Here is a 54,897-nt window from a genome sequence, read left to right as displayed (position 1 = left end):
CCCGGCACCGGCGGCGCGGGCGTCGCGGCCGACCGCGCCGACGTCCTGGCCGACCTGCTCGACGCGGACCTCGACGAGCGCCGGCTCGCCGTCCACCTGCTCAGCCCGGGCATCCTGCACCCGCTGACGTCGCACACGGTCTGGCGGGGCGTGGACGTCGTGCCCGGCGACCACCGACTGACCCTGGACGCCCACGGCCGCGCCCGCGTCAGCCGGTGCTGGTCCCCACCGCCCGCCGACCTGCCCCTCGCCGAGGGCGCCCGGCTGGTCCGCGACAGGCTGGCCGACGCGGTCGCCGTACGCGTCACCGGCGGGGAATCCGTCAGCGCCGATCTGGGCGGCGTCGACTCCACCGCGGTGGTGTGCACGGCCGCCCGTACGGGCACCAAGATCACCGCGTACACGGCCGCGATCCACGACGTCATGGGCGACGACGTCACCTACGCCCGGCGCACGGCGGAGGCCCTGGACACGCTGGAACACCTGGTCGTGCCCGCGACCGCCGTGCCCCTGACCTTCGACCGCGTGGACGCACTCGACGACGCCCTCGACACACCGTCGCCGTACGCCGTCAACCGGCACCGGCGCATGTACATCATCGAGCGGGCCGCCGAACGCGGTACCACCGTCCACCTCAGCGGCATGGGCGGGGACGAACTGTTCAGCGGCGCCGCCGCCCACGTGCACGGCCTGCTGCGCCGGCACCCCGCCGCCGGATGGCGGCACGCCCGCGGCTTCGTCTCCCGGCACCGGTGGTCCCGCCGGGAGGCGGTGCGGCAACTGCTCGACGGCCGTTCCTACGGGGCGTGGCTCCAGCAGGTGGCCGACGACCTCACCCTGCCCCAACCGCCCCTGTCCGTACCCCTGTTCACCTGGGGCATCCCGCCACGGCTGCCCCCCTGGGCCACCGGCGACGCGGTCGGGGCGGTACGGGACCTGGTACGCGAGCAGGCAGCGGAGGCCCAGCCGCTCGGCACCGGGCACGGTGCCCACCGGGAGCTGGCCACGATCCGCACGCTCGCCCGCTTCGCCCGGCACGTACAGCAGATGTCCGAACCGCTGGGCATCACCTTCGCCGCCCCCTACTACGACGACCTCCTCATCGAGGCGGCCCTCGCCGTCCGCCCCGAGGAGCGGGTGACGCCCTGGCGGTACAAACCACTGCTCGAACACGCCATGCGCGGTGTCGTCCCCGACACCAGCCGCCATCGCACCACCAAGGCCCACGCGGCCTTCGAGGAGGAAACCGGGCTGCGCCGCCACCGGTCGTCCCTGCTCGCCCTGTGGGAGCACTCCCGCCTGAGCGACCTGGGGCTGATCGACGCGGAGGTCGTACGCGACTGGTGCCGCCGGCCGCTCGCCGCCGACCTGGAGAGCGCGCTGCTGCACGCCACCGTCGGCTGCGAGACCTGGCTGCGCTCCCGGGAACGATCCACCGGCCCGGCGGACCGGGCCCCCACCGACACAGGAGACGTTCCGGCATGACGATGACCCTGCGCCCCGACGTGGTGACGGCCGAGACCGAGTACGGGATGGCCCTGCTCGACCAGAGCAGCGGCGAGTACTACACCCTCAACCCCACCGCGGCCCTCATCGTGCGTGCCCTCCTGGACGGCACCACGACCGACCAGGCCGTGACGGTACTCACGGAGAAGTACGACGTGAGCGCCCAGGAGGTCGAGGAGGACATCACCCGCATCCTCCAGGAACTGCGTGCCGCCCGACTGCTGACCGACTGAACCCACGATCCGCTGGTGCGGTGCCTTGCCCCCAGCCGGACACCCACGGTCCGCGGCAACCCGGAGGGAAATCCGTGTCCACCTCGCAAGTCGTCCCGCACGATCCCAGGTCGGTCCCCCTCGGGCCGAGACTGGTCACCCGGCTGGTCGTCATCTGCGCCCACGTGCTCGCCCGCCGGCCACCGGCCCGCATCCGCGCGGTCCTGCGGCGGCTGCGCAAGGGCGCGCGCCCCGCCACCCTCGCCGAGGCGGCCAAGGCCCGCGAGACCGTCCTGGCCGTCAGCCTGGCCGCCGGGGGGCAACAGGGCTGCCTCGCCCGCTCCCTGGCCACCGTGCTGCTGTGCCGACTGCGGGGCCGGTGGCCGACCTGGTGCGTCGGAGTACGCACCCAACCCCCCTTCGCCGCACACGCGTGGGTGGAGGCCGAGGGGGTGCTCGTCGGCGAGGGTGCGCCGGCGGACTACTTCCAGCGGTTCTTCACCGTGGACTGACCGTGGCCGCACCCCCGTCCGCGCGGCAGCCCGCGCAGCCCCCGGTGCCCCGGCGAGCCCTCCGCCGGCTCCCGGCGGCCGCTCCACCCGCGCGAACACCGGCGAACGGCGCGCCCGCCCCGGCGGAACCCGCCCGGGGGCGGCGCCCACCCACGGGCGGCACGGCCGCGGCAGCCGCACGCGGCACGCTCGCACGCCTCCGGCTCGTCCTGGCCCACCTCGGGCCCCACCGCCGGGGCATCCTGGCCGGCACCGCCCTGTCCCTGGCCGGGAGCCTGTTGGCGCTCGCCCAGCCCCTGGTCGCCAAGCGGATCGTGGACGCCCTGGACCGGGGGCAGCCCGCCATGGGACCGCTCGCCGTGCTCAGCGCGTTGGTCGTGGTGGGCGCCGCGACCGCCGCGCTGGGCCAGTACGTGCTGGAGCGGACGGCCGAGTCGGTGGCCTGCACCGCCCGTACGCGCCTGTCGGACCGTCTCGTCCGCCTCCGGCTGCCCGAGCTCAACCGCACCGAGCCCGGCGAACTGATCTCCCGCGTCACGTCCGACACCACGGTCCTGCGGCAGGTCGCCACGCGCTCACTCGCCTCGGCGGCCGGCGGCCTCGTGATCGTGACGGCGACGCTCGTACTCATGGCCCTGCTGGATCCGGTCCTGCTGTCCATCACGCTCGCCACCATCGCGCTGACCGGTGTCGCTGTCGCCGCGGCCGCCCCCCACATCGCCCGGGCCGCCGACCAGGCCCAGGAAGCCGTCGGCCGCATGGGGGCCCTGCTCGAACGCACCCTGGGCGCCCTGCGCACCATCAAGGCCTCCGGCGCGGAGGCGCGGGAGACGGTCGGCCTGCACCGAGCGGCCGAGGACGCCCGCCGGGCCGGCACCCGGGCCGCGCGGTGGCAGGCCCTGTCGGCGACCACCTCCACGGTGGCGGTGCAGTTGTCCTTCCTCGTCGTCCTGGGAGTGGGCGGGGCACGGGTGGCGACGGGAGCCATCACCGTCTCCACCCTCATCGCCTTCCTCCTCTACGTCTTCGCCCTCGCCCCGCGCATAGGGCAGATGGTCGAGGCCGTCGGCCTGTTCCAGACCGGGTCGGCCGCCGCGGCACGCGTCGACGAGGTGCACGCCATGGCGACCGAACCGCTCGACCCGCCCGCCGCCCCGGCGCCCGTCACCCCCGTCGCCCCCGCGGACCCCGGGGCCGCCACGACCGCCCCGGCCGGCCATGGACCGGTCCGGGTGACCTTCGAAGGGGTGTCCTTCGCGTACGGGCCCGATGCCCCACCCGTCCACGAGGACCTGTCCTTCACCGTGCCGCCACGGACCACGACCGCTCTGGTCGGACCGTCCGGAACCGGGAAGACCACCGTCTTCTCCCTGCTCGAACGCTTCTGCCAACCGGACCGCGGCCGCATCCTCCTCGACGGGCGGGACATCGCCCACCGGCCACTGACCCGACTGCGCGCCCTCATCGGCTACGTCGAACAGGACTCGCCCATCCTGTCCGGCACGCTCCGCGACAACCTCCTCCTCGGCGCCCCCGAGGCCGACGCGGCGCAGCTCCGCGACGTCCTCCACCGCACCCGTCTGGACACCCTGGTGGCGCGCCTGCCCGACGGGCTCGACACGCCCATCGGCCACCGCGGCAGCACCCTGTCCGGCGGCGAGCGCCAGCGGGTGGCCATCGCCCGCGCCCTCCTGCGCCGCCCCGGCCTGCTCCTGCTGGACGAGGCGACCTCCCAGCTCGACGCCGCAAACGAGGCCGCCCTGCACGAGACCCTCGCGGACATCGGCCGCACCACCACGGTGATCCTCATCGCCCACCGGCTGTCGACCGTCACCACGGCCGACCAGGTCCTGCTCCTGGAGTCCGGACGGGTACGAGCCGCCGGTACCCACGCCCACCTGCTCAGGACCGATGCCCGCTACCGCCGGCTGGCGACGGGTGGTTCCCCCGAGGCCGCAGACGGTCGGTGAGGAAGGCCAGGATCTCGTCGCGGGCCCGGATCGTGGGGTGGCCGGCCTCGTCGACGAGGTGGGCGGTGACGACGCTGTGCGGGGTCCCGACCAGCTCGGCGAAGAAGGGCGGCGGGGCCGGGTGGGCGGCCCCGTCCGGGAGCACGCGCCCGTCGAAGGCGTCGCCGAGCAGCGCGCGGTAGGCGGCGAAACGGCGGGCCGTGCACCAGCGGTCCCCCTCGAACCGGTACGCGAGGACGGTGAGTCCGTCGCGGTGGAGCCGGTCGCGCACCGCGCGCGCGTCCGCGGCGTCGAGTTCGAGACCACCCGGGTCGTCGAGCGGCAGCGACGGGTGGTTGACCACCGGGGCGACCACCGCCGGTTCCAGCGCCATGGTGAGCGCGAAGTTGCCGGTGAAGCACAGGCCGATCGCGCCCACCCCGGGCCCACCGCACTCGGTGTGGGCCCGGCGCGCCAGGCCGCGCAACCAGACCGTCACCGGGCTGGTGCCACCCCCGGCGAAGGCGCGGAACTCCGCGCCGACACAGGCGCGGCGGACGACCTCCCGGCCCTCCTCGACCGTGGGGAAGGCGCCGTCGGTCCCGAACAGGGACGGCACATGGACGGTGAAGCCCGCGTCCCGTACCCAGCGCGCGAGCCGCAACACGTCGGGGCTGATGCCCGGCATCTCGGGCAGCAGCACGACCGCGGGCCCGGCCCCGCCCACGTACACCGTCTTCTCCACCCCCTCCACGGTCACGCTCCGGCGGCTGAAGTCGGTGATCGGATCGTCGTCGCTCATGGGCCCCACCCTGGCGCCGGGGGTCGCCACCGGGTGAGGGGCAGGATCGCCGGGTCCGGGGGTAATCTCGCCACCCGGGAGGCGGACGAGCGGGACGGGGCCAGGGGGGTACGGCGACGATGGCGGGCGCGGCGCGGCACGCGGGCAACAGGGCGGACACGGGCGCCGGTGGAGTCACGGGCGCCGGCGGGGACACGGGTCCCGCTGCGGGCACGGGCGCCGGGCCCGGCGCGCTGCGGGTCGGGGTGCTGGCGTACCCGGGCTGCTTCGCCTCCGAAGTGTTCGGCGTGCCCGACCTGTTGACGATGGCCGGGCACGTCGCCGGTCCGGACGCACCCGGCTACCAGGTGTCGGTCGTCTCGCCCCGCCGCCGGGTCACCGCCTCGGGCGGGGCGGGCCTGGACGTGCGTCCCCCGCGCGAGGTCGACGTCCTGGTGGTCCCCGGCTTCGAACTGCGTCCCGGCACGGACCTCGACGCACTGCTCGCCCGGCTCACGCCCGAGACCGGGGTGATCCGCGCGTACGCCGCCACCGGCACCGCGGTGGTCTCGCTCTGCGTCGGCGCGTTCCTGCTCGGCGAGGCCGGCCTCCTCGACCGGCGCCGGGCCACGACCTCCTGGCTGTACGCGGGCGAACTGGCCAGGCGCTGCCCCGACGCCGACGTCAGGCCCGAGCACCTGGTCGTCACCGACAGCGGGGTGACCACCACGGCCGCCTTCAGCGCCATGTACGACTTCGCGCTGGACCTGATCCGCCGGCACGACGGCCCCCGCGTGGCCCGGACCACCGCCCGGGTGGCGCTCGTCGACGACGCACGGACCTCCCAGACCCCTTACGCCGACCCCCGGCTCCTCCCGCAGCCCGGCCGCGAGTTCTCCCATCGGGTCATGCGGCGGCTCGACCAGAACCTCGCCGAGCGGTACGACCTCGCCGCACTCGCGGCCGGCTTCCGGGTCAGCACCCGCACGCTGCTGCGCCGCTTCGCCCAGGAGACCGGACGCAGTCCGCTGGCCCACCTCCAGGAGGCCCGGGTCCGCCGCGCCCGCCACCTTCTGGAGACCACCGACCGCACCGTCGCCGCCGTCGCCGCGGCCGTCGGCTACCGGGACCCCGGCACCTTCGCCGCCCTCTTCGCCCGCCACACCGGTCACCGCCCGAGCGCGTACCGGACCGCCTTCCACCGCCCGCCCCGCACCCCCGCCCCCCACGACGGCGTCCCGCCGGCCCACCACCCGTAGGACCGGATCACCCGGTGGGGCCTGCCGCGCCCCACCGGGGTCAGAACAGGGCCGTCACGCTCTCCTGGATCGACGCGACGTCCGCGGCGACGGCCGCCGTCGCGTGGACGCCGGGCGCGATGAACCCGAGCCATCGCAGGAGGATGTTCCGGCGGGGCTCGTCCCGGTCCAGTTCCGTCCGCACCTGCTCCGCGGCCTGGACCAGCTCGGCCCCGTCCTCGTAGTGCCCGGCGTGCCCGCGCAGTTCCTCGCGCAACCGGTCGACCGCCGCGCGCAGTTCCGCGACGGCTGCCTCGCGTTCGGCCGCGGGCGCCCCGCTGACGGACGCGGTGTGACCCACGGCGACCGTACTCCGGCTGATCCTCACGTCCCGGCCCGCCTGGATGCCGCTGACGTGCCCCGGCACCGCGCCGCCGTCGTGTTCCGCCATCACGTCACCTCCGCTGGGCCGACTGGGCCGGCCGGCCCGGCCGGGCCGTCTTCCCGGACGTGCCGCCTCCGGCTCGGACGCTGGATCGGTTGATGGAGATGTCCCGGCCCGCGAACAGACCGGAGTTGTAAATGGTCGTCTGCCGTTGGATCAGCTCACCGGTGTCGATGTTGTGGCCCTCCATGAACTGCACCAGGGCGTCGAGCACCCGGTGTTCCACCGTCTTGGAGTACAGCTCTCCGTCGAGTTCCTGGAAGTAGCGGTAGTAGAGTCCACTGCTCGCCGCCTCCCTGAGACTGAACTCGGCGCCGTAATTGAAGGAGCGCAGGCGTATCCGGCGTTCCTGACGGCGTTGCTCGCGTCCCTCGGAGATCGGGGCGAACAGGTCTCCCAGCACCGCGAACGGCGCCCGGAGCGTCAGGTAGGGAGTGCGCAGACCCGCCTCTCCCACGAGTCGGCACCATTGCCGGGTGGTGGGGGAGTGCAGCAGGGTGTCCACGGTCCGGTACTCCGCGCGCACGGGTGTCAGGAGGCAGTTGCTGCCCTCGATGAACGCGATGGAGCGGTCCGGCAGCACCGTGCACCGCAGGAACAGCGTGCTGACCAGCTCCCCTCCCCAGCCGGCGACCCGCACCGCAAGGTACGGCCGCGCGCGGCCCCTGCCGTCCTCGCGGAGCCCGCGCAGGAGGACCTCCGATACATGCGCCGCGGGCGGTCCGGCATCGTGGGGGAGCAGTTCGCCGCGTGTGCGGTCGTCCACTCCGAGCAGCAGGTCGGAGCCGTTGACCAGCAGTACCTCGGCCACGTCCAGGCCGGGCAGGCCGAGAGCCCTGACCCTGGCGGAAAGGTGCTGGTTCAGCTCGTGGACGGTGAACGGGAGGATCTCCTTGCCCTGCTCGGCGCGGGCGGTGTTCAGAGCGAAGGACCAGGTGCTGTACGTGTCGCCGTGCCCGACGAAGGGCGGGAAGAAGGAGGACGTCAGGACGTTGCCACGGTCACGGAGCTCGATGGTGTCCACGCGCGCGGCGTCCTTGGGGTTCGAGGGCCGGGGCGCCTGGTGGGGGTCGAAGTTCTCCCTCTTGAGCTGGTGGGAGACGACGCCGTAGTGCACCGAGACCAGTTCGGTGGCCACCACCGCCCAGGCCACGAGGAAGCCCGCGATGGCCACGGTGTAGCCCAGGCCCCGGCCCATGGCGAACGCGACCAACAGGGCGACCAGCCACGCGACCGCCAGGAACGAGAGCAGGACGTCCCGGCGCCGCTGGCGGCGGCGGGCCGCCACCGCGTGCCGGAGCACGCAACCCATGCTCACGCCGGGGGAGGACGCCACGGCGCGCCGCGGCTCCTTGATGATGCGGTCCACGGCGCTGCGGGCGAGCGTGACATCGGTGTACATGGCGGCACACAGGTACCGGGTGACGTCGTAACCGGCATACAGGGACGCCGATGCGGGCGGCGTCGGTGGAACGGGCGGGCCGAAGGACGGGCTGCCGCGCGGGTCGTTGGGAGGGGACATCGTGTCTCTGCCTCTGCATTCCACGGCTGCCGCGGTGGAGGGGCGCCGTAGAGGAAGTACGGAGTGGCGGTCGTGGCGGTCGTGCCATGCCGTCCCGCGGCGGCGACAGCCGCCCGGCCGCCGGGTGGTCCGAAGGGGACGCGTGCTCCGCGAGGGATCGCGTCCCTCCCGTCCGTGAGAAGAAGGGATGCAGCCCTTCCGGCAGGATCCGTCGGATCGTCGATACCGGTTTCCATTTTAGCTCGCATTCCGTTTGCTGATACGGCGCAATGCACCCCCGGTAGCCCCGAATTCCTCGTAGCGGCCCACGCCTTGTTGACCCTTCAGTTACCAGCAGGTCATGTCTCCCCAGCGGCCGTATTGGTATGGACATGACCAAGCTTCCGGGGCTAGCCTCACACTTGGTCTAGACCGCAGTGGACGACCGTCCTCCGGACACCCCCTGCCCTGCCGCCCCCCCACCCCCGCCGCTCCACCACCCGGCAGCGCACCCGAGGACGGACCACGTCCGTCCCCCTCCGAACCCAGGACAGGACCACGGGAGCGCACATGCAGCGCAAGCTCACCTCCTTACTCCTCGGCCTCGGGCTGCTCGGCGGCACCTTCCTCGCCACCGCCGGCACCGCCCAGGGCCACGGCTACACCGATTCGCCCGTCAGCCGGCAGCAACTCTGCGGCAACGGCACCGTCCGCGGCTGCGGGCAGATCCAGTGGGAGCCGCCCAGCGTAGAAGGGCCCAAGGGCTTCCCCACCCGGGGACCGGCCGACGGACGCATCTGCGCGGGCGGCAACGGCCGTTTCTCCGAACTGGACGACCCACGCGGCGGAGCATGGCCCGCCACCGCCCTGACCGGGGGCCGCGCCCACACCTTCGTCTGGCGGATCACCGCACGCCACGCCACCACCGACTTCCGGTACTACATCACCAGGGACGGCTGGGACCCCACCAAGCCGCTCACCCGGGCCGACCTCGACCCCCAGCCCTTCCTGATGGTTCCCTTCGGCGGCCGGCTCCCCGGGTCGACGGTCAGCCACACCGGTGTACTGCCGCACAAGACCGGCCGTCACCTCATCCTCGGTGTCTGGACCATCGCCGACACCGGCAACGCCTTCTACGCCTGCTCCGACGTGCGTTTCTGAGCCGGACCCTGCGCACCCACCCCGCAGACCGGACTTCGGAAGGAGAACCATGTCCGGACCCCGACGCACCAGGCGGACACCGTCCCCGACGCCACACACCGATGGCACGGGCGGGCACACGGGCACCGCACGGCGGGCGGCCGCCGTCCTGGTGACCGCCCTGCTCGCCCTCGGGCTGCTCGGCGCCGCCCCGGCCACCCCGCCCGCCCCCACCACCCCGGCCGCCCCCACCCTCCCGACCGCTCCCACCGCCGGGGCTCCGCCCGCCCCGTCCTCCACCGCCGCCACCTGCGCGACCAGGCCGCGCCCTCAGGGCAAGGTCCTCCAGGGCTACTGGGAGAACTGGGACGGCGCCGCCAACGGCGTCCACCCGCCCTTCGGATGGACCCCGATCACCGACGCCCGCATCCGCACCCACGGCTACAACGTCGTCACCGCGGCCTTCCCGGTCATCCGGTCCGACGGCACCGTGCTGTGGGAGGACGGCATGGACGCCACCGTACGGGTCCCCACTCCGGCCGAGGTGTGCGAGGCCAAGGCGGCCGGACTGACCGTGCTGCTGTCCATCGGCGGGGCCACCGCCGGCATCGACCTCGGCTCGACCGCCGTCGCGGACCGGTTCGTGCAGACCGTCGTCCCCATCCTCAAGGCGCACAACTTCGACGGCATCGACATCGACATCGAGACCGGCCTGGTCGGCAGCGGCGACATCAAGCGGCTCTCGGCGTCCCAGACCAACCTGATCCGGATCATCGACGGCGTACTCGCCGCCATGCCCCCCGGCTTCGGCCTGACCATGGCTCCCGAGACGGCGTACGTGACCGGCGGCAGTGTCGTCTACGGCTCCATCTGGGGCGCCTACCTGCCCGTCATCAAGAAGTACGCCGACAACGGCCGGCTGTGGTGGCTCAACATGCAGTACTACAACGGCAGCATGTACGGGTGCTCCGGCGACTCCTACGAGGCGGGCACCGTACGGGGATTCACCGCCCAGACCGACTGCCTGGACCGTGGCCTCACCGTGCAAGGCACCACCATCAAGGTGCCCCTCGACAAACAGGTCCCCGGCCTGCCCGCTCAACCGGGGGCCGGCGGCGGGCACATGGCACCGTCCCAGGTCGCACAGGCCTGGAACACCTACGGCGGCAGGCTGAAGGGCCTGATGGCCTGGTCGATCAACTGGGACGGCTCCCGCGCCTGGACCTTCGGCGACAACGTCAAGGCGCTCCAGCACCGCTGAGCCCCCGCCCCGCCCCGCCCCGGGCCGGCCGGCGCGGTCGGCCCGGCGCGGTCGGCCCGGGGACGCAGCGGGTCACCGGGCCGGTCAGCGCACCAGCAGGTCCACCACGCCCGTGAGGTCCTCCTCGCCGCTGCCCTCGGCCAGGCGCCGGCGCATCAACGCGAAGTACGGCCCGAGCAGTTCCGGGCTGACACCCTGCTGCTCGGCGGTGCTCAGGAAGGTCGGCGTGCCGGCCACCTGCATCGCCAGGTTCGACGCGACCCCCTTGGTGTAGTCGCCGGTCCGCAACTGCTCGGCGGTCCGGTGGACCGACGGTGCCATCGCGACGAGCCAGTCGGCGAGGAGGGGGGCCAGCGACGCCGGGTCGATGTCCTCCTTGCGGATCAGGGCGAAGGCGTGCGCCACCCCCGCGAACATCCCGTACATGGCGCTGAGCAGGGCCACGTCGTGCAGGGCCGCGAAGCCCGCGTCCTCGCCGACGTAGGTGGTGCCGGCCGGAACGCCCAGCGTCTCCCGGTGCCGCTCGAACAGCTCGCGCGAGCCGCTGTAGAAGACGTAGCCACCGGCCTCGGGGACACCGATCATCGGAGGGACGGCCATGACGCCGCCGTCGAGGTAGCGGGCGCCGCGTTCACGGGCCCACGCGGCGCGCGTACGCGCCTGGGCGGGGGTACTGGTGGTCAGGTTGACCAGGTCCTTCCCCTCGAGTTCGGTGCCGGCCAGCACCTCCTCGACCGAGGCGTCGTCCAGCAGGCAGACCACGACCAGGGGGTGCGCCGCCACGGCCGCGGCGGCACTGTCCGCGACCCGCGCCCCTTCGGCGGCGAGCGCCGCGGCGCGGGCCGGGGTGCGGTTCCATACGGTGAGCGGGTGGCCGGCGGCGAGCCAGGCACGGGCCAGCGCGGCGCCCATCGCGCCGAGGCCCAGCAAGGTAACGGAAGTCTTCTCAAGAGCGTCGTTCGTCATGCCGATTAGGCTGGCCGCAGGTGGAGGGGTGATCAAGTACGCACTTGCGAGTGGGTGGTTACCCCGGGGTGAGTGAGCAGGTGGGAGGGGTGGGGCATGACGACGCTGAACCGGCCGGGCACACCGGACGGGCACGTCTGCGGGATCGACACCGCGATGGAGGTGATCGGCGGCAAGTGGAAGGTGCTCATCCTCTGGGCGCTCCATGAGCACCCCTGCCGCCGCTTCGGCGAACTGCGGCGACTGCTTCCGGGCATCACCGAGAAGGTGCTGGCTTCCCACCTGCGCGAGATGGAGGCGGACGGCGTCGTGGACCGCGTGTCCTACGAGGAGGTGCCGCCCCGTGTCGAGTACACGCTGACCGAGGACGGCAGACGGCTCAACGACGCACTCCAGCCGCTGGCCGCCTGGGGCCGCGAACGGTCGAGCACCCGAGGAGTGCGGGAGGACGCGGGCTGAGGGCGCTCCTCGACGATCCCGGCGGACCGGCGGACCGGCGGGGCGGTCCGCCGGCGCCTTGCCATTCCGGAGGCGTACGGGACGGGGGCGGCCTACTCGCCGGTGTCCTGCGCGCTGACGGCGCCGTCCTTGATGTAGCGGGCGAGGTTCAGGTCGGGGGCGTCGAACTGCTCCCGTACACCTTCCGCCCACAGGACGGTCTGGGTGCCTTCGTGCTTGACCAGGCCGGGGTTGACGCCCAGCTTGAAACCGCCGGGCAGCGGCTTGCCCGCGCGGTAGGGCAGGAAGTCCAGCGGTGAGGGCCCGTCGGAGGCGTAGACCGCGCAGTCGGACAGAATCGCCACCGGGTACTGACCGGTGAACGCGGCGTGCTTGACGACCTTGCGGTGCATGTTGATCCGGGTACGGGAGATGACCGCGGCCCTGATGTCCGGCCGCCAGGTGGGGCGGGACAGCGCCCGCCACGGCCGGCCGGGCTTCCACCCCTCGCCCCGGGGGCGTTCCCGCAGCTTGCCGATCCCGCCCTTGACGGTCGCCTTGACCGCCGAGACCACGATCGCCATCTCGGGGTCGCGCTCCCGGTAGCCGTCCATCGCCGCCAGGAACTCCTCCGGCCCCAGATCGGCACTCACCCCCAGGTCGGCCATCGTCGCCAGGTAGGCGTCACGGAGCCGGTTGTACCAGGCGTCCAGATAACGGCCGTTGTCATGGCGGACGTACGCCTCCGACGGCGCGACCTCGTAGCCCAGTTCCACGGCGTAGGCGACGGTCCGCGTCTCGTACCAGGCGGGCCCCTCCGGCCGCTCGCCGGAGGGGGTGAAGGGGTTGGGCAACAGCTCGGCGTCCAGACCCACCCACTCCTTGCCCGACCGGACCCTCGACAGGTCGACGTGGGAGAGGTCGACCAGCCACGAGCCGGGCAGCTTCGCGTCGAACGCGGGCTCCTTCACGTGCGTCGGCGCTCCCAGGCCCACGACCAGGCCGTTGGCTCCGGCGGCGAAGGCCATGTTGACGTCGATGCCGACCAGGAACCGCTTGGCGCACTCGTCGTCCGTCAGCGGCCGGGCCCAGTCGAAGGCCTCCTCGAACAGCTTTTCGTCCGGGCCGCGCACATGGAAGCGCGGCAGGTCGGCGAGCAGCGGGTGCCCGTCGGGTGCCTCGCACGGCGCACAGTCCACCGGGTCCTTCCCCAGCGAACCGGGGTTGTGCTCGGAATGCCGTTTCCCCTCCGCGTCGGGCTCGGAGGCGCGGGTCGGCGGACGCAGCGCGGTCATCAGCTCCAGACCGGTGACGGCCGTCGACCCGCGGGGCGTCATCACCCGTTCCGCGTACACGCCGAGCACCCGGGCCAGTGCCGCCGGCGGGAACGCCCCGGCCTCGCCCCAGTGGCGGGCGTCGAGCGCGTGCCACGACGGGACGCACAACTGGACGCACGCGCGCTCCGCACCCTGCGCGGGCCGGTAGATCCGCGCCCACGGGCCCAGGCCCCGCTTGGTCAGCTTCCAGTCCGCGCGCGCCAGTTGCCTGACGACCTTGTGGTCCTCCGGCAGCCGTCCGGCGCGCCGCTCCTGGTCGGTGAGGCCGGCGGGGAGGCCGTAACGCTCCAGCGCGGACTCGGTGAGCACGAGGAGCGGGTCGCCGTCCTTGCCCGGTCCGGACAGCCTGGGCTGCCCCAGCCGGGCCTCCGTGAGCGTCCACTCCACCAGAGCCGGCAGGGACTTGGCCAGTACGTCCAGGACCAGGCCGCCCGTACAGTACGCCAGCACCTGGCCGTCGGCGTCGGCGTCGACGACCGCGAGCGGCCCGTTCACGAAGCGCGGGTCGGCGCCCCCCGCCGGGGCCCCGGCCTGCCCTGCCCGCTCCGCGCCCGGCCGCCGCGCCGGGGAAGCGGCGGCGCGGCCGGCCGTGGGGCGGGACGCGGGGCTGGCCGCGGGGCGCGACCGCGGGGTGTCCTCGACCGGTCCGGGCGCGGCCTCCGCCGCTCCCGCCGCCTCGGCCGCCCCGGCCGTCGCCTCCGGGGCGGCGCCGGACCCGCCGGGGAGCCCGCCCGGCTCGACGTGGGCCGGTCCGGAGACGTCCGGTCCGGAGACGTCCGGGCCGGGAGCCGGGGCGGGTGCGGGGGAGTGGGGTGCGGGGTAGAGCTCCGCGAGCCGCTTGAGCAGCCGTGCGTACGCGTCGCGCTCCGGAGGCCGGGGCTCGGTCTTGCCGGCCTCCCACCCGCTGACCGTGGCCCGGCGCACCTGGAGGGCCGACGCCACCTCGTCCACGGTCAGCCCGTGTGCCTTGCGCAGCCGCCTGCGCTCCTCGGGCGGCGGCAGCACGGAACGGGACGCGACCAGGGCATCCACCGCGTCAAACAACTCGGACATGGCACACCTCCGGGCCCCATCCTATGCACGCCACCGTACGGATCCCGTACATCCACCGTACGTCGGCGCGGGGCGAACGTAGGAAGGTCCGCCGCGGAAGTGAAGCCCGAAGCCGGTCCGGCCCGGCGAGTAGTCGAAGCGGGCCCCGTGGGCCTGCGGTCAGGGGCGACTGTCCTCGGCCCGCGTGTGTGCGACGAGGGCGTTGGCATCCCCGTGGCCCAGACCGTGTGCGGTCTTGAGGTGGGCACATGGGTGTGGGCAGGCTCATGCCGTGTGCGCCCCGGTGAAGAACTCGGCGAGGGCCGGGGCCAGCACCTGCGCGTCGATGGTGTGCTCTTCACCCGGGAAGATCCGCAGGGTGAAGTTGTCGCCCGCGGCGGCGAGTTCCCGTGCGCCGGCCTCCATGTGCGGCGCGCCCGCGTCACCGCTGGCGACGAGGACGGGAACGGTCACGGAAGCCCACCGTTCGACCGGGAGGGGGCGGCCGGACATGGTGTCACCCATGATGCGGCCGTCATAGGGCAGTGTGCGGGCGACGGCCTCCATGTCCGCCCAGAACGGGGCCTGTCGCATGCCCGCCACGGCCTCGTCCGGCAGGGCGATCGCTGCCGTCAGGAAGTAGGCGGCCGCGTCGCCGTACGCCTCGCGGGCCACGAGCTCCGTCAGGTGGTCCACGTAGTCGGCGGGCAGCGGCGGCCGGCTGTCGTCGGTGATGAACGGGGGCTCGTACAGCGCGAGACGCGAGACGGCGCTGCCGTGGGCGGTGGCCTCCAGGGCGAGGACCGCGCCCGACGACATGCCGAAGACCATGGCAGATCCGCCCCCGGGTCCGCCGATCAGTGCGTCGAGGTCCTCGATCTCGCGTCGCACCTCGTAGGCCGGTGCGTCCCCGCTGTCACCGCGGCCCCGACGGTCGTACGTGAGCACCGTGAACCGATCGGCCAGCAGCTCGGCGAGCTCGGCCGAGGCGCCGCGGGTCATGAACGCCCCGCCCACCAGGACGACCACCGGACCCGAGCCCCGACGCTCGAAGGCGATGGCCGTGCCGTCGGCGGAGAACACCTTCTCCATGCGTAACCCCCCAGTTGTCGCACGGCACAGGGCGGGTGCCCTGCCCGTGGATGTACGAACTCTGGAACTGGACGGTACAGTACTCATCTGAGTACTGGTCAGTCCAGTACGCGCCGGAAGGTGGAGAGGGAGGAAGCGGATGACGGACAGCCGGTCGGCACGCAAGCACCAGGCAATTCTTGACGCGGCGACCACCGTGTTCCTGAACAAGGGTTACGCCGGCACGAGCATGGACGACATCGCGAAGCTGGCCGCGGTGTCGAAGCAGACCGTCTACAAGCACTTCGCGGACAAGGAGAAGCTGTTCGCCGAGATCGTGCTGGCCACCACCGACGGCATCGACGCGATGGTGGACCTGGTGGCCGACGTCCCCGCCGACGCCGAAGCCCTGCACGAGAACCTGACCCGCCTCGCCCGCCGGCTGCTGGGCGCCCTCACCCGGCCCCAGGTGATCCAGCTCCGCCGTCTGGTCATCGCCAACGCCGATGCCTTCCCCGAACTGGGCGCGGCCTGGTACGAGCAGGGCTTCGAACGGGTCCTGGACACCCTGGCGGCCACCTTCCGGCGCCTTACCGGCCACGGACTGCTCAAGGCCGACGACCCGCTGCTGGCCGCCCACCACTTCGCCGGCCTGCTGCTGTGGATCCCGGTGAACCGGTCCATGTTCCACGGCACGTCCCGGCACGACGAGGCGGAACTCGACCGCTACGCCGAAGCCGGCACCCGTACGTTCCTCGCCGCCTATGGCTGACCCAGGGTGCCGGGCGCCAGCTCCACGCGGACGCCGTCGCGGACGTCGATCACGTACGTGGTACCGGTCTCGGGCGTCCAGCCCAGCGGCAGCAGGTAGTAACGGCCGCCCCGCTCGATGAGCCGCCGAAGGCCGGTGTAGCGGTAGCGGAAGTGCGTGTCCTTGCCGAGGTCTTCGACGCGTACGCCCGGCCCCGCCAGGCTGAGGCGGTCGGTGGTCAGGACGACGACGGCCGTACGGCTGACGACGTGGCGGCCCGTCAGACGTGCCTCCGCCACCCCCAGGCCGTCGGCGGCCAGCGTCACCGCCCACAGGACGAGGAGGCCGGTCACGGACGCGGCCGCCGCCCTGCCGGCGGCGGTGGCGGCAGGGCCGTCCCGGCGGGCGGCGGCGCGCCGGTGGGCGAGGGCGACACCCAGCGCCAGTGCCAGGGCCGCCGCCCAGCCGTACGGGTGGGTCCACCGCCAGAGGACCAGGGCGAGGAGGCCCGAGGGCACCAGGAGCAGATCGGCGCTGCGGGCCCATACGCCCGCGCGGCGCACGAACCGGGCGACGGGCCCGGGCCAGGCGCGTCCGCTCAGGAGGTCCGGGCGGAGGGCGGCGTACCCCATGACCGTGAGGGCGATGACGACGGGCCTGCGGACCAGGTTCAGTGCCTGGATGGCCAGTTCGGGGAAGCCGATGCCGAGCGTGAAGACGTCGAGACGGAAGTAGTGGTAGAAGGCGGTCAGGTAGACCGCGCCGAGGTAGAACATGACGGCCGCGACCAGGGATGCCTGCGCGGCCACCGCTCCGGCCAGCCCCGGTGCGGAGCGGTCGTCCGCTGCCGGTGTGGCCGCGGCGGGGGACCCCACCGGGTGCCGGAGGAGGGCGGCTCGCCGGGCGGTGGTGACGCGGGCGCGCCGGAGCCGTTCGAGGCGGGCGGCGCTGCGGGCGGTGCTGCGGGCGGCGCGGGGGTCGCGGCGCCGGGCGGGGACGGGACGGACCGCCGGGCGACCGGTCACGGTCCGCCCGTGCCCGCGCCGTCCGTTCCGCCCATGCCCGCGCCGTCCGCGCCCGTGGTGTCGCCGGGGTCGGGGCAGGGCGTGCCCGACGGGCTGGGCGAGGGTGAGGCCGACGAGCCGGGGGAGGGGGAGGGGGAGGAGGGGGCGGTGCCGTCCGGCGCGGAGGGCCCGGGGGACGCGCCGGTGGCGGGAGGGCAGCCGGGCGCCGGCCCGTCGCCACCGCCCTCGCTCGTGCCCCCCACGTCACCGCCGCCGCCGTCGCCCCCACCGGTGGGGTCGATGCCGCCGCCCGGAGCGGGGTGCTGCCCGCCCAGGGTCGGGGGCGGCGGGGCGGGAGGCACGGGGTCGCCGCCGTACGGTGGGCTGCCCGTCCCCCCGCTCGCCGGGGCGTCGCCGGCCGGGGCGCCCGTCCGTGCGCCGGATCCGCCGCCGGTCACCGCGCCGAGGGCGTCGGACGAGCCGGAGCTCCGCGACGGCCCCGTACCGGACCCTCCGCCCCTGTCCGGGTCCGCCGCCGACGGGTCGCTCCCGGTCGCCGCAGCCCTGTCGCTCGACGGGGGTGCCGTCACCCGCGACCCGGAGGGACCGGGACCGGAGGTCGGTCGGGAGGCGCTCTCGCTCGCCCGGCCGCAGGCCACGACGAGCAGCAGGACCCCGCAGCAGAGGGCCCCCGACCCGGCGTACCGCCGTACAGCCCTCGCCAAGTTCCGTTCCCCCATGCGCCGTTCCCCCATCCGGCGATGGTAGGAGCACGACGAGCCCGCCGTCCCGCCCAGGACCGGCCAATGTGCGGCGGCTTCGTCCCGTGCACCTCCCGAAGCGACCTCCCCCGAAGCGGCCGCGCCGCCCGCTCGCAACGGGCTGTCATGCCCAGCGCCGTGGAGGTGGTCCGGGCCCGGCGCGAGAGTCACCCCCCGCTGGGCTCCGGGCCGATTTCAGGGCCGGTCACGCCTGTCGCGCCGGCCGGGGACGAACCCGGTCGGCGCGACGACGGTTGCGGACCTTCCCGGCGCCGGGCATCGCGCCGGTTGCCGAGGAAGGGTGGGGCTACCGGCCGCCGGGGCTCTGCCGGCGGACCTCGCCGGCCACCTGCTGCCCGGATTCGCGGGCCTGCTCGGTGACCTGCGTGGTCTGGTCGCGTGCTTCGTCCTGCGTGGTGCGGGCGGCGTCGGCGGCGGTTTCCTTCACCTGCTGCGCGGCCTGCTTCGCCGTCTCGGTGGCCTCCTCCTTCAGGTGCTGAGCGGACTCCAGCGCGGCCTGCTTCACCGGCTCGATGGCGTCGCTCCCGGCCACGCGGCTCGCCGCCCGCTGCTCGGCACCGGACTCCGGCAGGAGGGAGGCGGCCAGCAGGCCGGCACCGAAGGCGATCAGACCGGCCGCTAGCGGATTGCCCTGGGTCTGCCGTATCGCCTGCTCGGGAGCCTGCTTGACGGCTTCGCCCACCTGGCCGGCGCTCTCCTGGGCGGACCGGGTGGCATGCCGCGTCCGGTCCGCGGCCTGGCTGCCGGCGTCGGACGCGGTCCCCATGATCCGCTCCCGCAGGTCCGACGCCCGCGAGCGCGCCCGGTTGGTGCGCCGGCGCATCATCCGCTTGGGGCTGGTGCGATCGGTCAGGGCGTCGACGTTCTGCGAGAGCCTGTCGCGCGTGGCCTCGATGTCGGCCTTCACTTGGTCGGGTGACGTGCCCACTGTGCGTCCTCCTTGAGGGTCTGAACCGTCTTTTCCGGCTTGGGCGACACCTCTCGCATCCGAGAGCGACCCATCACGAACAACACGGCGGCGACGACCGCCCACACGGCGGTGACGATCAATGCCGCCCAGCCGGCGTCCATCACGTTGGCCAGCCCGAACACAGCGGCCAGCGACAGGAAGAGGGCCACCATGTAACCGGCGAAACCCGCCCCGCCGAACATCCCGGCCGCCTTGCCCGCCTTGGCCGCCTCCTCGCGGACCTCCGCCTTGGCGAGCTCCACCTCCTGCCGGAACAGCGTCTGCACGTCCGCGGTCACGGCGGACAGCAGCTCACCGGCCGAACGCTCCTGCCCGTGGCGGTCCATCTCCGTCGAACCCGCGGACTGCTGTGAACCCGCCGTCATCTCACACCCCCGGGTAGCCGGGCAGCTCCGGCGGGGCCTGGCCGGCCGGGGGCAGGGCGTCGTCCCCGCCGCTCGTGGCCGGGCGCCCACTGTCCCCGCTCCGGACCGCCTTACCGGCCTTGGCGAGACGGCCGACCGCCAGACCTGCCAGTACCGCGCCGCCCAGGAACGCGCCCGGCCGCCGGCGTGCGAACTTCTGGAGGTCGCCCAGCAGGCCGTCGACACCGTTCTTGTCGAGGTAGTCGGCGGCCCGGTGCCCGCCGTCGGCGGCCTGGGTCACCAGGGTGCGTGCCGGGGACTCCCCGGGCGCGTTCTGCGCCATTCCCGCGAAGTCGTCCGCCCACTGCCGGACGGTGCCCGCCAGACGCTGCGCCTGCCCCTGGCCCTCGTCCAGCACGCGCTGCCTGAGGTCGCGCGCGGCGTTCCCGGCCTGCTGCCGAGCCTCGCCCGCCACCGCCCTGGCCTGCTCCGCGGCGGTCCCCGCCACATCACCGGCCGACTGCGCGGCTCGGGAGGCCGTCGCCGACGCCTGTTCCTTCGCCGCCTGCCCCGCTTGCTGAGCACGCCCGGCATCACTCATGAGCCACTCCTCCTTGGAACGCCGGATCCGACGGAACCAGCTCCTCCGGTTGCTGTCCGGCTGCGGGTACCACCGCATACCTGGGCGAAACGGGGCGTATGCGCCGCCGTCGATCCCGGCATGTGTGAGCGAGCGAAGGTCCGGGGGAGGGGCGGTTTCCCATCGGGGCGCACCGCCGGGACGCCGTGACGAGACGCTGCCGAGCCGTCGCTGTTGTGACACGGCGGAATCAGTCGGCTACCCGTTGTGGTGGACGCCGGGGCTGCCGGTTTTCCAGGGTTGCGGGTTTTGAGGGGAGCAGGCGGCCGCCGACACTGTCGGACCCGATGACCCCCACCGGGCGGAGGCACCGGTTTCGCTCGACTGCACCGTTTCCGGCGTCTGTTGCGCGCGGTGTCCGGGTGTCACACGGGTCGGGAGCGGCCTAGAGTGTCGCCATGTTCAAGTCAGGGGTGGGGTTCCTCGCGCTGTTCGGGGTCGGTTGGTGGCTGCTGGGCACGAGTGGCTTCGAGGCGCCGCTCCGGTGGGTCGCGGTCGCGGCGGGGTGTGTCCTCGCGCTCGGCTTGATGCTGGCGGCGCGCCGGTTCCTGCCCGCGTCGGAGGGCGGCCCTTTCCCTCCCGAACGCCGACGGCGCTTCAACCAGATCAACCTGCTCCAGTGGCTCCTCATCATCGCCACGGTGATCGTGTGCGCTCGCACCGGGCACCCCATGCTGGTTCCGCCGCTGGTCGCGCTGATCGTCGGACTGCACTTCGTACCGCTCGCAGCGGTGTTCGCACAGCCACGCCTCCGCGTCCCGGCCGCCGCGCTCGTGCTGGCGGGTGCCACCGGTCTGGCGGTACGGATGAACGAGGGCGCGGACACGACCGTACGGCTCGTGGTCGGCATCATCGCCGCCCTGTCCCTCTGGGGCACGGCCGCATGGACCGTCGTCGGTCTCGGGTCCCGATCACGCAAGGCCCCGGCGGCCTGATCCTCGGGACGCCGCCCTCAGCAGGCGCGGGCCATCGCTGAACGGACCGTGGCGGCGCGGCACCGGCCCGGCCCGATAATGGTCTGGTGATCAACAGGGACCTGTGCGTGGTGCTGGCCGAGGACTCCGTCGTTCTGCGGGACGGGATGGTCGAGTTGCTCCGGGCCCGCGGATGCACGGTGGCGGCCACGGCCGGAACGGCACCCGAGCTGCTCGCCGCGGTGGCCGAGCATCGGCCGGACGTCGCCGTGGTGGACATCCGGATGCCGCCCACCCACACCGACGAAGGCATTCGCGCGGCCGTCGAGATCCGTGCGACCACACCCGAGGTCGGCGTGCTGGTCTTCTCCCAGCATGTCGAGACCGCCTGGGCCTCCCGGCTGCTGGCGGACGGCGCGGCGGGGATCGGGTACCTGCTGAAGGAACGCGTCGCCCGTACCTCCGAGTTCGTGGACGCGCTGCACCGGGTGGCCGACGGCGGCACCGCGCTCGATCCGGAGGTCGTCGGCCGGCTGATGCGGGGTGGCAGGCACCGCCGCTTGGACACGCTGACGCCGCGTGAGCGCGAGGTGCTGGAGCTGGTGGCACAGGGCCACTCCAACCGTTCCGTCGCCGCGCTGCTCGCGGTGTCGGAGCGTGCGGTCGAGAAGCACGTCGCCGGCGTCTTCACCAAGTTCGGCCTGCGAGCGACGGACGCCGACAACCGGCGGGTGAAGGCCGTGCTGGCCTACTTGGAGGAGGGCGGCGGCTGACCGGTCGTCACAGGCGGTTCGGGAGCTCGGCGGTGACCGTCGTGGGCCCGCCCGGTGGGCTGTCGACGCGCAGGACACCGTCCACCGCTGCGAGCCGTTCGGCCAGACCGGTCAAGCCGGTGCCGACTCCGAGCGCCGCGCCGCCCCGGCCGTCGTCGCGCACGCTCAGGACGGTGCGGCCGTCGGCCACGCGCGCCGTGAGCGTCGCCGAGTGGGCACCGCTGTGCTTGGCGACGTTGGTGAGGAGCTCGGCGGCGCAGAAGTAGACGGCCCGTTCGACCACCGCGTGCGGGCGCTCCCGCACGTCCAGGTGCACCGTGACCGGTACCGGCGAGGTGGCGGTCAGGCCCGGCAGTGCCTCACCGAGGCCACCGTCCAGGGCCACCGGGTGAATGCCCCGGGTGAGCCGCCGGAGCTCGGTGATGGTGTCGTCGGTCTGGCCGCGGGCGCGGTCCACCAGCGTACGCAGTCGTACGACATCGGGACCGGCGCCGGGATCGAGCGCGTCCTCGGCCAGGGAGAGGGTGATGGCCAGGGCGACCAGCCGGGCCTGGGTGCCGTCGTGCAGGTCCCGCTCCAGGCGGCGCAGTTGATCGGTGTTGTCCGCGATCAGGGTGGCGCGGGCCGCCTCCAGCTCCTGGACCCGCCGCTGGGCACGGGCCGGGCCGAGCAGCAGCCGGGCGAGCCGGCGGTTCGCCGCGCTCAGCGCCCGGACCGCCCCGGGCACCGCGGCCGGCAGGACCAGCCCCAGCGGGACGGAGCCGGCGTCGAGCCAGGTGACCGGCTGGGGACCTTCGAGGAGGCGCCGCCAGAGCGGGAAACCTAGCAACCAGCCGCAGCCGAGGGGAAGGGCCACGGCGGCGACGAACCCGAGCACCCCCAGGGGCAACCGCAGCACCAGATAGAGCAGCGCCCGCCAGGCGACCGGATCGGTCAGCACCGCACGACCACGGGCGACCGCACCCGCCGGGAGGGCCGGCGTGACCGGTGCCTCGACCCGCTCGCCCAGCAACCGGCCCACCAGCCACCGGTGCAGCACACCGAACCCACGCGCGCCCAGCAGCGCGGCGACCACGAACGGCAGACCGAGCACGGTGAGCGAAAGCAGTGCCCCCGCGTACAGGACGGCGAGCGCGTAGACCCCGCCGGCCAGGGCGAGCGGCAGCCCGACGACGGCGAACGCCCAGTCGCCGCCCCGGACGGAGAAGTACCGCCTCGACCCGGCCGGCTTCGCACCCGGTCGCCCCGGCCCGCCTCCCGCGCCGGCCTCCCGCGCCGTCCCGGCGAGTGGCGCGGACGCCCCCACGCCGGCCGGCGGGCCCGTACGGGCCGGCACGCGCCCGGGGGACGTACGCCCGGCCACGGGGCCGTCGCCGCGCTCAGCCACGGCCACCGCCCATCAGCTCCGCCGCCGGGCCACGAACCGCGCGCAGGCCCGTGAGCAGGATGCCGGGGACGGTCAGCACCACCGCGCCCGCGACGATCCACCCACACGCGGCCACCGGGACGGACGGCACCGGCGAACCGGTCACCGCCGTACTGAACGCGGCCGACGCGGCACCCGCGACCACCGCACCGAGCAGGACACCGACCACTGTGGTCAGCACGGCCTCCACGGCCAGCATGCGCATCAGGTGCGACCGGGTCGCGCCGACCAGCCGCAGCAGCGCGAACTCACGGCGCCGTTCCGCGGTCACGGCGACCAGGGTGTTGACGGTGGAGACGGCGGCGAAGCAGGCCAGCATCGCCAGTTCGGCCTGGCGCAGCCACACGTCCGTGGGGGACGTGACACTGGTCGCCGTCGCGCCTCCGGCGTGTCCGGCGGTGCTTGTCATGATCACCATGGTGCCCGAGAGCCCCACCAGCAGCGCGACCGGGACCACGGCGGACGACAACCGCCGCGCGTACCCGCGCAGATTGGCGTCGGCCAGCCAGCCCGCACGGGGTGCCACCACCCGCACCGGCGCTCCCAGGGCCGCCGCCAGGAGACGCGCAAGCAGCGGCCCCATCAGAGCGACGGCGATCAGCAGCACCAGCGAACCGAGCAACGCCGCCTGCCCCGCCTTGTCCTCCTGCCCGGGCGGGCGCGTCGCCGCCAGTCGCAGCAGCAGACCACCGCCCACCAGCACACCGATGCCGGCGAGCAGACGCGGCGCACCCGCCCGCCCGTGCTCGGTCGCACTCGCGGTCAGCGCGGCGGCGGGCGCGATACGGGAGATCCGCCGGGCCGCGACGGCGGTGGCCGCCAGACCGACGGCGAGCGCGGCCACCAGCGCCACCAGAACCGGCACCGGAGTCAGCGGCACCCGCATCCCCGGCGGCGCCATCCCCAGGCGCTGGAGCTCGACCAGGAACCGGCGGGCCGCGGCCACCCCGAGGACCCAGCCCGGCACCGCCACCAGCACAGTGGTCCATGCCACCTGCGCACGGACCAGCCTTCGCGTCTGCCGGGGCGTCGCCGCGATCGTCCGCAGCAGCGCCAGCTCCTGGTGCTGCTGCCGGAGAGCGAAGCCCAAGGCGTTGACCACGACGAAGAACGCGACCAGCACGGCGATCTCCCCGAAGGCGCCGGCGATCACCACCAGTCCGGGCCCCTCGACCGTCCCGCGAGCGGCCGGAGGCGCGGTGACCTCGGCGGCGAGCAGCGAGCCGAACAGCGTCACGGTGGCGACGGCGAGAAAGAGCGCGACAGCCAGACCGGTGAAGGCGGCCGGACGCCGGCGCATCGGTCCCAGAGCGAGAGCGACCATCGTACTCACCGGCCCAGCCGGCTCAGACGCTCGCCGATCCGGCCGACGGTGGGCCGGTCGAGCTCGTCCACCACCAGACCGTCCGCGAGCAGCAGCACCCGGTCCGCGTACCCGGCGGCGACCGGGTCGTGGGTCACCATCACGCACGTCCGGCCGTCGTGGTCCACACCGGCACGCAGCAGCGCGAGGATCTCATGGCCGGTGGCCCGGTCGAGCGCGCCGGTCGGCTCGTCGGCGAACAGGACCTGCGGCCGGGACACCAGCGCCCGCGCTATCGCCACCCGCTGCTGCTGCCCGCCGGAAAGCTGCCCGGGCCGGTGGCGCTCACGCCCGGCCAGCCCCACCCGGGCCAGCGCGTCCAGCACCCGGCCCCGGTCGGGCCGCCGCCCGGCCAGCCGGCCGGGAAGCTCGACGTTCTGCGCCACCGTCATCGCCGGCATCAGGTTGAACGCCTGGAACACGAACCCGACCCGGCTGCGCCGCAGTTCCGCCAACCGCCGCTCGGACAGCCGGGACACCTCGGTGCCGCCCCACCACACGGAGCCCCGGGTGGGCCGGTCCATCCCCGCCAGACAATGCAGCAGGGTCGTCTTGCCGGAGCCGGACGGCCCCATCACCGCCGTGAACGTCCCCGGTGCCAGGGCCACCGACACGCCGCGCAACGCCCGTACGGTGGCGGCGCCGCGCCCGTACTCACGGTGCAGCCCCTCGGCCCGGGCGGCTGTTTCCGGCCCGGCATCACTCGTCATCTCGACCATGCCCTCATCCTCGGCGGACGGAGCTCAGCAATCGATCATGCCAGCCCCCGCTTCCGGGGTGGGGAAAACCGAACCGTCTGCCGTACGGCCCGTCTCCCGAGCGTCGCTCGCACCTTCTCCAAGGGCCGATGACGGGGCGTCCTCTCCCAGACCCCGGAGGATCGCGGTCTCGACGGGGGAGTGGGTGCCGTCGGCCCGCTCCAGGTCGTACGGCACGGCCGGCAGCAGCGGCGGCTGGGCCATGAACCGCGGCCGCACCCCGTGGTGGGGTTGCGCGGCGTGCACCAGGAACGGGTGGCACAGGAAGACGTCCCCCGCGGACCCGGTGGCGAGGGCCTGTGGCCGGTGCGCGGAAGCCGCCTCCACATCGGGCGCGAGGTCCAGCCCGCTCGCTCCGTCCTCCCCGTACTTCGCCAGGACCCTGGGCACATCGAGGTGTGAACCGACCCGGATCCGGGTGGGGGCGTCCCGCTCACCGACCTCGCTGAACAGGAACAGCATCAACAACGCCCGGCCCCGGGAGCGCAGATTGGTGAAGTACCAGCTCTCGCCCTCGGGCAGAAAGCTTCCCTCGATGTGCCAGCCCGCGTCGTCCGGCTCCTCCTCGTGCGGGAAGCGCAGAGGGAAGGTGCCCAGCGAATAGCGTGGCTCCCAGCGCCCCGGCCCCACGAGCAGGTCGTAGGCGCGGTGCAATGAGGGCGAGTTGGGCGCGGCCGCGAACGGCCCCTGCGCCATGCCGCCCACCCAGTGCACGGGCCGCGTCCATGTCGCCGGATCGTCCGGGTCACAGCCCGTCTCCCGCCACAGCAGCCGCGCACAGTCCGCGGCCACGCGCGGGGCGACGGCACCCTCCAACTTCACATAGCCGTCCCGGAGAAAGCTCGATACCAAGGTCGTGTCATCCATGCCCCCATCGTCCGGTGGCACCGCTCCCGCGCACCCGACAATCGCCGCACCGCCTTTGTCGGGTGCCCACGGGCCCTCCTCCGGGTCCGGCCGCGCCGATCAACGCCGATCAGCGCCGATGAGCGCGCGTGCGAGCCGTGCGAGGATCGGACCGTGAACGATCTGCGCTTCCGCCGCGCCGAAGAGGCCGACCTCGCCACTCTCGTCCGGCTGCGTGACGATGCCGCCCACTGGATGCTCGCGCGGGGCATCACCGGTCAGTGGCAGCCCGGTCAGCTCGACGAGGACCACTTCCGCGGGGCCATGGCGGCCGGGGGAGAGGTCTGGCTCGCCGAGGCCGGTGGCCGCCCGGCCGGGGCCTGGGAACTGTGGTGGGAGGATGAGGACGCCTGGGGGCCTCAACCACCGGTGGCCGGCTACGTGCACCGGCTGATGGTGGACAGGGGCAACGCCCGGCCAGGGACGGGACGGCTCCTGCTGCACGCCGCGGAGCGCCGCATCGCCGCCACGGGACGGACGCTGGTCCGTCTGGACTGCCTGGCCGGCAATGCGCGCCTGACCTCCTACTACCTGGACGCCGGCTACCGGATCGTCGGCCACAAGGCGGGCAAACCACAGCCTGGCGGTGCTCCCAAGTCGTTCACCCTCCTGGAGAAGCCCTGCGGGCCGGTCCCGACGGCCCAGCGGCCCCGGCCCTAAGGGCCAATCCGCTGAGGTGGAGCGCCGTCGGCCGTCTCCTCCGCCGCCGGTACGGCACCCAGTGCCCGCGCCACGAGGAAGCGGAGCCGGCCGTCCACCGTCTCCTGCGCGGCCCCGTTGACCGAGTCAAGGGCCTCCATCGCCGCCACGACGAGGTCGCCGAGCCCCCGCATCGCGTCGTCCCACGTGGACGTCGTGCCGGAGGCGTCGCCGCGCCGCGGGTTCGCCCCGAGTGCGCCGAGGACCGTGACCGCGACGCCGCCCATGTCCCGGCTCATCCCCAACAGGCGCAGCAGCCGGGGGTCTCCGGCAGCCGCCCCGTCGGCCGCCGCCCGGCCGGCGTTCGCCTCGGCCCGGGCCGTGAACCGGGAGGTGAGCACCGCGCTCCCCTCCCCGCTGATGGTGTCCAGGGCGACCATCGCCGTCACGATGACGTCCGCCAGTTCCCGCGCCACGTCCTCCCAGGTGTGGGACGCGCCCTTCCTGGGGTTGGCCCCGAGCGCACCGTGCACCGCCTCCGCGACCTCCCCCAGCTCCTCGGACACCTTGATCACGCGCAGCAGCCGGGCATCGGCCGCGGTGGACGGTGCGGCCTCGGCGTCGAGCCATGCCCGCAGCCGCCGCACGTCGTGCCAGGTCCTGTCGTCCACGGTGTCCTCCTCGGGTGGTCGTGTCGTTCCCGGCGTACGAGCAGCCGGCGGGCCGCACGCACACTCACCCAGGGGCTTTCCCCGGCCCGGGACCCGCGAAGGGGCGTGAATGTTACCTTCGTTGACGTGGTGGAGTACCAGGAGCAGACCAGGACGGCCTACGACGGGATCGTCGAGCTGTACGCGTCGATGTTCGCCGATCGGCTGGAGACGCAGCCCTTCTCGCGGAACATGATCAGCACCTTCGCCGAGCTGGTGCGCGCGACGGGTAACCCCCGCACGGCCGATGTCGGGTGCGGTCCCGGACACTTCACCGCCATGCTGCACGACCTGGGGCTGGACGCCTTCGGGCTCGACCTCTCCCCGGGCATGGTCGACCACGCCCGGCGGGCCCATCCCGCGCTGCGGTTCGACGTGGCGCGCATGGAGGCCCTGCCGGTCGGGGACGGTGCGCTCGGCGGACTGCTGGCCCACTACTCGATGATCCACACCCCGCCCGGGGAACTGCCCGAGCTGCTCGCCGAACAGGTGCGTGTCCTCGCACCAGGAGGTCTGCTCCTGGTGTCGTTCTTCGCGACCGACGGTCCGGAGCCGGTCCGCTTCGACCACAAGGTGACGCCCGCCTACAGCTGGCCCGTGGACCGGTTCGCCGAGTTGCTGACCGCGGCCGGGCTGGTCTCCTTCGCCCGGCTGGTCCATGACCCGGCCTCCGAACGGGGCTTCCTGGACGCCCACTTGCTGGCCCGCCTTCCCCAGGCCCCCTCCGAGGAGTGACGACCGGTACGGTCAGTCCCCAGCCGCGTCGAGCAGGATCTGCGCCAGTTCACGCGGTGCGGAGAACATCGGCCAGTGACCGGTGTCCATCTCGACCAACCGCCAGCTCTCGCTCTCGAGCAGCCCCGCGACGTCGTCGCTCGGCTCGGCCCCGTCCAGCAGGCACTTGATGTACGTCGCCGGAAGCCGGTCCAGCGGTCGCTCCAGGACTGCCGGCTCCGTGAGCGTCGCGCCAGGATGCGGCGTAGCGCCATCGAGAAAACCGGTGATCCGCGGGTCGCTGAGCCCCTGCCCCTCGAGGTCGGACGCCGGCGGCGGTGGCCAGAACCCGTCATCGGTGAGCGCCGCCTCGAAGGCCGCCTTCCCCTGCCACCAGGCGGATGCGAAGGACTCACCGTGTGTCGGCACGTTGGAGTCGACGAAGACGATCCGCCGCAACCGGTCGCCGATCCGCTCGGCGGCCTGCCCGACAGGGATGCCCGAGTAACTGTGCCCGACGAGAACGACGTTGCTCAGCCCCAGCCGCTCGACCTGCCCCACGACGTCCCGCACATGAGTCCGCTGCCCGGCGGGCACACCTCGCCGCTCCGCGAGCCCGGACAACGTCAAGGGGTGCGCGCCGTGCCCGGCTGCCCGGAGGTCCGGGACGACGTCGTCCCACGCCCACGCGCCCAGCCACGCGCCCGCCACCAGTACGAAGTCGGCCATGCGCATACCATAACAGAGCAAGTCGAATCTTCGTTCGATTGGCGGAGGCCTGGAGGCATCGTCAATGGGGCGCCGCTCCGATCGCGGCGGTACCGTCGGCGGCCGGCGCCGCCGCGACCGGGGCGGTCGGCCCGGCCTCACCTCAAGTGCCGGCCGAAGAAGTGGTTCCCGTCGTCCACCTCGAACCACGGGGTGCCGGTGTGCCCGCCCATGTTGGCGTGCAGCGTCTTCTCCTTGCTGCCGAAGGCGTCGAACAGGTCCAGGGCCCGTTGCCGGGGGTTCCCCTCGTCGTCCCACTGCACCAGGAACAGCAGGGGGATGGTGAGCCGCCGGGCCTCCGCGCGCTGGGCGCGGGGCACGTACCCCCCGGCGAAGAAACCGGCGGCCGCGATGCGCGGCTCCACCAGCGCCAGCCGGATGCCGACGGCGGTCCACCCCGAGTAGCCGACGGGGCCGCCGATCTCGGGCAAGGAAAGCAGGGCGTCCAGGGTGGCCCGCCATTCCGGGACCGCCCTCTCGACCAGCGGGGCGACGAAGGACTCGAAGATCTCGTCGGCCGGCTGATCGGCCCGCATCGCCCGGCGGAGGTCGGCCCGGGCACGCTCCTCCAGGGCGGAACGGGGCCGGTCTCCGCACCCGGCGGCGTCGATGGTGGCCACCGCGTAGCCGTACGCCGCGCAGTGCCGGGCCCGGGCCATCAGCCGGGCATCCCCCTTCGGCAGCCCGTTGTTGTGGGCCATCAGGACCAGCGGGACCGGTGCGGCGGACGCGGGCGTCCACAGAGTGCCGGGGATCCGGCCGAGGGTGAATTCGCGTTCGAGGACGCCGTCGTCGAGGCGGCGTTCGGAAGTGATCTGCATGGTCGTGCCTTTCGGGAGTGCTCCGAAACGGCGCTCCCGGGCGACCTATCGCCCGACCGTGACCCCGGAGGGGAGCACCCATGTCGATACTGCGTTCACGGGTACCACCTCCTCGTTCTCCGGCACGGCCTCCGGAAAGGCAGCAGTGGCCGCTGTGGTCCCCCAACGGGTTTTCCCCGAGGCCTACCGACGGGTGCCTGATGCCGGCGCCGCTTCCGTGCCGCTCGGCACGTGGGGTGCACGTCCGGCGGCGCCCGTCGCGGGCGCTACAGTCCCGCGTGGTCCAGCAGCAGTCGCAGGTCCGCGTCCTTCACCCGGGTGACGCCCTGCGGGTGCCGGTTGGACAGGACGTGGAGCGGGACGGGGTCCCGGTGCAGGCGGCGCGTCGCCGCCGGGTGCAGCGTCGCCGTGAACCGCCACGGCTGGCGGGGGCTGCCGGCCACCTCGTACGGCTCGTCCTCGATGTGGGCCACGGCGGCGACCTCCCGCACCGGCGCGGCGAAGTAGATCCACAAGCGGTCGCCGGGGACCATGCGCCGCCACCTCGACAGGCACCACGACCGACGCGGCGCGGTCTCGGCCAGGTGCAGCATCCGGTCCTTGTCCGAGGAGTCGCCGTCCGCTGGTTTCACGATGAACAGCCAGTCCAACAGAAATGCCTCCGCCCACGGGGTCGTACCCGAGCCGTGCCCGGCGCCGGTTACCTGTGTGCTTCCCCCGGCGAGAGCCGCCATGCCCGTTCCCGCCGGGACGACGGAAGCCTCGCCCGGCGCTCCGTAGCGACGGGTGCTCAGCAGCGGATCATCGGGAGGCGGCCGATTCGATCCGGGCGGCGATGCCGTCGAGGATCAGTTCGAGTCCGACCGTGAAGTCGGCGTCACCGATCGCGGCGTCGGACGAGTGCGCCGGTCCTGTCTCGAAGAGTGCCGACGAGAACAGGCGCGCCGTCTCCGGAAAGCGCTCGGGGTCCACGAGTTTCGCCAGGGCGCGACCGTAGGCCCGTTCGGCGTCGGACTGTCGTTCTCCATCGGCCCGGCCCCGGGCGAGTTCGTGGTCCTGTCGCACCGTCTGGACGACGTAACCGCCGAGGAGCGAGAGGGCACCGATCTTGTGCGTCCAGTCCAGTGGGGTGGGAGCCAGAATCGCCAACGCGGCTTCCATCCAGGCGATCCGGTGCGGCCCGGAGGGCGGTCCGCTCACCGGCAGGTGGGCGAGCCACGGACGCTGCTGGTACACGGCGCGCTGAGCGCGGGCCCAGGCGTCCAGTCCCGTACGCCAGTCGCCGGCGTCGACGCGCGGTGGTGTACCGAGAGCCTGGTCGCCCATGAGGGTGAGGAGTTCGTCCTTCGAGCCGACGTGCCGGTAGAGCGACATCCCGGTGACCCCGAGGCTCTTGGCGACCTTGGGGAGCGTCACGCCGTCGAGGCCGTCGCGGTCGGCGGCCTCCACGGCTGCGGCGACCACACGATCGACGTCGAGGGCGGCGGGGCGGCCCAAGCGTGAGGACTCCGCGAGCCGCCAGAGCCGCCGCAGTGGTGCCGGAATGGTCTCTTCGCTGGTCATGGTCCCCTCAACGCCCCGAAGCGTGCGCTTTCATCATGCCAGACCCCTAATTAGTTTGCCTCTGATAGTTTCTGGGATAAATTAAAGATGCGGGGGGTGTCCCCGCACCCTGAGGAGGGGACGATGTCATGCCTGTGGACACCACCGGTCGCCCACCGAGCGGCCCGGTCCGACGTGCCGAACGCGCCCTGGCGCCGGACCTGGCGCGCGGAGCGATGTTGCTGATCATCGCGCTGGCGAACTCCGCCGGCGTCGCATTCGCCGGCGAACCCGGCTTCGACAACGCGCCACAGGGCGGGGAAAGCGCCCTGACCTTCGGACTGTTCGAGCTGGCCCATGCGCGCGGATACCCGGTGTTCGCCTTGATGTTCGGCTACGGAATCGTGCAACTGGCCCGCCGTCAGGGCGCGTCCGGCAGCTCACCCCGACAGGTACGGGCCCTCCTGGTCCGGCGCGGCGCCTGGCTCACGGTTCTCGGCTTCGCGCACGCCGTGCTGCTGTACTACGGCGACTTCCTCGGTGCCTACGGGATCGTCTGCATCGCCATGACGTGGCTCCTGCTGCGCCGAGGTGACCGGTTTCACCGGATCGTGCTCGTGATCTGGGCGCTCTCGCTCGTCGAACTGCTCGTCGTCGGCGGCATGGTCGTCCGCGGACTTCTCACCGGCACGGGCCACGCGCCACTCCCCGTCGGCCACGTCGGCTCGCTCGCTGCCTCCTCCTACGCCGACTCGCTGGCCGACCGGCTCGCCGAGTGGCCAGGACACACACTGACCACGCTGCCCTTCGTGCTCATCGCCTGGCTGGGCATGTGGGCGGCCCGCCGACGCATCCTCGAGCGACCGGGCCGGCACCGGGCCCTGCTCGTCCGGACCGCGGTCGTCGGCATCGGCATCGCGGTCGTCGGAGGGCTGCCGGCCGCGCTGATCGGCGCCGGGTGGCTCCATGCCGACGAGCCCACGGCGCACATGGCCCTCCTGCTCCACGGCGGAAGCGGCATGTTCGCCGGACCCGGGTACGTGGCGGTCTTCGGGCTCGTCGCCGCCCGTGTCACCCGCCCCGGTGCCGTGGTCGTCCGCGCCCTCGTCGCGCTGGGACGCCGGTCGCTGTCGGGCTACCTGTTCCAGTCGGTGGCCTGGCTCGTCCTCCTCCTGCCCTTCACGCTCGACCTCGCCGGGCAGCACACCAGCCCCACGGCGGTCGTCCTCGTGATCGCCCTGGCGGTCTGGCTCGCCACGGTGCTGATCGCCCTTCGCCTGGACGACCGCGACCTGCCCGGCCCCGCCGAAACGGTCCTGCGCCGTCTCACCTACGGGCCCGGGGCCCGGCGCCGACCGCGGCGGGCCGCTCCCTCCGCGATCTCGTGAGACGCGGTGTCGACAAACCGTGGACGTGACGACAACACAGGACCGTGCCACGCGCGCCATCATCGAAAAGCACGCAGCGGGCTACAGCACACGCCCCACGGCGCGTCGTGCTCACCGCCCGGCCCACCCCCATGCCTCGGGCCCGAACCAAGGATCATCACCATGGACCGTCTGGACGTCATCGACACCTGCAATCGTATGGCCTGGTACGCGGACCAGCGCGCCTGGGACGCGCTGGCCGGGGTGTTCGCCGACGAGGCCACGCTGGACTACACCAGCCTCAACGGCGGCGAGCCCGTCGCCCTCACTCCGTCCCAGATCGTCGCAGGCTGGCAGGCGGGCCTCGGGGCGTACGCCGCCACCCAGCACCTCCTCGGCAACCACCTGGTCACCGTCGACGGCGACGACGCCGTGTGCGACGCCACCTTCCAGGCCACGCACCGCAAGGGGGACGGCTCCCTGTGGACGCTGGGCGGAACGTACCGCTTCGACCTGACCCGCTCGCCCGACGGGTGGCGCATCACCGGCGTGGTCATGACCCAGGTCTGGAGCGACGGAGCGCGATGAGGGGCCCTGCCGCCGGAGCCGGCCACTCACCCGGCCTCGACACCACCGACACACCGAACACGCTCACCCGAGCGACGTGGGAGTACGCACGCATGACACACACGAAGAAGGTCACCTTCGACAGCGAGGGCGTGACCCTGACCGGCAACCTGTTCCTTCCGGAGAGCACGGACCCCCGGGAGCCCGGAGCGGGCCCGCTGCCCGGGATCGTGGTCGCCGGCACGTGGACCAGCGTCAAGGAACTGATGGCCGACCGATACGCCGAACGGCTCGCCTCCCGCGGATTCGCCGCGCTGTCCTTCGACTTCAGCGGCTTCGGCGAGTCCGGGGGCGAGCCCCGGGACGTCGAAGACCCGGCCCGCAAGGTCCGCGACATCCACCACGCGCTCACCTTCCTGGCCGCTCATGAGGCGGTCGACGGCGACCGGCTGGGCGCACTCGGCATCTGCGCTGCCGCCATGTACATGTCCGGCAATGCCGCCGACGACCCCCGGGTCCGCTCGCTGGCCCTCGTGGCCCCATGGCTGCACGACGCCGACGTCTGCGAAGCCGCCTACGGCGGCGCGGAAGCCGTCGTCCGGCGCATCAAGACCGGCCGGGAGGCCCGCGCCCGCTACGACACGACCGGCGAGGTCGAGTACGTGCCCGTGGTCTCCGCCACCGACGAACGCGCGGCCATGCCGTACGCCATCGACTTCTACCTCAACCCCGATCGCGGCGGCATCCCCGCCTGGCCCAACCGGTTCGCCCTCATGTCCTGGGCGGACTGGCTCACTTACGACGCCATCGCCCTCGCCCCGCGGATCGACCGGCCCACCCTGCTCGTCCACAGCGAGGACGCCGCCATCCCCGAGGGCGCCCGCCGCTTCCACGCGGGTCTCGCCGGCCCCGGCGACCTCCTGTGGACGCGGGGTACCCAGTTCGACTTCTACGACTCCGAACCCCAGGTCACGATCGCCGTCGACACCGTGGCCGCCCACTTCGCCCGGACGCTGCGATGATCCTCGTCACCGGAGCCACCGGAAACGTCGGCGCCGAGGTCGTCCGGGCCCTGGCCCGCGCCGGAGAGCCGGTTCGCGCACTGGTCAGACGGCCGGCCGACGACGTACCGGCCGAACAGACCGTCGGAGACCTGAACGAACCCGACTCTCTCGCGCCGGCCCTCGACGGCGTACGGGGCGTGTTCCTGCTCCCCGGCTACCGCGACATGCCCGGGCTGCTGGCCCGTATGCGCCTGGCGGGGGTGCAACGGGTCGTCCTGCTCTCCAGCCTCGCGACCGTTGCCACCGACACCCGCAACATCCTGTCCGAGTACATGATCGGTTCGGAGACCGCGGTCCGGGAGTCGGGCCTCACCTGGACGTTCCTGCGGCCCAACGCCTTCATGTCCAACGCACTGCGATGGCTCCCTCAGCTCAACGCCGGCGATGTCGTGAGGGACGCCTTCGGCGCGGTGCCGGTCGCGTCGGTCGACCCGTACGACATCGCCGCCGTCGCCGTCCGTGCCCTGCTCGACCCCGGCCACGAGGAACGCGTCCTCCCTCTGAGCGGCCCCGAACCGCTGCTCCCCGCCCAGCGATTGGCCGTCCTGGCCGAAGTCCTCGGCCGCGACCTTCGCTTCCGTGCCCTCTCGGACGAGGAAGGCAGGGCCGACATGGCCGCGGCGGGCGTCCCGGAGCCGTACATCCGGGCGTTCTTCAGCTTCTACGGTGACGGCACCCTGGACGAGTCCCAGGTCTATCCGACGGTGCGGGAGGTGACCGGCAGGCCGCCCCGCACCTTCCGCCAGTGGGCCACGGCTCACCGCGCGGCGTTCACGCCGCCGGGGAAGGATTGAGCCGAAAGGACCGACGACGCCGTACCGTCCGGGGCGGACCGACGACGCCGTACCGTCCGGGGCGGACCGACGACCGAGCAACCCGTATGAGCCGCCCCCGGTCGGTGCGAGTGCTGCGCCCCGGCGCCACCGGCGCCTCCGTGGGGCGAGCGCGGGCGCCCGTCCGGGGTGGATGGGCGCCCGCCGCGTCTCAGTGCTGCTCGGACATCGCCTGCTGACGGTATTCGCGTGGGGAGAGGCCATAGGCGGCTCGGAAGGCCCGGGTGAACTGGGAGGCGTGGGGCATGCCCCACCGGGCGGCGAGAGCGTGGATGGGACTGGTCCGCAGGGCGGGGTCGGCCAGGTCGGCGCGGATCTTCTCCAGCCGCTGGGAGCGGATCCGGGCGGCGACCGTCTCGCCCGGGGATTGCTCACCGAAGACGCGATGCAGATGGCTGAGGGAGATGTGGTGGGCGGCGGCGATGGAACCGGGGGTCAGCTCCGGGTCGGGCAGGTGCTGGCTCATGTTGTGGACAGGGTTCGCGATTGACCGTTGACCACCCTGCGCCGTTGTCTGGGTCCGGAGAAGGGGCGTCAGCGGATGACCTGTCTCGCTGAAGGCGGCAATCTCGGTCTATCCAAGTCATCGGGCTGTGTGTCTCAGTCAACCTTGGCCATCTGCTGTTCTGCCTCGCTCTTTCTGAGCCGCTGCCGTGCTTGACTGCCTACGGTCGTGCGACTGATGACAAGGCGACGGGGGCAACGATGCGCATCGCGGTGACGGGGGCGGCGGGCAGCCTGGGCCAGCGGGTGGTGCAGTTGCTCGCGGACCGGGCCGACGTGGACGTCGTAGCGATGACCAGGCGGAAGCTGCCTGCCGAGGCGTTGCCGCCGCAGGTGGAGGTCGCCGTTGCCGACTACGCCGATCCGCCCGCTCTGCGTGCGGCGCTGAAGGGCGTGGACACTCTGGTCTTCGTCTCCAGTGACGGACCCGATGCACGGGTGCTACTGCACCACCGCAACGTTGTCGCCGCCGTGGTGGCTGAGCGCGTCGGCCATGTCGCGGCGCTGAGCAGCGTTGATGCCGACGCAGCGTCTCCGTTCTGCTATGCCGTGGTCAACCGGCTCACCGAAGATCTACTTCTGGCTTCCGGTGTCCCGTGCTCGTTCGCCAGGGCTTCGCTCTACATCGAGTTCTTCCAAGCCTGGCTCACCGAAGCGCGTGCGACCGGGCTGCTGAGGCTCCCGGCAGCGGATGGCCGGATCTCCCTGGTGGCGCGCGAGGACGTGGCCCGCGCCCTCGCCGCACTCGCGGTGGGTGAGCCGACCGGCCGTCACCATGACATCACGGGGCCCGAGTCGGTGGACTTGGCAGGCATCGCCTCGATCGCGGCGGAGGCGTGGGAGACGCCTGTCGTCTACGTGGACATCGCGGCTGACACGTACTGTGTCGAGATGGCGGCGACCGACCTGGATCCCTGGTGGCTCTACGCCTTTTCGTCCATGTTCGCCTCGGTGCGCGAGCAGCGCTGGGATCGAGTGCGAAACGACTACACCCAGCTGACCGGCCGCTTCCCCCTCGCTCTCCGCGACGTCCTATCAGCACACGGGTGAGAGAGCCGGACACTGCCGAGCGGGCAACGACGACGCTCAGCGGGGCCAACTCAAGCACTCAGTGTCCGGCGGCTCCCCAACGAAAGCTTCCTCCGCACCACCGCTAAGCCGTGGTTCATCCACCAACTCCGCATGATCGCGGACACCATCGAGACAGCCGCAGCCCTCGGCAATGGGACCCTGAAGGACAACTCGGCTCCTGAGAGCCCAGGTTGAGTGATACGACCCCGGCCGCTACGTCTCGCTCGATCTGAGCCACGGCTGGTCAGACACCCGAAGTGGCTCAGCGGAGACGCGGTCGGCTGCTCAGCCGAGTGACCCCTTCTCGAGCTTCGAGGGCCTGCCGAAGCCGGGCGTTCTCAAGAGTGACGTACTGGATCTGGGCAGCGGCGAGACCAAGGGCGGCAGCGAGTTCGCGGTTGCGGCGCCGCAGCTTGGCGTTGCGAGCGATCAGGGTGTCCTGGGCCGATGGCTCACGCGCTCCTTCGTCGTTGGAGGTCGTTCGGTGGGTGGAGATCTCCTGGACAAGGTCGGGATAGCGCCGGCGGAACGTCGTGTTGCTCATGCCGAGGCTGCGGGCAAATGCGAGGACGCTCGGTCGACGGTTGGCGTCGCGGCAGGCGGCCAGCATCTCCTCCATGCGCTTGCGGACGAGTGCGTGCGGGAGGTCCTGGTCCGGAAAGGTCACGGGGCGGTCACCGAGATTCCGTTGCTGAACAGGAACTGCGTGATCTCAGCTCGGTGCTGGTTGAGGCGGTGAGCGACCAGCGGGGGCAGGAGGGGGCGGGACGTGAGCCGCCGCCCGATCCTGTCGAGTTCTCGCTTCCATGCTTGCGTGTTTTCGACGGTGAGGGCCACGTTGCGGCAGGCCAAGGGCTGGCAGCCGCCGTGTTCAGGGAGCCCTTCGCCGCGGCCGCGCCGCGCCTTCTCGCAGAGCGCCTTGGCTGGGTCGTGGACGCAGGTGATGTAGGTCCCGGGATAAACGCCGGGATCATGGCGCCGCATGATCCGAAGTAGGCGATTCTTGGAGAGCGCGAGCTGACCTTGGAACTGAGCACGTTCGCCGAAGTCCTGCAAGCGCGCGGCGACTTCCTCTGCGGCGGGGCCCATGAAGTCGGTGTGTTCGTGTGCCTCGATCTTCTCCGTGTAGAACTCTCCGCGGCTGAGCGCCTGCTCGCTTTCCACTTCTGCTCTGAAGCCGGAGTCGCTGGTGCCGGCATAGCCCTCGAACATCTGGATGCTGTGGTGTCGGTATTGCAGCGCCCCGGCGATGACCCCGCCGGGGCGGCGAGCGACGAACCAGGCGAGGGTGCGGCGGAAATGACTCGTCTTGAGACGGAAGACCATCTTGTTGACATTCGGGACGAAGTCAGATCGCCCCTTGTCAGTGCAGTAGTCGTTGATCCATGTGACGAAGCGGTTGAGCTGCTGGTTCGTCGCATTGCCGGTCATGGCGGCGAACGTCGCCTTCTGCGTCCGCGGGCCGTCGCCGAGAACGTAGAAGAGGTAGTCCACTGCTGGTCGCTGGAGAGCTTCCAGCACCTTGACGGCGCGGGCGACGGGTTCCCCGACGATCCAGGTCGCTGGGACGCCAGCTGTGTCTCGTTCCCCTTTGAAGGCGAGGCTGTGGAGCTTCCAGCGGTAGGGGTTGCCGTCCTCGTCTCGCTGGGTCTGCAGGCACCCGCGGCGGAGGTGTTTCACCTCCGAGTCACGCATCTGCCGCCTGCGCCTCAGCAGCGCGTCGGTCAGTGCGACCATCCGGGGCAGGTGGTCACGGGTGACCAGGCAGTTTCCACAGTGGAAGCAGTCCAGGAAGGAATCTTCGCAGGTAGTCCCGCTGACCGGGTGGCGGCCGTGATCCGCGCAGGCGGTCCAGGCGGCGTCCAAGCTGCCGCTGGCCAGGTCCTGGGCGGACGCCTCGTTCAGGCCGGCTTTGCCTAGGTCTCCGGGTGTCGCGGGCCCAGGGATGACGGTGGGCTCCCCGCCCCTCGCCTTCAGGGCGGCCTGGTGGGCCTGGACAGCCGCCTGCTCAGCGTCGACCAAGGCTTCAGCCATGACCTCCTCGGCCCATTCGCGGGTCGTCTCATCCGCAGCCAGGTAGTTGGTGAACAGCACCTGCGCGGTGTTCGTCTTCGCCGCCGAGGGCAGATGTCCGCCCATCTGCTTGGTCCGCCGGGCGTCGGCGGTGGTCTTGATCCGGTTGAACGAGACCTGCAGCAGCGCAGGCTCACGCCGGTCATCGTCGCGATCGGCCAGCAGAGGAGGGTGCCGGCTCTTCGCCCAAGCGCCCGGTTCGACGCCCCGCCCCTTCCGCAGGGCTTGCTCGAACGGTGCCCAGTGCTCCTCCTTCGTGACTGCGATGCCGGACCTGTTCCCATTGCGCCACAAGCAGATGACCGACGATGAGCCGCAGATGGCGCGGCTCCGCGCGGTCAGCTCCAGCAACAACAGGTAGACGCCTCCGACCGTGTGCAGCTCCCGGCTTGGCGGACCGACTTCCCAGGTCACGGTCTCGGACCAGCGCCGGGGACCGCGGCGTCGCTTGATGACCTCGAGTTCGACAGCGCGGCCCTCGAGCATCCGGTGCTTGGAAGGCAACTCCTTCAAGGTCTCGCCGTTGCGCGCGGACACGATCGCGAGCAGAACCAGAATCGGCGCCAAGTCCTGCCAGGTCACGAATAACTGCGACGCCAAATCGCGCCGCTCGCGATCTCCCGGTCCTCCGCTGAACGCGGGAACCACACCGGTCCTTGCCATGGCGTCTAGGAGCTCGCCGCGGGCGCACTCCGCCGCGCTGAGCGTCCCTGGTTCTGTTCGAAACCTCTGGAGCAGGTCCTCCGAGGCTCGGATCCGCCGCGCGATGCGAGCGGTGTCCGCACGAGCCGCCGCGCTCAGCCGGTCCCACTCCCCATTCGAGTAGCCGCCCACCGGTGTGCCGATGGGCTTGGGAATCGTGCGGTTGAGCGCGCTCATGGCCGCATCGGGGATGCGTCCGGTCAAGCGCTGCTCCGACAAGAGCGTACGGATCTCCGCCTGCAGCAGATAGCGGCCCATGGCCGTGCCCCCGGTGTCGTCGAAGAACGCCTGCACATGCTCCTCGGACAACTCCTCCGGCGTGGAGGCCATCCCGCCAAGGCTCTGCAGGAAGTAAGCCCACTCCCTGATCAACCGCCAGCAGTTGTCGACACTCGCCAGCGTCCGCAGCCCTCCGCCGGGACCAGTCCGATGGGCGAACGCCTCAGCAAGGAACCCCTGCCAGCCGACCACGGGCAGACGGCTGAAGTCGAAACTCCTGCGACGGCCGTCATCCCCAGCGAACTCGACCATCAGGCCGCCGGCACGCTGCCGGCTCTCAGATGGCGGCTCGTAGTCCCCGTCGGGCAGGACCGACACGCGCCCCGGCCCGGTGCTGCCCCGGCCGCGGCGGCTCATCCGCTCACCCCGGCGACGCCCAGGTCCGCAGGAGGATCCTCGTCGCCGAGATCGTTGACGGCGGTGTCCCGCACGTCTTCCCAGCTGTCGGGCACCAGCGCCATCCGGGTCTCCATCTCCAGTTCCTGCAGGGCGTGCAGATAGATCAAGGTGCTCAGCACCGAGGCGTGTCGGAGTCGTCGGCGGACCCAGTCCAGGGGGTCGCCGAAGATCCGGACGTAGTGCAGGCGCTGAGCTAGGTTGAGGGAGCCCAAGGCAGCGATGTGTCCGCGCTGCAGCTGTTCGAGGGTGATGACGGCGAAGGTATGCCTCAGAAGATGGGCGTGAGCTGCCAGGTCCAGCCCCAGCTCAGCGCACCGCTGGTTGGCGGTGGTGAACATGTCCTTCCAGGTGGACACCGCCAGCGGCATACCGCTCTCACCAAGCCAGAACAGAGCTGGCTCCAGCCCCGCCTCCGTTTCCACGAGCAGCCGTCGGCGTTCGGCCGGGCCCAGGAGTCGGACATCCAGGAGTCGCCCGGCCAGCGCGCCGGTGGTGTAGCGGGCGGTGTTCGCCCTGGCGCGGTCCTCGACGATCAGCGGGCGACGAATCCTCCCGTAACGGCCGTCGGCCTGTGCCTCCTCCACTACCGCGGCGCGGTCGTGCACGGCGTAGTCGGTCAGATCCCTCCGGACCGAGGCCGGAACATAGAACCATCCGGCTGAGTGCCGCTTGGCGATCGCGCCAGGGAGCCAGAACCTGCTGTAGCCCGTCGGCCCGGGTCCGGTGGGCACTTCCCATTCGACAAGGTGGGCCTGCTCGGACAGGCGCAGTCCGGTGCGGACCATGCAGTCGCAGAATGTGGCATTGCGTTCGCTCCAGCGCCCTCGGAACTCGGCCCGCGGACGACCGTCGAGCCCGTAGCCCCGCACCCCGACGTCCCGCCAGCGGCGGTATGAGGCGGTCGGCAACCACTCGATGCGCTCGCCACCCTCGTCATGGGCGTAGGTGGCCGGTACGGACTGACCTTCCGGCCGGCGTGGGCCTGGCACCTGGTGGCCGGACCACTCCCTGGGTGCTCGCTGCGGGATGGGAACCTCGCTGACCCAGCCCTTCGACACAGCGTGCAGGTAGAACTGCTGGAGATGTGAGACCTCCTGGCTCCACGTACCACCGTCGACCCTGGGCCCGCGCACGTCACGTCGACGCCAGTGGTGGTAGGCGAGGTGATCCGCCTCGGTAGCGTCCTGCCAGCCCTTCCCGCCTCGGTTGGAGTGCAGGAAGTTCAAGAACCGCGCCAAAGCAGACGCTCTGTTGTTCTGGCTGTTGAGCGGGCCCTCCAGGAAGTCCACCCGATGGAAGTACGAGTTGAGGTGGACGTCGTAGGCGAAGGTCGGTGAGAGAAGCTACGGCGTTCGGGAATGCCCAGGTCATCCAGCCATCGCTCCCACTCCGCAGGGGGAAGGCGCAGGTAGCCAGCTGGCTCTGCCGACTCAGGCAGATCTCTACTGGTGAAGTGGGTTGACCAGGTTCCAAGCCGCAACACTCACGGACCGTACGGCATTGCTGTCAATGACTCGGCGCACAAGTGGTTGGAAACTGTCCGGACATGGTCGATGCTCGGCGGGCGGACCGTAGATCAAGCCAAGGTGACGTGCATGCCGCCCTCGGCCAGGACCTCGAGGACCACGCCGAACAGGTCGTAGGGCTGGCCGTCAGGTGCCAGGGTCTGGGACAGGTGATTGCGTGCGGTCGCAGCGTCCCGCCAGAGCAGCGTTGCGGGGGCGGTGTAGCCGAAGGTGCCACGCAGGCAGTCATCGACTGCGGCAAGACAGCCGCCGAAGTAGCCACCCGCCCCGTTCACCGCCTCGCCGAGCGCCAGGTAGAGGCCCGGTTCGTCGGTGACGTGTCGGCCATCGAGTTCGTAGGCGTAACCGGCCGGCCGGTCACGGTGGGTGCGCCGGCAGGCCCGCTCTCGGACGAGGTCGAGCCAGGCTCCGCGGCGCCGGGTGTCGAGGCCGACCCAGGCACCCTGGGTGTCCGGCGGTCCGGTGAACCACCGCTCCCAGATGGGCCGGGCGTATTCGGGAACGGGCGTGAAGAGCTCTCCGTCGAGCTCCAGGTCGATCCGGTCCGTCCCGTAGGAGGATGGGCGCCAGGCGCTGACTCTGACCCAGAGCAGGCGTTCGGTGAGCGGCTCGCCCTGGTCGTCCTGTATCTCCAAGGCGGCCTGCTCCAGGTCCAGCGCCCGCCGGGTGCCCTTCATCAGTGCTGCCCGCAGTTGATCACCCTGGGTGAGCCCCCGCAGGACGAGCGGGGGCGCCGACTGTTCGGGCGGCAGGACGCGGGCGAATTCTCGGCAGGCGCCCAGCCAGCGGTGCCCGTCGTGCACGCGAACTCGGCCCCTGTGTCCCTCGGGCGGGCCTTCGTAGTCGTCCAGGCCGGTGAGTACGAGACTGTCAGTCCCCCGGGGCTGGCCTACGCTCTCCGCGTCCTCCAGCAGCCAGGGATCGAGCGTCTCATCGTCCGGCACCAGCCACACTCGGTCGCCGACCCAACCGCGCACTTCTGCCTGTGGAACCCAGCCGAACAGCTCGTAGGTCCCCCGCTGGGGCTCCCCGAACAGCCCTTCCACCTCGGCGCAGACGCCGCAGGCGTGCCCGTGTTCCTCATCAGCCAGCGTGTACCGCCCGCGCCCGCGATGGCCCTCGTCTTCATGCACGGTGGGAATCATGCCGGGACCAGGTTTCCATGGCGAAGGTATTTCCCGCGTAGTGCCTCAAGGCAGCTGGTCATTGACCACCCGTACACAAGCGATGTAGGTCCGGATGCGCCTGGCCAGCACCTCGTGCCGGCTCTCCGGCGGCAGGGCGGCCTCGGCGTCCAGGGCGTGGGCGAAGAAGGCCGCGACCAGGTCGAGCGTGACCGTGCCCAAGCGGGCCGCGTCGGCCGGCCGGAGGGTGTCGGCCTGCCGCTCCAGGCCGGTGAGGAAGTCCGCCAGGAGCGCCCCTGTGCCGTTCCGTACTGACAACCCGTGCCCCAGGAGCCGTTCCGCCTGGCGTGGGGGCAGGGGGAGCAGGCTCTTGGGAAGGTCCACCCCCACACCGGCCACGACACCCGGCCGTCCCTCGGCCGCCTGGCCCGAGGCGAACGCCGAGGCCTCGCACGCCTGCCAACTGGAGTCGACGATCAGGTCGTCGGCGCCCACCGTGGTCGTCCCTCCCCGCTCGCGGCTGTGCGTCAGCCGCCCGTGCGTCAGCAAGGACAGGTGATAGGACTCGGAGTCCGCCTGGCGCACCCTTCGCGCGCTCCGCCGGAAGCGCACGGGCGGGAAGGACGTCCGCCAGACCGTGACCGGTCCCAGCTCCGTCACCCGCAACTCCGCGCGGAAGTCGGCCGCGTGGTCGCTGCTTGCCTCGTTCGCGCGGGTGCGGTCGATGAGTTCCCGCCAGCGGTCGAACCGCTCGCCGGCGGGGACGTCCTCGCTGCGGAACACGGTCCCGATCACTGCTGCACTCTCCGTCCTGCCCAGGGAGATGATCACATCCTGGGGAGGGGGCGCATCCCCTCGTCTCCAGGACATCATGAGGTGCGGCCGATGCCGTACGGGACGCCGGGGGGGACGGCAGCCCCGATACCCCGCTCCGTTCGGCGAGCGTCGCCGTGTGACCAACTACCGTACGCCAGCGCTGTTTCCGGCTCGTGGACGGGGGAGGACGTCGGATACGCGGCTGTGTCATCGCGTCACCCGCCACCCGGCCCACCGTTCCCCCAGGTCGGCCTGCCGTCAGGGAGGCCCCGCTCTTCGCACGTCGAGGGCCCGGTCCGGGGCGCGCATCCGTGAGGCATCGAACGCCGCCGCGGCGCGGTGAGGACCTCTAAGCGTCGGTCCGCCTCTCCAGGCGGCTCCCTCGCGGCTCCTCGTCCCCCGCCCGTTCCGGGCGGAAGCGGAGACGTATCCCGCCCTTGAGGCAGGCCACGAGCTCGTCCGCGGCGGAGTGTTCGTCGGCCCCGGCGAGGACGGGATCCGCACGGCCCGTCCCTGGTCACCGTAAGACGGCCGGGGACGACATGGGGTTCGCGGCGGCCGGGGCGGCCCCGCCCGCCGGGAACCGTGGCCATGACGGGACGACGCGATCCGGATGCGGTGTCCCGGAGGGGAGGTCAGGCGGCGGGGCGCACCGCCACCGCGTCGATCTCGAAGAGCATTCCCGGCAGCGCGAGCGCGGCCACCCCGCTCAGCGTCTGCGCCGGCAGCCGCTCCCCGAACGCGGCGTGGAGTGCCTTCCCGAGGACCTCCAGCTTGCCGGGCTCGTGGTCGACGATGTAGGTGCCGAGCCGGACGACGTGCTCGAAGCCGAGCCCGACGCCCTCCAGGGCATTTCGCAGACGGGTGAGCGAGAGTTCGACCTGCGCGGCGAAGTCCCCGGGTACGGGTGCTCCGGTCGGGTCGGAGGCGTACTGGCCGGCGATGAAGACGAGGTCGCCCGGCGACGAGACGGCGTGGCTGTACCCGTACGGAGTCGGGTCGTGCAGGGTGCCCGGGTTGGTGATGGTGCGTCGATCGGTGGACATCGGGATTCCTTCCGCTGAGTACGGTTCGGAGGTGCCGGGCGCGGGTGAGAAGCCGACGTACCCACCGGCGCGTGGACGGGAACGACAGCGAGCCGCGCCGGAGCTGCTGCCTCATCCGCGATCCCCATGCCCGTCACCCCCGTCGGCTGCAACGTGCCGCACACGTCCCGCATTCCACGACCGCCCCGGCGGTTCGCCGGGCAAGTCGGCCTGGCCCGACCGCTGTTGCCACGGCCCTGCGACGAAAAGGAGTGCGGAAACCCGTGCACAACTCCCGCTCCCTTATGTATGGTTAACCGAGTTCACACCGCAAAGAGTAAGGTTATTGGTTAACAAGAGGGGGGTCAGGTGTTCCATCACCTGCGCGCAACCAGCCGTTCGAGCCGTACCCGGCGAACCCGCCGTACCGCCATCGCCGTCGTCCTGGCGGCGGGACTGACAACCGCCCTGCCGGTCACGGCCGAAGCGGCCGAAGCGGCGGCGGCCGCCGTGACGTCCGGCGCGTCGGGACCGGCCGAGGTCGTCCTGCCCGCCCCCGACGCCTACGGCGAAGGCACGGAGACGGTGCTGGCGACCGGCAGCCAGGGCGTGCTGCACCGCGAGGGCGGCGGCTACCTCTGGACGACGACGTACAACCGCACCACCAAGCCCGTCCCGGCCCTCGACGGCGTCCCGGAGGACGCCATCGTGCGCGGACACGACGAGTACGACCGCGTCGTCTACACCCGGCCGCGCGAGGACGGCGGAACGGACGTCGTGCGGGTCGGCATCGAGGACCCGCGCTTCACCAACACCATCAGCGTGCCGACGGGCTATCTGAACCCGCGCGTGGCCAACGGCTGGGTGCTGGCCACCGTCGACCGGGGCGACGGAACGTACGAGCTGCGCGTGGCGCGCGGCGGGGACCCGGCCGCCGACCCCGTCGTCAAGCTGCCCGCCGGAGCCACCACCGGAGCCGAACCCGTACTGCTCGGCGCCCAGTACAACCAGCTCGTCATCGGCTACCGCAACGCCGACGGCACCCCCGGCTACGGCATCCTGACCGCCTACAACGGCAACGTGGCCCCCCTGCCGGTCACCGGTTCCGCCCGCAGCTTCCGCATCACGCGCAGCACGGTCAGCTGGTTCTCCCGCGACGGCGAGACGGGTGTGCGGATCATGCCGCTCGGCAGCACGTCCGCCCCGCGCGTCGTGCCGCTGCCCGTCCGGTCGCCCGAGAGCGCGGTCACCACCTTCGTCGTGGGCGACAACGTGCTCTGGTATGAGGGCGGCGGCGGGCCGCTGCGCCTGACCCCCTTCGACGGCGCCGAGACCGAGCGGACCCTGCTGAGCGACGTCGAGCAGGCGTTCCTCCGCTCCGAGGGCACCGGTTCGCTGGTCGCGCTCGGCAAGGACGCCGACGGCAAGCGGGCCGTGCACCACTACAGCGTGGACGGCGCGGGGCTCGTCTTCGACCTCCCGCTGCGCCAAGTGCCCCGGGTCAAGACGGCGGACGGGGCGATCGAGGCACTCGGCCTCGACCGGGGGCGCCTCCGCTACCTCAACTCCCTCACCGGCGAGCGGACGTTGCACGGCGAGGACGTCGGCACCGGTCTCGACCCGGCCGACGGCGCCGCACTCGCCGACTTCCCGGGCCTGAAGGCCGGCCGCTTCCGGGACGGCACCGACGAGGGACTCGCCAGGCTGGTCGCCGATGCCGGCACCGGCACCGATGTGCTGGTGACCGGCGACGACCCCGGCCATCCGGTGGACAGCCTGCCGCTGCCGGGCACGAACGGCCGGATCGTCGACGCGGAGCCGGAGTTCGTCCTGTACGAGGCGGGCGGACGGCAGTACGTCGTGGACACCGCCCGGGACCGTGTCGTCCGCGAACAACCCGTACAGGCCGCCGTCCTGGAGCAGAACACGTTGTTCAAGCCGGCGCCGAAGTCGCCCGGCACGGTGAAGGTCGTCAACCTGCGCTCCGGAAAGGTCGCGGGGAGCGTCACCCTCGGTTCCGGCTGCGTCCCCGACGAACTCCAGCACAGCGGCACCCTGCTGTACTGGAGCTGCGTCGGCAAGGGCACGGCCGGCGTACGCGACCTCGCCACCGGCCGCACCTACCCCGCCCCCGCGTCCGGCGTCCTCCTGGGCGACCGCTTCCTCGCCCACCGCACCCCGTCCGGCGACGTGCGCCTCACCGCCCTGGAGGCGGACGGCGGCACGGTCGACCTGGGCACCGTCACGGGCCTGAAGCAGCCCTCGGACGGGGGCGACGGACGCGGCACCACCTGGACCCTCGACGCGCGGGCCGGGAAGCTGGCCTGGGTCGGCACTGACGACGCCGTCCACGTCACCGCACCGCAGCAGGCGGTCTCCCCACTGGACGTCGTCCGTACCACCGCGCCCCGGACACCGGCCGGTGAATGGTCCGCCGCATGGTGGCTCAGCAAGCCCGCGGCGTCCTGGCAGGTGACGCTCACCCGCCGCGCGACCGGTGAGGTCGTCCGCACCTGGACCGGCACGGACGCCCGCAGCGCGGTACGGGTCACCTGGGACCGCACGTCCGAGTCGGGGACGCCGGTCGCCCCCGGCGCGTACACCTGGCGTCTCACCGCGGCGCCGGCGGACGGGAGGGGCGCGGACGCGACCGCGTCGGGCGTCGTGAAGGTCACCGGCTGAGTCCCGTACGGGACGCCGGCCGGCCCCTCTTCCACGCCGCCACCGTGGGGGAGGGGCCGCCGGCCGGGCTCAGGGCAGCGCCGCCTGGGGCGGGTGAACGCATTGCCCCCAGGCGAATCCCTCGACATCTTCCAGGCGGACGGCCCCGGACGGTGGGCCGCCGGCGCGGCGCGCATGAGGCGGCGGGCGCGGAGCGCGCCGCGCTCGTCGCCGAGGAGGTGGATCTCCTGGTCGGCGGCCATGGCGACGCCCGCACCGCCACCGTCGTCACGGCGGCCTCCCCACCCGCCGCATCACCGACCAACCGGTAAGAAAGGCAGCACCCTTCGTGTACGCCAAGCAGTACGAGATCACCCTGCCCGCCGACTACGACATGGGCATCATCCGCAAGCGGGTGGCCGACGGCGGCCACGTCCTCGACGACCGCGCCGGCCTCGGGCTCAAGGCCTACGTCATCCGCGAACGCGGCATCGACGACTCGCCGGTCAACCAGTACGCCCCGTTCTACCTGTGGAACGACACGGGCGCGATGGCCCGCTTCCTCGTCGGCGGCGGCGGGTTCCAGAACATCGTCCGGGACTTCGGCCGGCCGGTCGCCCGCCACTGGACGGGCATCTCCTGCCACGCCGGACCCGCCCGCACGGCACCCGTCGCATCCGCCTCGCGCCGCCTCACTCCCGTACCGCTCGACGCCGACGCGGACGGTACCGGCACAGGTCTGTCCGCGCTCATCGACCGGGAGGCCGAGCAGGTGCGGCGGCTCTCCCGCCAGGACGGCGTCCACACCGCCGCGTTGGCGGTCGACCCGCACCACTGGCAGCTCCTGCGGTTCGTGCTGTGGGCGGACGCCTCCGCGCCGGACCAGGACGCGACCGAGCGCTACCAGGTCCTGCACCTGTCCGCCCCGGGCCTGGGAGACCTGCCGGACGGACGGACCTGGTAGACGTCACAGGGCCCGGTCGAGCCAGTCGTACATGTGCTGGTGGAGGGTGGAGCGGCCCCCGTAGGCGCAGTGTTGGCCCGCTCCGTCCGCCTCGGACAGGGCGACCAGGGTGCTCGGGCACCGCAACTCCCGGTGCAGCCGGGCGGGTTCCCCCTTGAAGACGAAGTCGTTGTCCGGGTCGAAGACGAGTGACGGGGTGGTGATGCGCCGGGCTACCCCGTCCAGGGTGTACGGGCGTGAGCGGCGTACGTAGTCGGGGATCGATGCGGCGCCGAAGGTCCACGCGCCGTTGCGCAGCGCCCACCGCAAGGACGTGTCGCCCGCCAGCGCGAGCGACAGGGCGTGTTCGGCCTCCTCGTCGCGGCCGTCGAGGGCCCACTGCAACAGCCACGCGGGAAGGAGGCGGGTGGTGGCCTCGTAGTAGCTGTAGATCCCGCCGTCGAGGACGAGGGCCGCCGCCCGGTGTTCGAAGGCGGCGGCGCGGGCGACCAGGTGGCCGCCGAAGCTGTAGCCGTGCAGCGCGATCCGGCCGGGGTGGATCTCGGGGCGGGTGAGGGCGAAGTCGACCACGGGGGTGAGGACCGCCTCCCAGTCGGGCCGGAAGAACAGGCGCTGGTCGCGCAGGGCGGCGCCCTGGCCGGGACCGTCGTAGGCCAGGCAGTTGTAGCCGCGGCGCAGTGCGGCCGCGGCGACGGCGAAGTAGGCCTCCTCGAGGATGGAGTCGAAGCCGCTGGTGAAGATCACGGTCGGTCGCGGGGTGCCGGAGTCGTCCGCCAGGAAGAGGTAGCCGGGCAACGTCGTGTCCTCGTACGGGATCGCGACCGGCTCGACCGGGCTGTCCAGGAGCGAGGCGGCGACGGCGAACGTGCCGCGCGCCAGTGACGAGAGCTCCTTGGCGCGGTCGTCGGCGAACGGGTCGTCGCGCAGGTAGAACTCGGCGGTGCGGTAGTAGTTCGACGCCCGGAGGAGGGCTTCGCGGGCGCTGACGCGGTGCCCGGCGGCCAGCGCCTCGTCGCCCAGGGCGTGGACGCGGGCGGCGGTGGCGCGCCACTGCTCGTACCAGGCGTCCTCGTCGCCGTCGGGGATGGCGCGCGCGGTGACGATGACCTCACCGAGGTCAGCCCCGCCGTAGGGGGCGAAGCAGGCGGTGCGCAGGGTCTCGAAGTCGAAGGACTCGTCATGGAAAAGGAACGTCACTGCTGTCTCTCCAGCGCGCTAGACGAGACGGATCCGTTCCGTCTCGGTTGATCGTGACCGTACTCCTCGTCAAAGGCGAGACGCAACCGTTCCGTCTCGGTATGCTGGCGGCATGAGCCGACCACCCTCCGCCCGCCCCGCCGGCGGCCCCGTCCTCCAGGACACGGTCACCGACGCCCTCCGTACCGCCTTCTTCGAGGAACTCGCCGAAGTCGGGTACGGGAAACTGTCCCTGGAGGCCGTCGCCCGCCGGGCCGGCACGGGCAAGGCCGCCATCTACCGGCGCTGGCCGTCCAAGGAAGCCATGACCATCGACCTCGTCGTCCAGGTCTCGGTCACCGCCGCGGACACGCCCGACACCGGCAGTCTGCGCGGCGACGTGCTGGCCTACCTGACCGAGACCGACCAGGCGCTACGGCACCCGCTGGTCGCGCGGATCCTTCCCGACCTGCTGGCCGCCCGCTCCTACCACCCCGGCATCGCCACCACGCTCGGCGAGCGGATCGGCGAGGGCCGCCGCGCCAAGGTCGGTGCCCTCCTGGACCGGGCCGTCCAGCGCGGTGAACTGCCCGCCGACACCGACCTGGACCTGTGCCTCGACTTCCTGGCGGGCCCGCTGTACTGGGCCACCACCGTGCGCCGGGCGCCCGCCGACCCCGCACTCCTCGCCCGCATGACCGACAAGGTGGTCGCCGCCCTCGTCGCCTAGCGCCCGAGCAGCAGCCCCCGCGAACGCGGCCTCCACCGGCGGCGGCTCCCGGGCATCAGGGCCCGAGCCAGACGTCGCGCGCCCAGTGCCACACGGAGTCCCAGCGGTCCTCGGTCAAGCCGTACGTGTCGCACGACCAGACGACGACCGTGCTGTCCGGCGCGACCAGCCAGAAGAGACTCTCGTCCTGGCAAAGGGCCACCAGGTCGCGCGGGACCCCCTGCTCCCAGGCCAGGGCCGCGAGGTCCGGCAGGTGGGTTTCCAGCAACGGATCCGTGACGGTCACCGGTGACGGACCGTCACAGACGACATCGCTGACACGGAGCAGGAACTCCTTGAGGCCCGCGGGCAGCGTCATCCCGTGCTCCCGCTCGAACCGTGCGAGGAACGCCTCGTCGGGGAGATCCATCAGTGGCCAGTCGGGATAGTGGGCCGCCCGGATCCGCTCGATGACGTCTTCCATGTCTCTCCTCGCCTCGTGACAACGCCGGACCCTCCGTGCGCGAGCCCGGACAAGCCTGTCACCAGCCACTGACAGTCCGCCCGGCCTCGTCCGGGACCACGGCAGCCGCGCCGACCGGCGGCGCGATGCTGGTCCGCTCCTTCAGGGGCACGTTCCGGTCGGGCCCCCGGCGCCGCTGCAAACCGCGGAGGATCACCGGCGGGCTATTCGCTCAACCCCACGACGCACCACCCGCGTTCAGCCGCCTCGGTCAGCACATGGCCCCACTGCGTCAGCAGGTCCGAGAACCGGCCGAAGTCGTGCACCCACCCGTCGGGGAGGGCGGCATGCGCGCTGAAGGCCCCCTCCATACCGCTGAGAAGAGGGCGTACGCGACGCCAGACCGCGGCAAGGCCCCGCACGCTCTCCGGCGACAGTGCCAGCAGGACACCGTAGTCGTCCGCGCCGAAGAACCCCGTGTCGGTCTGCTCCGCTTCTCCGTCCAGCCCGATCCACACGAGCCCGAGCAAGAACGTGTCCAACACGTTTCGCAGCGTGGGGTCGACATGGTCACGGGCGGCTTCCCACCGCTGTCCGGCCCAGAAATGGGCTTTGAACGAACCAAGGGTGTCCCGGAACTCGTACAGGGCGAACACCGCGCTGTTCGGCCCTTGCGGCCAAACCCAGCCGCTGGTGACCGGCGGCGCTCCGTGGTCCCACAGTCGCGTCTCGTCCGCGTACCAGGCGTCCCTCAGCCGAGCCACTCGCCCCTGGGGCGGGACCTCCGCCAGCCATGAGGGGTCGGCGATCAACACGGTGAGGTCCAGTCCCATGGCTGTGAGCGTACCGACCCCGCTTCCAGGTGATCATCTCTTGCCGGGCAGGCGGCTCCGTCCCCGGCATCCCGCGCGGGCCCCGCCACCCCTTCGACGGCGCCGGCCCGCGCCAGGCGTCGTCGCGGCGTCCGACGGATCAGCCACCCGCCGGTTCCGTCACCGGCGGGTGGGGTCGGCACCCGCGCTCCCGCCGTGCTCCACCCCTCCGGACCGGGTACGTGAGCGCGGGAGGCGGGTTGCCGCCCCGTTGCGAACGATCGTGATCCCGTGCGCGGTCGCAGTCAATCCTGGGGTTTCATTGCCCTTACCCAAGCGATAACTTGGGCCCCTGTGACTCTTGATGATCTGCGTGTGTTCGTCGCGGTGTGCCGGGCCGGCAACCTGAGCGCCGTGGCCCGGGACCTGGGCTGCACCCAGTCGGCAGTCAGCCAGCATGTGAAACGGCTGGAGAAGGAGACCGGCATACGCCTCCTCGAACGCCATCCCCGTGGAGTGGCCCCCACGCCGGCAGGGCGGGTGCTGCAGGCGGCTGCGGCGGACGGCATCGCCGGCCTGGACTCGGCCCTGCGGAGCGTGGGGGAACTCGCACGCGGGGAAGCCGGTTCGGTACGGGTGACGACCGGTGCCACGACGGTGCGCCACTTCATGGCCGAAGCCGTCGTGGCCTTCCGGAGCCGGCACCCCAAGGTGACCCTGGAGTTCCGCACGGAGACCTCCAGCCACGATTGCTTCGCCGCACTGGCCTCCAACACCGTGGACCTCGCCTGGATCACCCTCGGCCGCCCGGTCCGCGGCATCGAGCAGCGCCCCGTCACCGAGTTGCCGTGGGTCCTCGCCGTACGGTCCGACGACCCCCTCGCCGACCGGTCCCACGTCCAGGTCGCCGATCTCGCCCACATCAGGCACATCCGGCTGCCGGAGAACTCCTCCTCCCGCGCCCATCTCGACACCGCCTTCGCGAGACTGGGCATCCACGTCACGTCCGACACCAGCGTCGCCGACTGGGACACGGCCATCCTGCTGGCCGAACTCGGCCTCGGCCACGCCATCGTGCCCGCCCTGCCCGGCCGGCAGGACCGGGACGGCCCCCACCCTCTGCGCCTCCTGCCCATTCCCGACCTGCCGAAGCTGTCGGTGGGCTGGGCCGTACGCCGCTGGGACGCCCTCTCCCCGCTCGCCCGCGCCTTCGCCGACACCGTCACCGCCACCCCCTAGAGGCTGACCGCGCGCCCCGCCTCGGCCGACGAAGGCACTCTGCCCGGGCCCGCCCGGCCTGCCGCCGCCCGGATGGGCACTCCTCGGCGATGCGTTTCGGCGCCTGCCGAAGTGATGGGGCATCCTGGAGTCATGGATCAGGTACCTCCTCCCAGACCGGCGGACGCTCCGGCCCCCGCCGCGAAGCTGGCCTCCTTCGCCGCCGCCCTGGCCGACGAGACGCGAGCCGCCATCTGCATGTGCCTGCTGGAAGGACGTGCCTGGACGGCAGGCGAACTGGCCCGCGCCACCGGGGTCGCCCCCTCCACCATCAGCGGGCACCTGACCCGGCTCCTCGACGCGGACATCTGTGTGATGGAGCGGCAGGGGCGGCACGCGTACGTGCGCATCGCCGATGCCGCCACCGCCCGTGTGGTGGACGAACTGGCCACCCACGCCGTCCCGGGCCGTGACGCGGCGCACGCCGTGCCGGTGGTCGCCGCACCGGACCCGATGGTGCGGGCCCGCACGTGCTACGACCACTTCGCCGGGCGGCTCGGTATGGCGGTGACGGACGCGATGGAGCACCGGGGTCTGCTGCGCACGGAGGGCGTGTTCGCACTGACGGAAGCGGGGCTCCACTGGTGCGAGGAGGCGGGCATCGACGTGAGAGGTGCGGGGCGCCGACCACAGGCGAGTTCCTGCCTGGACTGGACGGAGCGCCGGCGCCACCTGGGCGGCCTGGCCGGGGCGAGGCTGTGCGCACGGGCCCTGGAGCAAGCGTGGGTCGTACGCCCGGAAGGCGGTGGACGGGCCCTGCTGGTGACGCCGGAGGGGGAGAAGGCCTTCGGTGAACTCCTGGGCCTCACCGCGCAGTCATGGCGCTAGAGGCCTTCCGGCAGTGCTGACCACCATTCCAGCCCTCGACAATATTTCGGTGCATGCCGAAGTGTGGGGAGGTAAGGTCAGGAGGCATGAAGACCCCACCGCGTGCCCTTCCGCCCGGCCTGCTCACCGGCGGCGCCGTCTGCTTCACCGTGTTCGCCTGGGCCTCCGCCTTCGTCTCCATCCGCAGCGCCGCAGCCGCCTACTCCCCAGGGGCACTTGCCCTCGGCAGGCTGCTCGCCGCCTCGCTCGTCCTTGTGACGCTGCTCCTCCTGCGCCGTGAAGGCCTGCCTCCGCGCGGCGCCCGAAGGGGCATCCTGATTTCCGGACTCGTATGGTTCGCCGGCTACATGGTGGCGCTGAACTGGGGCGAACGCCTCGTCGACGCGGGCACGGCTTCCTTGCTCGTCAATACCGGGCCGATCCTCATGGCGCTCCTCGCCGCGCGCCTGCTCGGCGAGGCCCTGCCGCCGCGGCTGCTGATGGGCACAGCGATCTCCTTCGTCGGCGCCGTGGTCGTCGGCCTGTCGATGTCGGCAGGAGGAGACGGCTCGACGTCGGTGCTCGGGGTAGCACTGTGCCTGCTCGCGGCGGTGGCATACGCGACAGGGGTCATCGCGCAGAAACCCGCCCTTTCCTACGGGACCCCGCTGCAGATCACCACGTTCAGTTGCCTCACCGGGACCGTGGCGTGCCTGCCGTTCACCGGTCAACTGGTCGCGGAAATCCCCCGGGCCCCGCTCTCCGCCACCCTCAACATGGTCTACCTGGGCGTGGTCCCCACCGCCCTGGCCTTCACCACCTGGACCTACGCTCTCGCACGGACGCCGGCCGGGAAACTCGGCGCGACCACCTACGCCGTACCGGCCATCGTCGTGCTGCTGAGCTGGATCCTCCTGGGCGAGGTCCCGGCCTGGCTGAGCCTGCTGGGCGGCTTGCTCTGCCTGACCGGGGTGGCCATCTCCCGCTACCACGGCCGGCCCCGCAAGGACCCGGCGGTGCGCGCGGACACGGCCTCACCCCAACCCGCCGCCACACATCGGCGGTAGTACACCCCCGCAAGGCGCCGGCATCGCGGTTCACCGCCTGGCCCACCGCCTGATCCGCCGCCGGTGGGCCGCTCGCGCGGTACCGACGACGGAGGCGGCCGCCTTCCGACGGCGTCACCCGTTGCTCACCCGACCAGGGGAGGCGGATCAACCGGGAGGCCGATGTGGGTGCGCCGAGATCAGTGCGATGTTCGGTGCATGGACGGTGCGACAGAGACGTCGAGGGAGCCTTGGCGCCGGGGGTGGCAACAGTGGCCGCGCTGGGTGGGCCGGGCCGCGATGGCGTGGGCGGTGGTGTACGCGTGCTTCGGCCTGGCCGGCGCACTGGGCGGGCGGCCGCTGTTCTACCTGGAGTCGTGGGGCCTGGACGCCACCGTGCTGCCGGCAGCGCTCGGT

At 72.4% G+C, this 54,897-nt stretch carries 54 protein-coding genes and 2 pseudogenes (2 of these 56 running past the window's edge); 25 read left to right on the top strand and 31 right to left on the bottom strand.

The window, feature by feature from the left end; translation table 11 throughout:
* The 4 genes from ACZ7LK_RS11430 to ACZ7LK_RS11415 all read left to right on the top strand — a co-directional run.
* Positions 1-1,485, top strand: partial view of an asparagine synthase-related protein gene (locus ACZ7LK_RS11430; RefSeq protein WP_471139863.1) — the 3' portion only. The gene continues 387 nt to the left of window position 1, outside the view; only the last 1,485 of its 1,872 coding nucleotides appear in the window; its start codon lies off the left edge, out of view; it ends in the stop codon at positions 1,483-1,485.
* A complete protein-coding gene (locus ACZ7LK_RS11425) occupies positions 1,482-1,739 on the top strand; it encodes a lasso peptide biosynthesis PqqD family chaperone (protein WP_392273105.1) in 258 nt (85 codons plus the stop codon). Before ACZ7LK_RS11430 ends, ACZ7LK_RS11425 begins: the two co-directional genes overlap by 4 nt.
* A gap of 74 nt (positions 1,740-1,813) precedes the next feature.
* A complete protein-coding gene (locus ACZ7LK_RS11420) occupies positions 1,814-2,230 on the top strand; it encodes a lasso peptide biosynthesis B2 protein (RefSeq protein ID WP_392273106.1) in 417 nt (138 codons plus the stop codon).
* A 209-nt stretch (positions 2,231-2,439) separates the two neighbouring features.
* Positions 2,440-4,200 (top strand): ABC transporter ATP-binding protein, encoded by a 1,761-nt coding sequence (locus tag ACZ7LK_RS11415; protein ID WP_471140614.1) that lies wholly within the window; start codon positions 2,440-2,442, stop codon positions 4,198-4,200.
* Here ACZ7LK_RS11415 and ACZ7LK_RS11410 read toward each other — a convergent pair.
* On the bottom strand, positions 4,133-4,981 hold the full coding sequence (locus ACZ7LK_RS11410; RefSeq protein WP_471139859.1) for a dienelactone hydrolase family protein: 849 nt from the start codon (positions 4,979-4,981) through the stop codon (positions 4,133-4,135). The genes ACZ7LK_RS11415 and ACZ7LK_RS11410 overlap by 68 nt on opposite strands.
* A gap of 119 nt (positions 4,982-5,100) precedes the next feature.
* On the opposite strand from ACZ7LK_RS11410, the gene ACZ7LK_RS11405 reads away from it, so the two are divergent.
* Positions 5,101-6,219 carry a GlxA family transcriptional regulator gene (locus tag ACZ7LK_RS11405; RefSeq protein WP_471139856.1) on the top strand — a complete coding sequence of 373 codons (1,119 nt, stop codon included), beginning with the start codon at positions 5,101-5,103 and terminating at the stop codon, positions 6,217-6,219.
* A gap of 40 nt (positions 6,220-6,259) precedes the next feature.
* Here ACZ7LK_RS11405 and ACZ7LK_RS11400 read toward each other — a convergent pair whose 3' ends face one another.
* Positions 6,260-6,649 (bottom strand): hypothetical protein, encoded by a 390-nt coding sequence (locus ACZ7LK_RS11400; protein WP_392273109.1) that lies wholly within the window; start codon positions 6,647-6,649, stop codon positions 6,260-6,262.
* 4 nt (positions 6,650-6,653) lie between these two features.
* Positions 6,654-8,165, bottom strand: coding sequence for a hypothetical protein (locus tag ACZ7LK_RS11395; RefSeq protein WP_392273110.1), 1,512 nt, complete (start codon positions 8,163-8,165; stop codon positions 6,654-6,656).
* A gap of 549 nt (positions 8,166-8,714) precedes the next feature.
* Here ACZ7LK_RS11395 and ACZ7LK_RS11390 point away from each other — a divergent pair.
* A complete protein-coding gene (locus ACZ7LK_RS11390; RefSeq protein ID WP_392273111.1) occupies positions 8,715-9,305 on the top strand; it encodes a lytic polysaccharide monooxygenase auxiliary activity family 9 protein in 591 nt (196 codons plus the stop codon).
* A gap of 49 nt (positions 9,306-9,354) precedes the next feature.
* Positions 9,355-10,545, top strand: coding sequence for a chitinase (locus ACZ7LK_RS11385; RefSeq protein ID WP_471139852.1), 1,191 nt, complete (start codon positions 9,355-9,357; stop codon positions 10,543-10,545).
* 84 nt (positions 10,546-10,629) lie between these two features.
* Here ACZ7LK_RS11385 and ACZ7LK_RS11380 read toward each other — a convergent pair whose 3' ends face one another.
* The gene (locus ACZ7LK_RS11380) at positions 10,630-11,511 is read right to left on the bottom strand and encodes an NAD(P)-dependent oxidoreductase (RefSeq protein WP_471139849.1); all 882 of its coding nucleotides are present in this window, start codon (positions 11,509-11,511) and stop codon (positions 10,630-10,632) included.
* Between the two features lie 96 nt (positions 11,512-11,607).
* Between ACZ7LK_RS11380 and ACZ7LK_RS11375 the strand changes: the two genes are divergently transcribed.
* Positions 11,608-11,970 carry a winged helix-turn-helix transcriptional regulator gene (locus ACZ7LK_RS11375; protein ID WP_392273114.1) on the top strand — a complete coding sequence of 121 codons (363 nt, stop codon included), beginning with the start codon at positions 11,608-11,610 and terminating at the stop codon, positions 11,968-11,970.
* Positions 11,971-12,062: 92 nt separating this feature from the next.
* Here ACZ7LK_RS11375 and tap read toward each other — a convergent pair whose 3' ends face one another.
* The 3 genes and pseudogenes from tap to ACZ7LK_RS11360 form a co-directional block, all read right to left on the bottom strand.
* A complete protein-coding gene (gene tap, locus ACZ7LK_RS11370; protein WP_471139846.1) occupies positions 12,063-14,339 on the bottom strand; it encodes a telomere-associated protein Tap in 2,277 nt (758 codons plus the stop codon).
* Between the two features lie 159 nt (positions 14,340-14,498).
* Positions 14,499-14,579, bottom strand: a pseudogene (locus tag ACZ7LK_RS11365) (DUF4287 domain-containing protein); the annotation flags it as partial.
* Positions 14,580-14,603: 24 nt separating this feature from the next.
* The gene (locus ACZ7LK_RS11360; RefSeq protein WP_469462809.1) at positions 14,604-15,410 is read right to left on the bottom strand and encodes an alpha/beta fold hydrolase; all 807 of its coding nucleotides are present in this window, start codon (positions 15,408-15,410) and stop codon (positions 14,604-14,606) included.
* Between the two features lie 139 nt (positions 15,411-15,549).
* On the opposite strand from ACZ7LK_RS11360, the gene ACZ7LK_RS11355 reads away from it, so the two are divergent.
* Positions 15,550-16,161 carry a TetR/AcrR family transcriptional regulator gene (locus tag ACZ7LK_RS11355; protein WP_392273117.1) on the top strand — a complete coding sequence of 204 codons (612 nt, stop codon included), beginning with the start codon at positions 15,550-15,552 and terminating at the stop codon, positions 16,159-16,161.
* Here the strand turns inward: ACZ7LK_RS11355 and ACZ7LK_RS11350 are convergent.
* The 5 genes from ACZ7LK_RS11350 to ACZ7LK_RS11330 form a co-directional block, all read right to left on the bottom strand.
* Positions 16,152-17,165, bottom strand: coding sequence for a hypothetical protein (locus ACZ7LK_RS11350; RefSeq protein ID WP_392273118.1), 1,014 nt, complete (start codon positions 17,163-17,165; stop codon positions 16,152-16,154). The two genes, ACZ7LK_RS11355 and ACZ7LK_RS11350, sit on opposite strands and share 10 nt — an antisense overlap.
* Positions 17,162-17,506, bottom strand: coding sequence for a hypothetical protein (locus ACZ7LK_RS11345; protein ID WP_471139843.1), 345 nt, complete (start codon positions 17,504-17,506; stop codon positions 17,162-17,164). The genes ACZ7LK_RS11350 and ACZ7LK_RS11345 overlap by 4 nt, the downstream gene beginning before the upstream one ends.
* Before the next feature lie 706 nt (positions 17,507-18,212).
* Complete coding sequence (locus tag ACZ7LK_RS11340) at positions 18,213-18,854, bottom strand: DUF3618 domain-containing protein (protein WP_392273120.1); 642 nt, start codon at positions 18,852-18,854, stop codon at positions 18,213-18,215.
* Positions 18,830-19,261, bottom strand: a complete 432-nt coding sequence (locus tag ACZ7LK_RS11335; protein ID WP_471139841.1) for a phage holin family protein — start codon at positions 19,259-19,261, stop codon at positions 18,830-18,832. Before ACZ7LK_RS11335 ends, ACZ7LK_RS11340 begins: the two co-directional genes overlap by 25 nt.
* A gap of 1 nt (position 19,262) precedes the next feature.
* Positions 19,263-19,841, bottom strand: a complete 579-nt coding sequence (locus tag ACZ7LK_RS11330) for a hypothetical protein (RefSeq protein WP_471139839.1) — start codon at positions 19,839-19,841, stop codon at positions 19,263-19,265.
* Positions 19,842-20,278: 437 nt separating this feature from the next.
* Between ACZ7LK_RS11330 and ACZ7LK_RS11325 the strand changes: the two genes are divergently transcribed.
* Together ACZ7LK_RS11325 and ACZ7LK_RS11320 are read left to right on the top strand one after the other, a co-directional pair.
* Entirely contained in the window at positions 20,279-20,815 is a 537-nt protein-coding gene (locus ACZ7LK_RS11325) for a hypothetical protein (RefSeq protein WP_471139836.1), read from the top strand.
* 86 nt (positions 20,816-20,901) lie between these two features.
* Positions 20,902-21,567, top strand: coding sequence for a response regulator (locus ACZ7LK_RS11320; protein WP_471139833.1), 666 nt, complete (start codon positions 20,902-20,904; stop codon positions 21,565-21,567).
* A gap of 7 nt (positions 21,568-21,574) precedes the next feature.
* On the opposite strand, the gene ACZ7LK_RS11315 is transcribed toward ACZ7LK_RS11320, so the two are convergent.
* Genes ACZ7LK_RS11315 through ACZ7LK_RS11300 form a run of 4 tightly spaced genes read right to left on the bottom strand, consistent with a single transcriptional unit; the run spans position 21,575 to position 25,981 of the window.
* Positions 21,575-22,960, bottom strand: coding sequence for a sensor histidine kinase (locus ACZ7LK_RS11315; RefSeq protein WP_471139830.1), 1,386 nt, complete (start codon positions 22,958-22,960; stop codon positions 21,575-21,577).
* The gene (locus ACZ7LK_RS11310) at positions 22,947-24,317 is read right to left on the bottom strand and encodes an ABC transporter permease (RefSeq protein ID WP_471139827.1); all 1,371 of its coding nucleotides are present in this window, start codon (positions 24,315-24,317) and stop codon (positions 22,947-22,949) included. The genes ACZ7LK_RS11315 and ACZ7LK_RS11310 overlap by 14 nt, the downstream gene beginning before the upstream one ends.
* A gap of 5 nt (positions 24,318-24,322) precedes the next feature.
* Positions 24,323-25,075 (bottom strand): ABC transporter ATP-binding protein, encoded by a 753-nt coding sequence (locus ACZ7LK_RS11305; RefSeq protein ID WP_392273127.1) that lies wholly within the window; start codon positions 25,073-25,075, stop codon positions 24,323-24,325.
* A 24-nt stretch (positions 25,076-25,099) separates the two neighbouring features.
* On the bottom strand, positions 25,100-25,981 hold the full coding sequence (locus ACZ7LK_RS11300; protein WP_469462827.1) for a phytanoyl-CoA dioxygenase family protein: 882 nt from the start codon (positions 25,979-25,981) through the stop codon (positions 25,100-25,102).
* 153 nt (positions 25,982-26,134) lie between these two features.
* Here ACZ7LK_RS11300 and ACZ7LK_RS11295 point away from each other — a divergent pair, with 153 nt between their 5' ends.
* Positions 26,135-26,680, top strand: coding sequence for a GNAT family N-acetyltransferase (locus ACZ7LK_RS11295; protein WP_471139823.1), 546 nt, complete (start codon positions 26,135-26,137; stop codon positions 26,678-26,680).
* On the opposite strand, the gene ACZ7LK_RS11290 is transcribed toward ACZ7LK_RS11295, so the two are convergent.
* On the bottom strand, positions 26,677-27,330 hold the full coding sequence (locus ACZ7LK_RS11290) for a MazG-like family protein (protein WP_471139820.1): 654 nt from the start codon (positions 27,328-27,330) through the stop codon (positions 26,677-26,679). The two genes, ACZ7LK_RS11295 and ACZ7LK_RS11290, sit on opposite strands and share 4 nt — an antisense overlap.
* 126 nt (positions 27,331-27,456) lie before the next feature.
* Between ACZ7LK_RS11290 and ACZ7LK_RS11285 the strand changes: the two genes are divergently transcribed.
* A complete protein-coding gene (locus tag ACZ7LK_RS11285) occupies positions 27,457-28,104 on the top strand; it encodes a class I SAM-dependent methyltransferase (protein ID WP_469462831.1) in 648 nt (215 codons plus the stop codon).
* Positions 28,105-28,116: 12 nt separating this feature from the next.
* Here ACZ7LK_RS11285 and ACZ7LK_RS11280 read toward each other — a convergent pair whose 3' ends face one another.
* From ACZ7LK_RS11280 to ACZ7LK_RS11265, 4 genes are all read right to left on the bottom strand, one after another.
* Positions 28,117-28,812, bottom strand: coding sequence for an alpha/beta fold hydrolase (locus tag ACZ7LK_RS11280; protein WP_471139817.1), 696 nt, complete (start codon positions 28,810-28,812; stop codon positions 28,117-28,119).
* Between the two features lie 137 nt (positions 28,813-28,949).
* The gene (locus ACZ7LK_RS11275) at positions 28,950-29,672 is read right to left on the bottom strand and encodes a dienelactone hydrolase family protein (RefSeq protein WP_471139815.1); all 723 of its coding nucleotides are present in this window, start codon (positions 29,670-29,672) and stop codon (positions 28,950-28,952) included.
* Between the two features lie 266 nt (positions 29,673-29,938).
* The gene (locus ACZ7LK_RS11270; RefSeq protein WP_471139813.1) at positions 29,939-30,322 is read right to left on the bottom strand and encodes a hypothetical protein; all 384 of its coding nucleotides are present in this window, start codon (positions 30,320-30,322) and stop codon (positions 29,939-29,941) included.
* 151 nt (positions 30,323-30,473) lie between these two features.
* On the bottom strand, positions 30,474-31,235 hold the full coding sequence (locus ACZ7LK_RS11265) for a TetR/AcrR family transcriptional regulator (protein ID WP_469462837.1): 762 nt from the start codon (positions 31,233-31,235) through the stop codon (positions 30,474-30,476).
* A gap of 128 nt (positions 31,236-31,363) precedes the next feature.
* On the opposite strand from ACZ7LK_RS11265, the gene ACZ7LK_RS11260 reads away from it, so the two are divergent.
* From ACZ7LK_RS11260 to ACZ7LK_RS11245, 4 genes are all read left to right on the top strand, one after another.
* Entirely contained in the window at positions 31,364-32,602 is a 1,239-nt protein-coding gene (locus tag ACZ7LK_RS11260; RefSeq protein ID WP_471139810.1) for a DUF418 domain-containing protein, read from the top strand.
* A 162-nt stretch (positions 32,603-32,764) separates the two neighbouring features.
* The gene (locus tag ACZ7LK_RS11255; RefSeq protein ID WP_469462841.1) at positions 32,765-33,169 is read left to right on the top strand and encodes a nuclear transport factor 2 family protein; all 405 of its coding nucleotides are present in this window, start codon (positions 32,765-32,767) and stop codon (positions 33,167-33,169) included.
* 92 nt (positions 33,170-33,261) lie between these two features.
* On the top strand, positions 33,262-34,170 hold the full coding sequence (locus ACZ7LK_RS11250) for an alpha/beta hydrolase (RefSeq protein WP_471139806.1): 909 nt from the start codon (positions 33,262-33,264) through the stop codon (positions 34,168-34,170).
* Positions 34,167-35,006: an NAD(P)H-binding protein gene (locus tag ACZ7LK_RS11245; protein WP_392273139.1), complete on the top strand. Its 840-nt coding sequence runs from the start codon at positions 34,167-34,169 to the stop codon at positions 35,004-35,006. The genes ACZ7LK_RS11250 and ACZ7LK_RS11245 overlap by 4 nt, the downstream gene beginning before the upstream one ends.
* Positions 35,007-35,196: 190 nt before the next feature.
* Here the strand turns inward: ACZ7LK_RS11245 and ACZ7LK_RS11240 are convergent.
* Positions 35,197-35,505, bottom strand: a pseudogene (locus ACZ7LK_RS11240) (helix-turn-helix transcriptional regulator); the annotation flags it as partial.
* Between the two features lie 245 nt (positions 35,506-35,750).
* Between ACZ7LK_RS11240 and ACZ7LK_RS11235 the strand changes: the two are divergent.
* Entirely contained in the window at positions 35,751-36,599 is an 849-nt protein-coding gene (locus ACZ7LK_RS11235) for an NAD(P)H-binding protein (RefSeq protein ID WP_469462844.1), read from the top strand.
* Between the two features lie 283 nt (positions 36,600-36,882).
* Here ACZ7LK_RS11235 and ACZ7LK_RS11230 read toward each other — a convergent pair whose 3' ends face one another.
* The 6 genes from ACZ7LK_RS11230 to ACZ7LK_RS11205 all read right to left on the bottom strand — a co-directional run bounded on the left by ACZ7LK_RS11230 (position 36,883) and on the right by ACZ7LK_RS11205 (position 44,585).
* Positions 36,883-37,287, bottom strand: a complete 405-nt coding sequence (locus tag ACZ7LK_RS11230) for a hypothetical protein (protein ID WP_469462846.1) — start codon at positions 37,285-37,287, stop codon at positions 36,883-36,885.
* A complete protein-coding gene (locus ACZ7LK_RS11225; RefSeq protein WP_471139802.1) occupies positions 37,284-40,031 on the bottom strand; it encodes a hypothetical protein in 2,748 nt (915 codons plus the stop codon). Before ACZ7LK_RS11225 ends, ACZ7LK_RS11230 begins: the two co-directional genes overlap by 4 nt.
* A complete protein-coding gene (locus ACZ7LK_RS11220) occupies positions 40,028-41,362 on the bottom strand; it encodes a tyrosine-type recombinase/integrase (protein ID WP_471139799.1) in 1,335 nt (444 codons plus the stop codon). The genes ACZ7LK_RS11225 and ACZ7LK_RS11220 overlap by 4 nt, the downstream gene beginning before the upstream one ends.
* 287 nt (positions 41,363-41,649) lie before the next feature.
* A complete protein-coding gene (locus ACZ7LK_RS11215; RefSeq protein WP_469462853.1) occupies positions 41,650-42,744 on the bottom strand; it encodes a barstar family protein in 1,095 nt (364 codons plus the stop codon).
* A gap of 45 nt (positions 42,745-42,789) precedes the next feature.
* Positions 42,790-43,518: an AraC-like ligand-binding domain-containing protein gene (locus tag ACZ7LK_RS11210; RefSeq protein WP_471139796.1), complete on the bottom strand. Its 729-nt coding sequence runs from the start codon at positions 43,516-43,518 to the stop codon at positions 42,790-42,792.
* A gap of 656 nt (positions 43,519-44,174) precedes the next feature.
* A complete protein-coding gene (locus ACZ7LK_RS11205; protein WP_392273141.1) occupies positions 44,175-44,585 on the bottom strand; it encodes a RidA family protein in 411 nt (136 codons plus the stop codon).
* 348 nt (positions 44,586-44,933) lie between these two features.
* Between ACZ7LK_RS11205 and ACZ7LK_RS11200 the strand changes: the two genes are divergently transcribed.
* Together ACZ7LK_RS11200 and ACZ7LK_RS11195 are read left to right on the top strand one after the other, a co-directional pair.
* Positions 44,934-47,246, top strand: a complete 2,313-nt coding sequence (locus ACZ7LK_RS11200) for a FlgD immunoglobulin-like domain containing protein (protein WP_471139793.1) — start codon at positions 44,934-44,936, stop codon at positions 47,244-47,246.
* 328 nt (positions 47,247-47,574) lie between these two features.
* Positions 47,575-48,189: a DUF4865 family protein gene (locus ACZ7LK_RS11195; RefSeq protein WP_471139790.1), complete on the top strand. Its 615-nt coding sequence runs from the start codon at positions 47,575-47,577 to the stop codon at positions 48,187-48,189.
* Between the two features lie 3 nt (positions 48,190-48,192).
* On the opposite strand, the gene ACZ7LK_RS11190 is transcribed toward ACZ7LK_RS11195, so the two are convergent.
* Positions 48,193-49,386 (bottom strand): alpha/beta hydrolase family protein, encoded by a 1,194-nt coding sequence (locus tag ACZ7LK_RS11190; RefSeq protein WP_471139787.1) that lies wholly within the window; start codon positions 49,384-49,386, stop codon positions 48,193-48,195.
* A gap of 112 nt (positions 49,387-49,498) precedes the next feature.
* On the opposite strand from ACZ7LK_RS11190, the gene ACZ7LK_RS11185 reads away from it, so the two are divergent.
* Positions 49,499-50,095 carry a TetR/AcrR family transcriptional regulator gene (locus ACZ7LK_RS11185; protein WP_392273146.1) on the top strand — a complete coding sequence of 199 codons (597 nt, stop codon included), beginning with the start codon at positions 49,499-49,501 and terminating at the stop codon, positions 50,093-50,095.
* 55 nt (positions 50,096-50,150) lie between these two features.
* Here ACZ7LK_RS11185 and ACZ7LK_RS11180 read toward each other — a convergent pair whose 3' ends face one another.
* On the bottom strand, positions 50,151-50,558 hold the full coding sequence (locus ACZ7LK_RS11180; RefSeq protein WP_471139784.1) for an SMI1/KNR4 family protein: 408 nt from the start codon (positions 50,556-50,558) through the stop codon (positions 50,151-50,153).
* 203 nt (positions 50,559-50,761) lie between these two features.
* On the bottom strand, positions 50,762-51,370 hold the full coding sequence (locus ACZ7LK_RS11175) for a hypothetical protein (RefSeq protein ID WP_392273148.1): 609 nt from the start codon (positions 51,368-51,370) through the stop codon (positions 50,762-50,764).
* 333 nt (positions 51,371-51,703) lie between these two features.
* On the opposite strand from ACZ7LK_RS11175, the gene ACZ7LK_RS11170 reads away from it, so the two are divergent.
* From ACZ7LK_RS11170 to ACZ7LK_RS11155, 4 genes are all read left to right on the top strand, one after another.
* Positions 51,704-52,588, top strand: coding sequence for a LysR family transcriptional regulator (locus ACZ7LK_RS11170; protein ID WP_471139780.1), 885 nt, complete (start codon positions 51,704-51,706; stop codon positions 52,586-52,588).
* A gap of 132 nt (positions 52,589-52,720) precedes the next feature.
* Positions 52,721-53,455, top strand: a complete 735-nt coding sequence (locus ACZ7LK_RS11165; RefSeq protein WP_471139778.1) for an ArsR/SmtB family transcription factor — start codon at positions 52,721-52,723, stop codon at positions 53,453-53,455.
* Positions 53,456-53,541: 86 nt separating this feature from the next.
* Positions 53,542-54,501, top strand: coding sequence for a DMT family transporter (locus ACZ7LK_RS11160; RefSeq protein ID WP_392273151.1), 960 nt, complete (start codon positions 53,542-53,544; stop codon positions 54,499-54,501).
* 198 nt (positions 54,502-54,699) lie between these two features.
* A protein-coding gene (locus ACZ7LK_RS11155; protein WP_471139775.1) for a hypothetical protein crosses the window boundary here: on the top strand, positions 54,700-54,897 show its 5' portion. It continues 345 nt past the right edge of the window; the window shows 198 of its 543 coding nt (coding positions 1-198); its start codon is at positions 54,700-54,702; its stop codon lies beyond the right edge, outside the window.

This window comes from Streptomyces sp. NPDC039423, from assembly GCF_055598725.1.
The sequence above is the reverse complement of the archived record's forward strand: the minus strand, read 5'-3'. Positions and strand labels throughout refer to the sequence as shown.

What these genes read in the sequence shown, in the direction of transcription:
- ACZ7LK_RS11330 (WP_471139839.1), bottom strand. Translation starts at nt 19,841, where the DNA reads ATGAGTGATGCCGGGCGTGCTCAGCAAGCGGGGCAGGCGGCGAAGGAA.
- ACZ7LK_RS11260 (WP_471139810.1), top strand. Translation starts at nt 31,364, where the DNA reads ATGCCTGTGGACACCACCGGTCGCCCACCGAGCGGCCCGGTCCGACGT.
- ACZ7LK_RS11375 (WP_392273114.1), top strand. Translation starts at nt 11,608, where the DNA reads ATGACGACGCTGAACCGGCCGGGCACACCGGACGGGCACGTCTGCGGG.
- ACZ7LK_RS11335 (WP_471139841.1), bottom strand. Translation starts at nt 19,261, where the DNA reads ATGACGGCGGGTTCACAGCAGTCCGCGGGTTCGACGGAGATGGACCGC.
- ACZ7LK_RS11300 (WP_469462827.1), bottom strand. Translation starts at nt 25,981, where the DNA reads ATGGATGACACGACCTTGGTATCGAGCTTTCTCCGGGACGGCTATGTG.
- ACZ7LK_RS11380 (WP_471139849.1), bottom strand. Translation starts at nt 11,511, where the DNA reads ATGACGAACGACGCTCTTGAGAAGACTTCCGTTACCTTGCTGGGCCTC.
- ACZ7LK_RS11265 (WP_469462837.1), bottom strand. Translation starts at nt 31,235, where the DNA reads ATGACCAGCGAAGAGACCATTCCGGCACCACTGCGGCGGCTCTGGCGG.
- ACZ7LK_RS11280 (WP_471139817.1), bottom strand. Translation starts at nt 28,812, where the DNA reads ATGGCCGACTTCGTACTGGTGGCGGGCGCGTGGCTGGGCGCGTGGGCG.
- ACZ7LK_RS11175 (WP_392273148.1), bottom strand. Translation starts at nt 51,370, where the DNA reads ATGGGACTGGACCTCACCGTGTTGATCGCCGACCCCTCATGGCTGGCG.
- ACZ7LK_RS11225 (WP_471139802.1), bottom strand. Translation starts at nt 40,031, where the DNA reads ATGAGCCGCCGCGGCCGGGGCAGCACCGGGCCGGGGCGCGTGTCGGTC.
- ACZ7LK_RS11355 (WP_392273117.1), top strand. Translation starts at nt 15,550, where the DNA reads ATGACGGACAGCCGGTCGGCACGCAAGCACCAGGCAATTCTTGACGCG.
- ACZ7LK_RS11390 (WP_392273111.1), top strand. Translation starts at nt 8,715, where the DNA reads ATGCAGCGCAAGCTCACCTCCTTACTCCTCGGCCTCGGGCTGCTCGGC.
- ACZ7LK_RS11360 (WP_469462809.1), bottom strand. Translation starts at nt 15,410, where the DNA reads ATGGAGAAGGTGTTCTCCGCCGACGGCACGGCCATCGCCTTCGAGCGT.
- ACZ7LK_RS11245 (WP_392273139.1), top strand. Translation starts at nt 34,167, where the DNA reads ATGATCCTCGTCACCGGAGCCACCGGAAACGTCGGCGCCGAGGTCGTC.
- ACZ7LK_RS11275 (WP_471139815.1), bottom strand. Translation starts at nt 29,672, where the DNA reads ATGCAGATCACTTCCGAACGCCGCCTCGACGACGGCGTCCTCGAACGC.
- ACZ7LK_RS11410 (WP_471139859.1), bottom strand. Translation starts at nt 4,981, where the DNA reads ATGAGCGACGACGATCCGATCACCGACTTCAGCCGCCGGAGCGTGACC.
- ACZ7LK_RS11185 (WP_392273146.1), top strand. Translation starts at nt 49,499, where the DNA reads ATGAGCCGACCACCCTCCGCCCGCCCCGCCGGCGGCCCCGTCCTCCAG.
- ACZ7LK_RS11215 (WP_469462853.1), bottom strand. Translation starts at nt 42,744, where the DNA reads ATGATTCCCACCGTGCATGAAGACGAGGGCCATCGCGGGCGCGGGCGG.
- ACZ7LK_RS11160 (WP_392273151.1), top strand. Translation starts at nt 53,542, where the DNA reads ATGAAGACCCCACCGCGTGCCCTTCCGCCCGGCCTGCTCACCGGCGGC.
- ACZ7LK_RS11235 (WP_469462844.1), top strand. Translation starts at nt 35,751, where the DNA reads ATGCGCATCGCGGTGACGGGGGCGGCGGGCAGCCTGGGCCAGCGGGTG.
- ACZ7LK_RS11310 (WP_471139827.1), bottom strand. Translation starts at nt 24,317, where the DNA reads ATGGTCGCTCTCGCTCTGGGACCGATGCGCCGGCGTCCGGCCGCCTTC.
- ACZ7LK_RS11255 (WP_469462841.1), top strand. Translation starts at nt 32,765, where the DNA reads ATGGACCGTCTGGACGTCATCGACACCTGCAATCGTATGGCCTGGTAC.
- ACZ7LK_RS11405 (WP_471139856.1), top strand. Translation starts at nt 5,101, where the DNA reads ATGGCGGGCGCGGCGCGGCACGCGGGCAACAGGGCGGACACGGGCGCC.
- ACZ7LK_RS11250 (WP_471139806.1), top strand. Translation starts at nt 33,262, where the DNA reads ATGACACACACGAAGAAGGTCACCTTCGACAGCGAGGGCGTGACCCTG.
- ACZ7LK_RS11305 (WP_392273127.1), bottom strand. Translation starts at nt 25,075, where the DNA reads ATGGTCGAGATGACGAGTGATGCCGGGCCGGAAACAGCCGCCCGGGCC.
- ACZ7LK_RS11400 (WP_392273109.1), bottom strand. Translation starts at nt 6,649, where the DNA reads ATGGCGGAACACGACGGCGGCGCGGTGCCGGGGCACGTCAGCGGCATC.
- ACZ7LK_RS11425 (WP_392273105.1), top strand. Translation starts at nt 1,482, where the DNA reads ATGACGATGACCCTGCGCCCCGACGTGGTGACGGCCGAGACCGAGTAC.
- ACZ7LK_RS11205 (WP_392273141.1), bottom strand. Translation starts at nt 44,585, where the DNA reads ATGTCCACCGATCGACGCACCATCACCAACCCGGGCACCCTGCACGAC.
- ACZ7LK_RS11180 (WP_471139784.1), bottom strand. Translation starts at nt 50,558, where the DNA reads ATGGAAGACGTCATCGAGCGGATCCGGGCGGCCCACTATCCCGACTGG.
- tap (WP_471139846.1), bottom strand. Translation starts at nt 14,339, where the DNA reads ATGTCCGAGTTGTTTGACGCGGTGGATGCCCTGGTCGCGTCCCGTTCC.
- ACZ7LK_RS11395 (WP_392273110.1), bottom strand. Translation starts at nt 8,165, where the DNA reads ATGTCCCCTCCCAACGACCCGCGCGGCAGCCCGTCCTTCGGCCCGCCC.
- ACZ7LK_RS11325 (WP_471139836.1), top strand. Translation starts at nt 20,279, where the DNA reads ATGTTCAAGTCAGGGGTGGGGTTCCTCGCGCTGTTCGGGGTCGGTTGG.
- ACZ7LK_RS11385 (WP_471139852.1), top strand. Translation starts at nt 9,355, where the DNA reads ATGTCCGGACCCCGACGCACCAGGCGGACACCGTCCCCGACGCCACAC.
- ACZ7LK_RS11165 (WP_471139778.1), top strand. Translation starts at nt 52,721, where the DNA reads ATGGATCAGGTACCTCCTCCCAGACCGGCGGACGCTCCGGCCCCCGCC.